Origin of the sequence: Chloracidobacterium sp., assembly GCA_016715795.1 — a bacterium.
Taxonomy (GTDB): domain Bacteria; phylum Acidobacteriota; class Blastocatellia; order Pyrinomonadales; family Pyrinomonadaceae; genus OLB17.
Window position 1 is genome coordinate 633605 of sequence record JADJXP010000001.1, and the last position, 57452, is coordinate 691056.

At 54.8% G+C, this 57452-nt stretch carries 58 protein-coding genes and 2 pseudogenes (2 of these 60 running past the window's edge); 34 read left to right on the forward strand and 26 right to left on the reverse strand.

Annotated elements, in window-relative coordinates; translation table 11 throughout:
* Together dnaN and dnaA are read right to left on the reverse strand one after the other, a co-directional pair.
* On the reverse strand, positions 1-753 hold the 5' portion of the coding sequence (gene dnaN / locus IPM59_02860; protein MBK9214528.1) for a DNA polymerase III subunit beta. The gene continues 441 nt to the left of window position 1, outside the view; the window shows 753 of its 1194 coding nt (coding positions 1-753); it begins with the start codon at positions 751-753; the stop codon falls past the left edge of the window.
* Positions 754-1164: 411 nt separating this feature from the next.
* The gene (gene dnaA / locus IPM59_02865) at positions 1165-2571 is read right to left on the reverse strand and encodes a chromosomal replication initiator protein DnaA (protein ID MBK9214529.1); all 1407 of its coding nucleotides are present in this window, start codon (positions 2569-2571) and stop codon (positions 1165-1167) included.
* Between the two features lie 417 nt (positions 2572-2988).
* Here dnaA and IPM59_02870 point away from each other — a divergent pair, with 417 nt between their 5' ends.
* Complete coding sequence (locus tag IPM59_02870; protein MBK9214530.1) at positions 2989-3435, forward strand: nuclease A inhibitor family protein; 447 nt, start codon at positions 2989-2991, stop codon at positions 3433-3435.
* A gap of 5 nt (positions 3436-3440) precedes the next feature.
* Here IPM59_02870 and IPM59_02875 read toward each other — a convergent pair whose 3' ends face one another.
* From IPM59_02875 to IPM59_02890, 4 genes are all read right to left on the reverse strand, one after another.
* Positions 3441-4142: a DUF2807 domain-containing protein gene (locus IPM59_02875; protein ID MBK9214531.1), complete on the reverse strand. Its 702-nt coding sequence runs from the start codon at positions 4140-4142 to the stop codon at positions 3441-3443.
* Positions 4143-4253: 111 nt separating this feature from the next.
* A complete protein-coding gene (locus tag IPM59_02880) occupies positions 4254-4502 on the reverse strand; it encodes a hypothetical protein (protein MBK9214532.1) in 249 nt (82 codons plus the stop codon).
* 172 nt (positions 4503-4674) lie between these two features.
* On the reverse strand, positions 4675-5289 hold the full coding sequence (locus IPM59_02885) for a nuclear transport factor 2 family protein (protein ID MBK9214533.1): 615 nt from the start codon (positions 5287-5289) through the stop codon (positions 4675-4677).
* Between the two features lie 8 nt (positions 5290-5297).
* Entirely contained in the window at positions 5298-5681 is a 384-nt protein-coding gene (locus IPM59_02890) for a hypothetical protein (protein MBK9214534.1), read from the reverse strand.
* Positions 5682-5780: 99 nt separating this feature from the next.
* Between IPM59_02890 and IPM59_02895 the strand changes: the two genes are divergently transcribed.
* The 4 genes and pseudogenes from IPM59_02895 (at position 5781) to IPM59_02910 (ending at position 7587) form a co-directional block, all read left to right on the forward strand.
* Complete coding sequence (locus tag IPM59_02895; GenBank protein ID MBK9214535.1) at positions 5781-6050, forward strand: hypothetical protein; 270 nt, start codon at positions 5781-5783, stop codon at positions 6048-6050.
* On the forward strand, positions 6047-6430 hold the full coding sequence (locus IPM59_02900) for a PIN domain-containing protein (GenBank protein MBK9214536.1): 384 nt from the start codon (positions 6047-6049) through the stop codon (positions 6428-6430). The genes IPM59_02895 and IPM59_02900 overlap by 4 nt, the downstream gene beginning before the upstream one ends.
* Positions 6430-7146, forward strand: a pseudogene (locus tag IPM59_02905) (phosphoribosylformylglycinamidine cyclo-ligase). Before IPM59_02900 ends, IPM59_02905 begins: the two are co-directional and overlap by 1 nt.
* A gap of 27 nt (positions 7147-7173) precedes the next feature.
* Positions 7174-7587 carry a hypothetical protein gene (locus IPM59_02910; protein ID MBK9214537.1) on the forward strand — a complete coding sequence of 138 codons (414 nt, stop codon included), beginning with the start codon at positions 7174-7176 and terminating at the stop codon, positions 7585-7587.
* A 17-nt stretch (positions 7588-7604) separates the two neighbouring features.
* Here the strand turns inward: IPM59_02910 and IPM59_02915 are convergent, their stop codons facing one another.
* Together IPM59_02915 and IPM59_02920 are read right to left on the reverse strand one after the other, a co-directional pair.
* A complete protein-coding gene (locus IPM59_02915) occupies positions 7605-7889 on the reverse strand; it encodes a Txe/YoeB family addiction module toxin (protein MBK9214538.1) in 285 nt (94 codons plus the stop codon).
* Complete coding sequence (locus IPM59_02920) at positions 7825-8157, reverse strand: type II toxin-antitoxin system Phd/YefM family antitoxin (GenBank protein MBK9214539.1); 333 nt, start codon at positions 8155-8157, stop codon at positions 7825-7827. The genes IPM59_02915 and IPM59_02920 overlap by 65 nt, the downstream gene beginning before the upstream one ends.
* 53 nt (positions 8158-8210) lie before the next feature.
* Here IPM59_02920 and IPM59_02925 point away from each other — a divergent pair, with 53 nt between their 5' ends.
* On the forward strand, positions 8211-8378 hold the full coding sequence (locus IPM59_02925; protein ID MBK9214540.1) for a hypothetical protein: 168 nt from the start codon (positions 8211-8213) through the stop codon (positions 8376-8378).
* Between the two features lie 8 nt (positions 8379-8386).
* On the opposite strand, the gene IPM59_02930 is transcribed toward IPM59_02925, so the two are convergent.
* Positions 8387-8983 (reverse strand): hypothetical protein, encoded by a 597-nt coding sequence (locus tag IPM59_02930; GenBank protein MBK9214541.1) that lies wholly within the window; start codon positions 8981-8983, stop codon positions 8387-8389.
* A gap of 54 nt (positions 8984-9037) precedes the next feature.
* Between IPM59_02930 and IPM59_02935 the strand changes: the two genes are divergently transcribed.
* Positions 9038-9628 (forward strand): phosphoribosylglycinamide formyltransferase, encoded by a 591-nt coding sequence (locus IPM59_02935; protein ID MBK9214542.1) that lies wholly within the window; start codon positions 9038-9040, stop codon positions 9626-9628.
* Positions 9629-9763: 135 nt separating this feature from the next.
* Here the strand turns inward: IPM59_02935 and IPM59_02940 are convergent, their stop codons facing one another.
* Positions 9764-10183 carry a hypothetical protein gene (locus IPM59_02940; GenBank protein MBK9214543.1) on the reverse strand — a complete coding sequence of 140 codons (420 nt, stop codon included), beginning with the start codon at positions 10181-10183 and terminating at the stop codon, positions 9764-9766.
* A gap of 446 nt (positions 10184-10629) precedes the next feature.
* Between IPM59_02940 and rpmH the strand changes: the two genes are divergently transcribed.
* The 13 genes from rpmH (at position 10630) to IPM59_03005 (ending at position 25396) form a co-directional block, all read left to right on the forward strand.
* Positions 10630-10776 carry a 50S ribosomal protein L34 gene (gene rpmH, locus IPM59_02945; protein ID MBK9214544.1) on the forward strand — a complete coding sequence of 49 codons (147 nt, stop codon included), beginning with the start codon at positions 10630-10632 and terminating at the stop codon, positions 10774-10776.
* A gap of 419 nt (positions 10777-11195) precedes the next feature.
* The gene (gene yidD, locus IPM59_02950; GenBank protein MBK9214545.1) at positions 11196-11405 is read left to right on the forward strand and encodes a membrane protein insertion efficiency factor YidD; all 210 of its coding nucleotides are present in this window, start codon (positions 11196-11198) and stop codon (positions 11403-11405) included.
* Positions 11405-13330 (forward strand): membrane protein insertase YidC, encoded by a 1926-nt coding sequence (yidC, locus tag IPM59_02955; protein ID MBK9214546.1) that lies wholly within the window; start codon positions 11405-11407, stop codon positions 13328-13330. Before yidD ends, yidC begins: the two co-directional genes overlap by 1 nt.
* Complete coding sequence (locus IPM59_02960) at positions 13327-13776, forward strand: hypothetical protein (protein ID MBK9214547.1); 450 nt, start codon at positions 13327-13329, stop codon at positions 13774-13776. Before yidC ends, IPM59_02960 begins: the two co-directional genes overlap by 4 nt.
* 86 nt (positions 13777-13862) lie before the next feature.
* Positions 13863-15233 (forward strand): tRNA uridine-5-carboxymethylaminomethyl(34) synthesis GTPase MnmE, encoded by a 1371-nt coding sequence (mnmE, locus tag IPM59_02965; protein MBK9214548.1) that lies wholly within the window; start codon positions 13863-13865, stop codon positions 15231-15233.
* 87 nt (positions 15234-15320) lie between these two features.
* Complete coding sequence (locus IPM59_02970; protein MBK9214549.1) at positions 15321-17474, forward strand: CocE/NonD family hydrolase; 2154 nt, start codon at positions 15321-15323, stop codon at positions 17472-17474.
* 24 nt (positions 17475-17498) lie between these two features.
* Entirely contained in the window at positions 17499-19382 is a 1884-nt protein-coding gene (gene mnmG, locus IPM59_02975; GenBank protein ID MBK9214550.1) for a tRNA uridine-5-carboxymethylaminomethyl(34) synthesis enzyme MnmG, read from the forward strand.
* A gap of 131 nt (positions 19383-19513) precedes the next feature.
* Positions 19514-20275 (forward strand): ParA family protein, encoded by a 762-nt coding sequence (locus IPM59_02980; protein ID MBK9214551.1) that lies wholly within the window; start codon positions 19514-19516, stop codon positions 20273-20275.
* The gene (locus IPM59_02985; protein MBK9214552.1) at positions 20268-21140 is read left to right on the forward strand and encodes a ParB/RepB/Spo0J family partition protein; all 873 of its coding nucleotides are present in this window, start codon (positions 20268-20270) and stop codon (positions 21138-21140) included. Before IPM59_02980 ends, IPM59_02985 begins: the two co-directional genes overlap by 8 nt.
* A 13-nt stretch (positions 21141-21153) precedes the next feature.
* Positions 21154-22173 (forward strand): selenide, water dikinase SelD, encoded by a 1020-nt coding sequence (gene selD, locus IPM59_02990; GenBank protein MBK9214553.1) that lies wholly within the window; start codon positions 21154-21156, stop codon positions 22171-22173.
* Complete coding sequence (gene tatB / locus IPM59_02995) at positions 22173-22574, forward strand: twin-arginine translocase subunit TatB (GenBank protein ID MBK9214554.1); 402 nt, start codon at positions 22173-22175, stop codon at positions 22572-22574. The genes selD and tatB overlap by 1 nt, the downstream gene beginning before the upstream one ends.
* A 3-nt stretch (positions 22575-22577) precedes the next feature.
* Positions 22578-23633: a twin-arginine translocase subunit TatC gene (tatC, locus tag IPM59_03000; GenBank protein ID MBK9214555.1), complete on the forward strand. Its 1056-nt coding sequence runs from the start codon at positions 22578-22580 to the stop codon at positions 23631-23633.
* Between the two features lie 173 nt (positions 23634-23806).
* Positions 23807-25396, forward strand: coding sequence for a GWxTD domain-containing protein (locus IPM59_03005; protein ID MBK9214556.1), 1590 nt, complete (start codon positions 23807-23809; stop codon positions 25394-25396).
* Positions 25397-25449: 53 nt separating this feature from the next.
* Here the strand turns inward: IPM59_03005 and IPM59_03010 are convergent, their stop codons facing one another.
* Positions 25450-26391 carry a hypothetical protein gene (locus IPM59_03010; protein MBK9214557.1) on the reverse strand — a complete coding sequence of 314 codons (942 nt, stop codon included), beginning with the start codon at positions 26389-26391 and terminating at the stop codon, positions 25450-25452.
* A gap of 95 nt (positions 26392-26486) precedes the next feature.
* On the opposite strand from IPM59_03010, the gene speD reads away from it, so the two are divergent.
* The 7 genes from speD (at position 26487) to IPM59_03045 (ending at position 33559) form a co-directional block, all read left to right on the forward strand.
* Complete coding sequence (speD, locus tag IPM59_03015; protein MBK9214558.1) at positions 26487-26873, forward strand: adenosylmethionine decarboxylase; 387 nt, start codon at positions 26487-26489, stop codon at positions 26871-26873.
* Positions 26870-28810 (forward strand): DUF4178 domain-containing protein, encoded by a 1941-nt coding sequence (locus IPM59_03020; protein ID MBK9214559.1) that lies wholly within the window; start codon positions 26870-26872, stop codon positions 28808-28810. The genes speD and IPM59_03020 overlap by 4 nt, the downstream gene beginning before the upstream one ends.
* Positions 28811-28816: 6 nt before the next feature.
* Positions 28817-28966: a hypothetical protein gene (locus tag IPM59_03025; protein ID MBK9214560.1), complete on the forward strand. Its 150-nt coding sequence runs from the start codon at positions 28817-28819 to the stop codon at positions 28964-28966.
* 47 nt (positions 28967-29013) lie between these two features.
* Positions 29014-29229, forward strand: a complete 216-nt coding sequence (locus IPM59_03030) for a DUF350 domain-containing protein (GenBank protein MBK9214561.1) — start codon at positions 29014-29016, stop codon at positions 29227-29229.
* A gap of 79 nt (positions 29230-29308) precedes the next feature.
* Positions 29309-30835, forward strand: coding sequence for a polyamine aminopropyltransferase (locus IPM59_03035; GenBank protein ID MBK9214562.1), 1527 nt, complete (start codon positions 29309-29311; stop codon positions 30833-30835).
* Positions 30832-32430, forward strand: a complete 1599-nt coding sequence (locus tag IPM59_03040; protein MBK9214563.1) for an FAD-dependent oxidoreductase — start codon at positions 30832-30834, stop codon at positions 32428-32430. Before IPM59_03035 ends, IPM59_03040 begins: the two co-directional genes overlap by 4 nt.
* Before the next feature lie 58 nt (positions 32431-32488).
* Positions 32489-33559 carry a hypothetical protein gene (locus tag IPM59_03045; GenBank protein ID MBK9214564.1) on the forward strand — a complete coding sequence of 357 codons (1071 nt, stop codon included), beginning with the start codon at positions 32489-32491 and terminating at the stop codon, positions 33557-33559.
* Between the two features lie 85 nt (positions 33560-33644).
* Here IPM59_03045 and IPM59_03050 read toward each other — a convergent pair whose 3' ends face one another.
* Together IPM59_03050 and IPM59_03055 are read right to left on the reverse strand one after the other, a co-directional pair.
* Complete coding sequence (locus IPM59_03050) at positions 33645-34655, reverse strand: PDZ domain-containing protein (GenBank protein MBK9214565.1); 1011 nt, start codon at positions 34653-34655, stop codon at positions 33645-33647.
* Positions 34656-34776: 121 nt separating this feature from the next.
* A pseudogene (locus tag IPM59_03055) lies at positions 34777-35978 on the reverse strand (aminotransferase class I/II-fold pyridoxal phosphate-dependent enzyme).
* Between the two features lie 162 nt (positions 35979-36140).
* On the opposite strand from IPM59_03055, the gene IPM59_03060 reads away from it, so the two are divergent.
* Positions 36141-37136: an SLBB domain-containing protein gene (locus IPM59_03060; GenBank protein ID MBK9214566.1), complete on the forward strand. Its 996-nt coding sequence runs from the start codon at positions 36141-36143 to the stop codon at positions 37134-37136.
* 6 nt (positions 37137-37142) lie between these two features.
* On the opposite strand, the gene IPM59_03065 is transcribed toward IPM59_03060, so the two are convergent.
* From IPM59_03065 to IPM59_03080, 4 genes are all read right to left on the reverse strand, one after another.
* The gene (locus tag IPM59_03065) at positions 37143-38990 is read right to left on the reverse strand and encodes a long-chain fatty acid--CoA ligase (GenBank protein ID MBK9214567.1); all 1848 of its coding nucleotides are present in this window, start codon (positions 38988-38990) and stop codon (positions 37143-37145) included.
* The gene (locus tag IPM59_03070; protein MBK9214568.1) at positions 38987-39607 is read right to left on the reverse strand and encodes a TetR/AcrR family transcriptional regulator; all 621 of its coding nucleotides are present in this window, start codon (positions 39605-39607) and stop codon (positions 38987-38989) included. The genes IPM59_03065 and IPM59_03070 overlap by 4 nt, the downstream gene beginning before the upstream one ends.
* 71 nt (positions 39608-39678) lie before the next feature.
* Positions 39679-41331: a M1 family metallopeptidase gene (locus IPM59_03075; protein MBK9214569.1), complete on the reverse strand. Its 1653-nt coding sequence runs from the start codon at positions 41329-41331 to the stop codon at positions 39679-39681.
* A gap of 191 nt (positions 41332-41522) precedes the next feature.
* Entirely contained in the window at positions 41523-43187 is a 1665-nt protein-coding gene (locus tag IPM59_03080; GenBank protein MBK9214570.1) for a M1 family metallopeptidase, read from the reverse strand.
* A gap of 63 nt (positions 43188-43250) precedes the next feature.
* On the opposite strand from IPM59_03080, the gene IPM59_03085 reads away from it, so the two are divergent.
* Entirely contained in the window at positions 43251-43910 is a 660-nt protein-coding gene (locus tag IPM59_03085; GenBank protein ID MBK9214571.1) for a peptidylprolyl isomerase, read from the forward strand.
* Here IPM59_03085 and IPM59_03090 read toward each other — a convergent pair.
* The 5 genes from IPM59_03090 to IPM59_03110 form a co-directional block, all read right to left on the reverse strand.
* Entirely contained in the window at positions 43897-44283 is a 387-nt protein-coding gene (locus IPM59_03090) for a VOC family protein (protein MBK9214572.1), read from the reverse strand. The two genes, IPM59_03085 and IPM59_03090, sit on opposite strands and share 14 nt — an antisense overlap.
* Before the next feature lies 1 nt (position 44284).
* Positions 44285-44599 carry a tetratricopeptide repeat protein gene (locus IPM59_03095; GenBank protein MBK9214573.1) on the reverse strand — a complete coding sequence of 105 codons (315 nt, stop codon included), beginning with the start codon at positions 44597-44599 and terminating at the stop codon, positions 44285-44287.
* A 39-nt stretch (positions 44600-44638) separates the two neighbouring features.
* The gene (locus IPM59_03100; protein ID MBK9214574.1) at positions 44639-45667 is read right to left on the reverse strand and encodes a radical SAM protein; all 1029 of its coding nucleotides are present in this window, start codon (positions 45665-45667) and stop codon (positions 44639-44641) included.
* Positions 45668-45785: 118 nt separating this feature from the next.
* Complete coding sequence (locus IPM59_03105) at positions 45786-46310, reverse strand: GNAT family N-acetyltransferase (protein ID MBK9214575.1); 525 nt, start codon at positions 46308-46310, stop codon at positions 45786-45788.
* On the reverse strand, positions 46310-47488 hold the full coding sequence (locus IPM59_03110) for an acyl-CoA dehydrogenase (GenBank protein MBK9214576.1): 1179 nt from the start codon (positions 47486-47488) through the stop codon (positions 46310-46312). Before IPM59_03110 ends, IPM59_03105 begins: the two co-directional genes overlap by 1 nt.
* Before the next feature lie 78 nt (positions 47489-47566).
* Between IPM59_03110 and IPM59_03115 the strand changes: the two genes are divergently transcribed.
* A complete protein-coding gene (locus IPM59_03115) occupies positions 47567-48616 on the forward strand; it encodes a flippase-like domain-containing protein (GenBank protein ID MBK9214577.1) in 1050 nt (349 codons plus the stop codon).
* Here IPM59_03115 and IPM59_03120 read toward each other — a convergent pair.
* Positions 48613-50403 (reverse strand): SLC13 family permease, encoded by a 1791-nt coding sequence (locus tag IPM59_03120; GenBank protein ID MBK9214578.1) that lies wholly within the window; start codon positions 50401-50403, stop codon positions 48613-48615. The genes IPM59_03115 and IPM59_03120 overlap by 4 nt on opposite strands.
* A gap of 285 nt (positions 50404-50688) precedes the next feature.
* Between IPM59_03120 and IPM59_03125 the strand changes: the two genes are divergently transcribed.
* Both IPM59_03125 and IPM59_03130 read left to right on the forward strand, forming a co-directional pair.
* Positions 50689-52239 (forward strand): serine hydrolase, encoded by a 1551-nt coding sequence (locus tag IPM59_03125; protein MBK9214579.1) that lies wholly within the window; start codon positions 50689-50691, stop codon positions 52237-52239.
* 70 nt (positions 52240-52309) lie between these two features.
* Entirely contained in the window at positions 52310-52510 is a 201-nt protein-coding gene (locus tag IPM59_03130; GenBank protein ID MBK9214580.1) for a hypothetical protein, read from the forward strand.
* A 63-nt stretch (positions 52511-52573) separates the two neighbouring features.
* Here IPM59_03130 and IPM59_03135 read toward each other — a convergent pair whose 3' ends face one another.
* The 3 genes from IPM59_03135 to truB are packed head-to-tail and all read right to left on the reverse strand — an operon-like array spanning position 52574 to position 55188.
* On the reverse strand, positions 52574-53323 hold the full coding sequence (locus IPM59_03135; protein ID MBK9214581.1) for an aminotransferase class IV: 750 nt from the start codon (positions 53321-53323) through the stop codon (positions 52574-52576).
* Positions 53310-54278: an alpha/beta hydrolase gene (locus tag IPM59_03140; GenBank protein MBK9214582.1), complete on the reverse strand. Its 969-nt coding sequence runs from the start codon at positions 54276-54278 to the stop codon at positions 53310-53312. The genes IPM59_03135 and IPM59_03140 overlap by 14 nt, the downstream gene beginning before the upstream one ends.
* 10 nt (positions 54279-54288) lie before the next feature.
* Positions 54289-55188: a tRNA pseudouridine(55) synthase TruB gene (truB, locus tag IPM59_03145; GenBank protein ID MBK9214583.1), complete on the reverse strand. Its 900-nt coding sequence runs from the start codon at positions 55186-55188 to the stop codon at positions 54289-54291.
* Between the two features lie 36 nt (positions 55189-55224).
* Between truB and IPM59_03150 the strand changes: the two genes are divergently transcribed.
* Both IPM59_03150 and IPM59_03155 read left to right on the forward strand, forming a co-directional pair.
* The gene (locus IPM59_03150; protein ID MBK9214584.1) at positions 55225-55785 is read left to right on the forward strand and encodes a RecX family transcriptional regulator; all 561 of its coding nucleotides are present in this window, start codon (positions 55225-55227) and stop codon (positions 55783-55785) included.
* A 383-nt stretch (positions 55786-56168) separates the two neighbouring features.
* Positions 56169-57452, forward strand: the 5' portion of a protein-coding gene (locus IPM59_03155) for a dehydrogenase E1 component subunit alpha/beta (GenBank protein ID MBK9214585.1). 855 nt of this gene lie beyond the right edge of the window; the window shows 1284 of its 2139 coding nt (coding positions 1-1284); its start codon is at positions 56169-56171; its stop codon lies beyond the right edge, outside the window.

Below are 57452 nucleotides of genomic sequence, written 5' to 3' on the forward strand. Positions count from 1 at the left end.
ATCATTGTCCTTCGGCATCACCATCTCATAATTCGGAAAGCTGCCAGTCAATTTCCGCGTTATCAGCAGGCGTCCCTCCGTCTCGAAAAAGATATGATTCGGATCCTCGCCAAAGGACACCTCGCCATCATGCCTGGCGAGTTTCACAAGCTCGACAAGGGCCTTTTTGGGGATTAGTGTCTCGATAACGCTCTCTTTGTCGTCGATCTCGCACGAGACGTATGCCAAACGATGGCCGTCCGTGGTAACCATCTTCGCGATTCCCTCGCCGATCATGAACTTCGCACCAGACAATGTGAACCGCGATTGCTCGGTCGTTATAGCGAAGGACGTGTTGCGAACAAAATACGCAAAAGTCGCCGACGGCAACTTCATTGGCGTACTCTTGGATAGCGGCAATTCGGGAAACTGGTCCTTGGCGACGCCGGCCAGCCGATAGTCTGCCCGTCCGCATTTCATACCGACCCATTCGTTGTCCTCCTTCTTAAAGTGAACATCGCCGGGATCGAGGGCCCTTACGATGTCAAAGAGCTTGCGAGCCTGCACACATATCGCACCCGGCGTTATGATCTCGGCCTCGGCATCACAGCGCATCGTGCAATCGAGGTCGGTTCCGATGATACGGATCTCGCCCTCGCCCAAAGATTCGATGAGAATATTGGACAATACGGGGATCGTCGTCTTGCGCTCAACCACGCCTTGAATAAATCCCAATTCCTGTCTGAGGACATCTTGCTTGATCTTGAATTCCATTTCTTTTCTGCTCCTTAGTCGTAGAGACTATTGTTTCCTACTTAAAACCGATTTCCTATTAATATACAATCATTGCCGTCTTAAACCTATTGAAAGAAAAGAAAATCAGAAGTAAGAAAATAGTTCTATTAGACGCCTGTGAAAATGTTGAAAACTGCCGTAAGTTATTGTTTTGCTTGGATTTTTCCGCCCACATATTACTGTGGAAAACTTGTGGAAAACTTCAGCTCAAACTCGCCGGGTCTCAATACGTCACTTTTCCACTGACATTCACAGGCTGTTCATGCCAATACCGGTGGAAAAGTGGAAAAACGCCCTTCAAACATCCAAAAATAAAGCACTTAGCGGCAATTGCAATAAACCATTCTTGTGGAAAAGCCGATTCATATAATTCCGTTAAAAGGATTTTAATTAATTGCAAATATTATCGATAAGCTCTTCCACCTGCCTGTGGAAATTTCCGTTCTCTCGCATCATCGAATCTATCTTGTCCACCGAATGCATTACGGTAGTATGATGCTTGCCGCCAAGTTCTCGCCCGATCTCGGGAAAGCTGTGCCGAGTCAGACGTTTAGAAATATACATAGCAACCTGCCGCGGCAGAGCGATGGCCCGAGAGTTGTTCTTTGATCTCAATTGATCGATCGAAAGGTCAAAGGCCGAAGCGACAGATCTCGCTATGATCTCGATCGTCAATCCGGCGGGCCGCTCGGCGTCGAGAATGTTCTTCATTGCTTCCTTGGCAAGTTGCTTTGAGATCGGAACGCCCTTCATAGACGAGATAGCCACGAGCCTGACAAGCGAACCTTCGAGTTCACGAACGTTGCTTCTGACCTTTCCTGCGATATAGATAGCGATCTCATCATCGAGATGGATGCCGTCCAGGTCCGCTTTCCGTTTAAGGATCGCTACCTTGGTCTCAAGGTCAGGCGGTTCCAGATCGGCGATGAGGCCCCACTCGAAGCGCGAATGCAGCCTTTCCTCGATCGTCGGGATGTCGCGCGGCGGACAATCGCTTGTCACGATGATCTGTTTTTGGCTGTTGTAGAGTGCGTTGAACGTATGAAAAAACTCTTCCTGCGTACGTTCCTTGCCGGCAAGGAACTGGACATCGTCCATTAAAAGCACGTCGATCGAGCGGTACTTATCTCGAAAACCCGGCGTCTTATTGAATCGGATCGCATTGATCAGTTCATTCATGAACCGCTCAGACGTAATATAGGCGACGCGCATGTGAGGGCTCCGGGCCTTGATCGCGTGCCCGATGGCGTGCATCAAGTGCGTCTTGCCAAGTCCGACGCCGCCGTACATGAACAGCGGGTTATACGTCGCTCCGGGCGTCTCGGCCGTAGCCTTGGCGGCAGCGTGGGCAAACTGGTTGCACGATCCGACGACGAACTTCTCAAATGTATATTTCGGATTCAGGCCCTCTTCCATCGGCTCAATGTCGATGAAGTTGGCGGCAGTTGCGGGGCGCACAGAGGCAGAACCATTCTTAGGCGAAAAGAACATTTCTACGGTCACGTCCTCAAACTCAGGCAGCGGGAGACTTTCAGTCTCTACTTGCCACTCGATGGTGTGGTCGGTATATCCGAGGTCGGCGAGCGTTGTTTCGATCAGATGCGAGTAATACCGGCAGACCCAGTCTTTGGTGACCTCGCCTGCGGCTAGTTGCACGGTCCTTTTCTCGGTGTCGAGCCCACCAAACCTGATCGGCCCGAACCATGTCCTGAAAACCTCGCTGTTCAGTTGTCCTTCGATGACGCCGAGGGCCTCATTCCAGACGGTCGCTTCTTGTGCAGTTGCCTTAGCTTGCAAAGATTGAAAACGGGACTAAAGCGCGGTGTTGCTTAATGCAATGTCTGACCGCGGCCCCCTCCTTGATTCCTTTGATCGTAGTCATGCGGCAGAAGCAAAAGTCGTTTAGATGCAAACGATTTCCGGAAGGAAAGCCGGGCCGTCCCGGAGAGTTATCCACAGTCTTTTGCACAGCCGGTTCCCAGAATTGTATAAAACCTAAAGCAGTGCTTTAAGCTGTTTACCATCAACAAGTTACAACAATCCAATTCCTGGAAACGGCTAACAGACTAGCACGAAAAACCACCTCGCGCAAAGCGAAATCCACAGCTTTTTTTCGACGCGTTAAACGCGAATTTAACTTCCTTTTTGTCAACAATTCGCCCCAATTTTTGAATGTGTTAGAGTAAGAAAATCGCCGATCATGTGACCAAAAAAGTGTCAAAAATCGAAAAAAAATTCTCGAAAAAGAGCAGGAAAACAAGTGTCGGGACGGATGAGTTTCAGCGTCGGCTAGCCACGGCTTGTGACGGCTTGATCTACGTTAGCGAAACCGACGCCGCGGTTCAACCGGTGGTCGCTTCGAAGCCCGGTGACGATCTACAGGCGGTGGCTAAGGCTGATGCAGAAATGTCGCCCGATGCCAAACCCGAACAGATCTCGCTTGATCGGTTCTTCGAGCGGCTTGTCCGGATAGAGGATTGGTTTGGCAGACGTGAGATCGCTAGGGCGGAAAGGTTCAAGAGCCTTGCGGAACTTCTCGACAGCGAACTTAGTGATCTTCGCGCATATCGCGTCGGTGAGGTAAACGTCAGATACTACGTCGTGGGACGCGACGCCGCCGGGCGGCTGGTGGGGATAAAGACAGCCGCCGTTGAAACGTGAGGCCGCTATCTTTGCGAAATGCTGCTTGCCCCTGATCGTTTTGTCACAAGGCTTGACGGTGTGCCCGAGTACGTGATCTTGCTTGCTCCCGATATATCCGTGCGGAGTTCGCCTGTCACACTCACATCCACGTGACTGGCACCGCTGGCTTCTATCTCCGCATTAGCCGCTAGAAGTTCTTGGGCATCGATCTGTGTCGCACCACTGACATCCGTCGTCAACTTGGCCGTCTCACCCGCGAGGCGTACTTTCGAGGCTCCGCTCGAATCAACTGAAATACGCTCATTCTGCAACCCAATGACGCTTACCTTAGCGGCGCCCGAAGCGTCCAACGAGTCGATATCAGGAGCCGAGATCCGGATGCGCATAGGATTCTCGCTAGACAGCTTGCGTTCTGTCGATATGGTGAGGATACCGTTGCGGACCTTGGTTGTTATCAATGGCAGCAAATTGTCGTCGGCTTCGATCTCGACACTGTAATCCCTTTGAGCTGTGATCTCGACCTGAAAGACGCCGCCGACATCAACGCCGTGAAAGCCTGAGATCTCGCGGGTCTCTGAAGCAATGCGTCCTGAACCTTGTTCGGCGCCGACTTTGAGCGGAAAGTTGAGAAAGCTGCCGCCGATGCGCCCGAACGAGGATGAATTTGCAGCAATGAGCCCGCCGATTAGAGCGAACAGGAAAACCAAGAAGCCGAACTTTTTCATAAACATCTCCGAGAAGCTGTAGCTAATATTGGCAAACGAAGCCGCGAAAGAAAAAGTTCAGAAAAAGGCGGGCGCGCCGCCGCCCGCCTCATGATCAGAAAGAGCGGAGCACTACTTCGCCTTTGGCGTCTCGGCGGGCTTTACGTCCTTATTGACGTTAGACCCGACATCTTTCTTGACCTCAGGCGTCGCACCGGCCTTGGGCGAGCCGGTGGGCGATACGGCCGGGCTCGGGCTCGCAACAACGACAGGCGTCGGGCTGGCCGGCGGCTTCGGCGGTTCAGGTTTTGGCTGTTCGCACGCAGCCGATACGGCCGTGGCGATCGCCAGCATGGTTGTAAGAACTATTGATCTTCTCATTGTTTTTCTCCTATTTGAGATAAGGTTCGGACCCAAAGCCGTCCGTTGGCAGACATCAGCAGCCGGACTAACGAGGAACGTCTTTCCGCAAAGGTGCGCTTAAGGCATTTGCCATTCATCGTCAACACTGCGCCGAGATGAACGCACGGGCCGCGAAAACTTGCAGAGAATTTTAGTTACAGTATTTGTGGTCTACGTAAACCTTTGAGCCACTGGCGCTAATGTAGTAACAGCCGCCGCGCGGGCCTTTCTGATAGACGCGCGTGCCCGCGGTTGTTGGCGAACTCGGTTTTGAGGATAAGATCGGTTTTGTCTCGGCGAGAGTCGCGGACTTGGGCTCCGGTATCACTGTTGATTGCCATGCGACGGCCTGCCATTTGCCGTTGCGTTTTACGAATGTGCCTGTGTTCAGATTATTGCCGACCGTCTTTGTGCCGTCAGCCTTGGTCGTATTGATAACGAGGCGAAACGCGACGATCGCAGCATTGCCGTACTGCTGGATCTTGATATCTTCCGCTGTGTAAACGGTGACAGGATCGTCGACTTTCGGAGCGGGTGCCGACCGAACGCCCTTCATCAACTCTTCTTTGTTGATACGCACACCGGCCGAGCGTGTGTAGATCAGGTCGTCGGCCCAGAAGCGGTCGTGGACCGCCGCGTCGTTCTTGCCGGCACCGGCCAGAAAGTCGTTGAGCATCTGGGTTAGCTCCACCGCATCGGGAGCGGTTTGTCCACGAAAGCACACGGCGGCCGACAGTATGAAAAGTAACAACGCGATCTTTCTCATAATACCTCTCAATAGACCTGAAAGCCTTTTGACCGCAGGCAAAACTCAGCGAATTCCGCCAGCCATTCATGCGTGACGCTGTAATTCTTCCACTGCTCGTCGCTGTCGCGGTGAAGCGTCATGTCGTCCGGAGCGTCGGTGACGGTAAGGTCGGCGAACATACGTTTGCCAGGGCCGACTTTGGGCAAGACCTCATCCCTGATACGCGAGCCGATCTCGTGTGCATGGCCGATGTCAACTTTTACGCCGGTAGCGTTGTAGCTCATCTGCCGGATGTGGCCTTCGTCGACGATGTCGAGTTCACGGATGATCTCGACCGCGGCCGTCCAGTTCCAGACATTTGCGTTGAACTCAAATCCCTCGCTGCCCTGATCGATAAGTGTGAAGCTCATACCGAGATGCTAAACGGCATTCAGAGTTAGGTCAATTATATTGCGCCAGTCGAACGAAAGACATCGACAAAACGTATTACACCATATAGCATGTATTACATGAGATTTCCGACAACGATCACCAGTAAGGGGACGATAACGATCGCGGCACCGATCCGGAAAGCTCTCGGGCTAAAACCGGGGCAGAGGATCAATCTAGAACTTGATCAGACAACCAATCGCGTTTCTTTTGAAACCGGTAAGACCCTTGAACAGTTGGAGAAGATACGCGACGAGATATTGAGCAAGTACCCGAACAGGCCTAAAGGGCTAAGTCTGGAAGCGATGCGGAAGCGGGCCGTGAAAGCCTGGCTGGATGGAGAGGCATGAATAGCCTCGATACAAGCGTGGTTCTGCGCTTTTTGCTGAACGACGTGCCGGTCCAGACAGCCAAAGCCAGAGTTTTGCTTTCAAAGCCGAAGACATACGTAACAGATGCGGTGGTGTCAGAAGCGGCTTTCGTTCTTGAGAGAGGAATGGGTTTCGAGCGTTCACACACGGCGATTCTGCTCAGGACGCTGATCGCAGTTCCGGGGCTGAACTATAATGAGTATCTATTGCCTGAGGTAATAGAGCTATTCGAGGGCCATCGAAAGCTCTCCTTTATTGATTGTTACGCTGCGGTAGAGGCAAGGCTATCCGGAGCAAGTTTGTACACCTTCGATAGAAAGCTGCTTCATCAGGGCGGCCAGCACGTTGTGATGCCGTAATGGAAATGCAATCGATCTCATACGCCGACGCCGGCGTCTCTATCGACAACGCCAATCGAGCCGTCGCGAGGATACGCGAATTCGCGCGATCGACGTTCAATGAACGCACACTGACCGAGATCGGCAGCTTTGGCGGCATGTTCGCGGGGGCGTTTCCCGACATGGCGGAGCCGATACTGGTCGCCTCAGCCGACGGCGTCGGCACGAAACTCAAGCTCGCCTTTGAGACCGGAATTCACAACACGGTCGGCGCGGATCTAGTCAATCACTGCGTCAACGACATTCTGGTCCAAGGTGCGCGGCCGCTATTTTTTCTGGATTATTTTGCGACGGGAAAACTGGAACCCGATGTGACTGTTTCTGTTGTCGAAGGCATGGCGAGGGCTTGCCGCGAAAACAGCTGTGTCCTGCTCGGCGGTGAAACCGCCGAAATGCCGGATTTTTATCCGCCCGGCGAATACGATCTCGCGGGCTTTATCGTCGGCGTCGTCGATAAGGCAAAGGTCATCGACGGCAAGAGCATTGTTCCGGGCGACGTCGTCCTCGGCCTGCCATCGACCGGCCTGCAGACGAACGGCTACTCCTTGGCGCGAAAACTCTTTTTCGAGGTCGGCGGCTACAAGGTCGATGACTTTGTCGAAGAACTCGGCACCACCGTCGGCGAAGCTCTACTAGCAACCCATTCATCGTTCTTGCCGCAGATCGGGCCGCTGCTGGAAGGGAGCGCGGACACTCCTGCCCGCATGAGCGTCGCTTCGACGCGAACAAGCGCGGATGGCCCTGAGGGCTCGATAGGCGCGGACGATGTCGCCGGAAGAACCGGCGATGCGGACAAGAGTGTCCGCACTCCGCTGATCAAAGGCCTCGCCCACATCACCGGCGGCGGCTTCCTCGAAAACATCCCACGCATTCTGCCCGACGGCGTCTCAGTCGAAATAAACCGCGGCTCCTGGCCCGAACCGCCCATCTTCGGCCTGATGCAGCGTCTCGGCAATGTCGATGATCAAGAGATGTTCCGGACGTTCAACATGGGCATTGGAATGGTCATCGTTTGCGATGAAGCTAATAGGAGCGTTATTGCGGATCGGTTCAATGATTGTTACGAAATCGGACGAATCATTCCAGGTACAGTAGACGTGCAGATTTCTCGTTCCTAAACGAATCGCGATGGTGATTAATAATGATACCGGGCCTGAAGAAACTCGATCCGGTCGTCATGCACTTTATAGACGACTCGATGCTCTTTATTGAGACGACGAGACCAGGCACCCGCAGCTTTGTGTTTCAGAGGCTCAGGTTTACCTACACCCGTAAAGGGTTCTCGCACCGTCGCCTCGATGAGGTCTAGGAGTTTGAGCAGCAACTTTCGGTCATTCTCGGCCCAATAACGCAAGTCATCGAGAAATGCGTCGGCTAGCACGACCTTTCGACTTGGCCTTTTGGGTTGGTTCTTCTGCACCGAATTCCTTCCTCAATTCGTCGACGGTCATTACCATGCCCCCACCAGACTCAACCTGGCTGAGAGCGCCCATCAATCTTTCGGCATTCTTTGGTGACCGAAACAAATATTCTGTTTCCATCATGCTCGCAAGCTCATCAGCGTCGATCAAAGCTACAGCCGAGCGGCCGCGACGCCTGATCACGACCACCTCGCAATCGTCCGTGACTTGATCCATCAATGATGCTAGATTTGCCCGTGCTTCGCTGTAGCTAACTTCCAATGACATAACCCCTCCGTGAGTTGTACAATATTATTGTACGTAGAATTGCCGTCGTGTCAATGAAAATAGGAATCCTGATCTCAGGTCGTGGTTCGAACATGGTCGCCATTATCGATGCTGTGAAAAGCGGCGAGATACCTGCGTCTGAGGTTGCGGTTGTGATCAGCGATAAGGCAGAAGCGGCAGGTTTGGCGAAGGCCCGTGAGCGCCGCGGCCAGAGAGCGTGAAACGACTGTTATTTACGTCCAGTATCGGAGTTTCCTTTCAGGTGTATACCGACCTCGCCTTTCACTGTGAGTATTGAATAGGTCACCAAACAATGCATTTCATCATTACCGTTCCCGGCCCGCTCGATGTAGCAATCATACTGAAATCGTACGGCCGGCGAGGCCGTCCCGGTCTTAACATCCCCGCTGATACCCTTTTGAAAATACATGTGGAGGCCTTTTGCATCACCATCGGCCTTTCCGGTTAGTTTCATTGTGCCGAGATCAAGGCTCGCGGTTCGCCCCGAACCCGCATCCTCACCGAGTGTTATGGTCGTCGGAAACTCTTTGTGAAGCGTGCGGCTGATCGATTCCATAAATTTCTCTGGCATCTCGTCAATGTTGATATTCTCGAAGCTTTTGAAGGTAGTACCACCCGTCCAGGTGCCGGCAATTGAGATCTCACGCTGATCCGGTGTCGGTCTTGGTGTGGTGATATCAATGTTGAATGCCTCTTTGACGCGGTTGGCCTCGATACGGTCCTCCCGTGCCCGCTGACAACCGATCACAAGAAGAGCAAATAAGCCGAACACAACGATAATATTAACCTGGTTTTGTTTATACATATGATCCTCCTTAAGTCCATAATACTCATACGGTCCACTCGAAGAACGTGACCGATGGCACAGTCGATGAAACTGGGAATTCTGATCTCAGGCCGCGGGTCGAATATGGTGGCGTTGACCGATGCGGTCCACTCGGGCGAGATACCTGCGTCTGAGGTTGCGGTTGTGATCAGCGATAAGGCAGAAGCGGCAGGTTTGGCGAAGGCCCGTGAGCGTGGCGTCGAGACCGTTGTTATTGAAAGAAAAGGCTACAGCCGTGAGGAGCACGACGCCGATATCGTTGACGAGCTAAAGAAACGCAATGTCGAGTTGGTCTGCCTTGCGGGCTACATGCGGCTGCTGTCTCCGTCATTTGTCCGCTCTTTCCCGAACCGCATCATCAACATCCACCCAAGCCTGCTGCCCGCATACCCCGGCCTCGACGTCCACGAACGCGTCCTCGCCGCCGGTGAAAAAACCTCAGGCTGCACCGTCCACTACGTCAACGAACACCTCGACGCCGGCCCCGTCATCCTCCAACGCGAAGTCCCGGTCCTCGATGGCGACACGCCCGAGACCCTCGCGGCGAGAATTCTCGAACAGGAACACCACCTCTATGTCGACGCGGTCAAGCAATTAACCACGGAACGCAACGTAGGTAGATAGGATCTTATCAATTGCCTCCAGCTTTAGCTGGAGGACGTCGGGCTAGAAGTTGCCGGCTTTAGCCCAATATTTGGCTAAAGCCGGAAGTTGTGTGAAACAAACCCTCCACCTGAAGGTGGAGGCAATTGATAAACGCTAGGAATCGGTATGTTCGTTTCTTCGCGTCGGATGATTCAGCGCACGGTTGGATATTTTGGCGGTTCGGAGGTTGAGGAGCAGGAGGCCGTCGGTGTCGATCTCGGCGTCTGGGAACTCGAGGGTTTGGTCGATGACGAGCGAGCATTCCTTTATCAGGCGATAGGCCGAGACCTTGCGGCCGCCGTGGCGGCCGGACTTTATCAGCGGATACGCGTGACGCTGGCCTAGGGCGGTCGGTTTGAGCCCGATAGTGTTGTTCGCGCTGTCGTAGAAGAGCATAAACGCCGCCGGGGCACCGAGCAGGTCATGGGTAGAGCGGCTCAGCACGATCGTTCCCTTGCTGTTCATCGTAATGTAGATCCCCGCCCACTGCGGCCGCTTTTCGTCGCGTGGTATTTGTTTCCAGTCTCTTCGCATCAGGGTGTTCGTCAATGGTATTGTATCATAGAACACGCCGCGTTGCATAGGCGGCAACTGATTAAAAAAAACCCGGATGATGAGACCTGTCATGCTCATCATGATGGAATGCTGTTCAAGATGTGATGAGCAGCGTCAAAAAAAGGCAGGGGACGCAAAAACTGTCGATACAGATCGATATTCTGTCGATACAACGTGCCAAAATGAGCACAAATTGCGTTACAGAGGCCGAGAAAAGGGGCCCGGATCGCAGCATACAAATGCCAGCAGCGTCTCAATTTGTGCATTCGTGGCTATCTGCGCGTTCAAAAGAAATTGCCACGAATGCACGAATAAACCTAAACCAAGACACTACCCAAATCGCCATTTTGCTTTGACAACAACGAACTTGCGCGCGTAAACTCAAAGTTTTCACTCATCGGGTGAATACTTGATGGAGAGCGATTATGCCGAAGAGAACGTTTCAACCAAACAACCGCCGCCGCGCAAAAAAGCACGGCTTCAGGGCGAGGATGGCGACCAAGAACGGCCGGGCCGTGTTGGCGCGCCGGAGAGCGAAGGGGCGCAAGCGATTGACAGTCGAGCACTATTAGGGCTTGACCTGCCGAAAGAGGCTCGGCTTCTGAAAAGGGCCGAGTTTCTTCGCGTTTACGAACAAGGAAAGCGCATCGAAGGCCGTTTTATGACGGTCTTTGTTTTGCCGTCAAGACACGTTCGCCACCGCGTCGGCGTGACCGCGACAAAAAAAGCGATCGGCAAATCGCACGACCGCAATCGATGCAAACGGCTCCTTAGAGAGAGCTTCAGATTGAGCCGTGCAGAACTGGAGTGTGTGGTTCACCGTTATGATTGGGTGCTAAACGCGCGGCGAAGCCTGCTGAAGACAAAGCTCGATAAGCCGCTGGCAGAGTTCAAAGGGATCGTTATGAAGATGGCCACAGAGAACATCGAGCCCTCGGAGAAATAGCGATTTCTTCCCAGTGTCCTCTGTGATCTCTGAGGCAAATGTCCGATGAAGTTTTTGGTTCTTGATCTATTAGGTGTGTATAAAACGGTCGTTTCGCCGTTCCTGCCGCCTGCGTGCCGGTTTGAGCCGACATGTTCGGAATACACGCGGCAGGCGATCGAGAAATACGGTGCGATAACTGGAATTTGGATGGGCCTTAAGCGGCTGCTCCGCTGCCAGCCGTTATGCGAGGGCGGACACGATCCGGTCAATTGATGGAAAATAACAGTAATCCTGGAAATCAATCTCGTTTCCTGATCGCCGCCGTCCTGTCGATGGTGATACTCTTCGGCTGGTCGTACTTCTTTGCGCCGAAAACACCGCCCGCAAACTCAAATTCGAATACCACGGCAAACAACGCTGCGAACAGCAATTCGGCGCCGGCACCTGCGGCTCAGCCGACGACCGCACCCCAACCCGAGAGCGCCGGCGTGACGCCAGACACGATCCCAAACCGGACGATCACGATCAAATCGCCGCTTTATGAGGTCACGCTCGACTCAAAAGGCGCGGTTGCAACGAGCTGGATCATCCTCAAGAACAAGTCGTCAAAAGGCGAGTATCCGGTCTATGCGGACGGCTCGAACTCAACGAACAAGAAGCCGCTCCAATTGATCTCGCAAAAGGCACTCGAGCAGAGTCCGAGAGAGGTCCCATTTCGGCTCGTAACAACGGATACGAATCTGACCGCGTCCGCAAACGAACGAAATTACCAGATCTCGGTCGCTGAGCCGGTCGTTACGTTGAGCAGCGGCGAAGAACGAACGGTCGAGTTTTCGCTCGTCGGCGACAACGGCATTGAGATCAAAAAATCCTTCGTATTCCGAGCGGATAGCTACGTCGCCGACCTGGCGATAACCGCAAAACAGAACGGACAGCCGATACCCGAAACGAAGCTTGCGATCGGAGCGAGCATCGGCGATCACGCGATCAATTACCACACGTTCTATCACACAGAATCGGAGGCGGTCGCTGCGGTAAACGGCGATATTTCGCGGCACTGGGGCAATTATTCATTCACCTATGACGCCACCGGAAAGGCGAGCCTGAGCGACAAAGGGCCCGTCGATTGGGTCGGTATGGGCGATGCGTATTTTGCGATGGCCGCGGTACCGGCCACGCCGGTGCAGGGTGCCGATTATCGTGCGTCAAAATATGACGTCAATATCGAGCCTGTTTATCACAGCATTTTTAGCTGGATCACGCGCAGCCCGACGACGACCGAAACGCGACATCTTGTTACGGCATTTATGCCGATTGCGGGCGATGGCTCTGTTACAAAGGTCTTTACGGGGCCAAAGGACTACTTTCTCCTGTCAGAGCTTGGCGACACTATCAAGCCCGCGGACGGACGCACCGTTTCGGTCGTTAACCTGATCAACTTCAGCAATTATTGGTGGCTGCGTTGGCTCACCAAGCCCCTGTCGATACCGATCCTCTACGCGCTTCACTACTTTAATGTCGTAACCCATAGCTATGGTCTGGCGATCATCGTCTTTACGTTCTTCTTCTATATGCTGCTGTTCCCATTGAGGTGGAAGCAGTCAAAATCCTTCAAAAAGGCATCGTCTAACGCGCCGAAGATGAAGGAGATACAGGACAAGATCAAGGACCTGCAAAAGAAGGGCGTGCCAAACGATGATGCCCGCATGCGAGCGCTCCAGATGGAGCAGCTCAAAATGACCAAGGACGCGCTGCCTATCGGCGGCTGTCTGCCGATGCTGCTGCAGTTTCCGCTGCTGATCGCGTTCTACACGGCTATCACGATCGCGCTCGATGCACGCCAGGCTACGTTCCTATGGCTGCCTGACCTGTCGGCGGCAGACCCGTGGCATATTCTTGAGTTTGGCTTTGCCATCTCGATGATCCTGGCGATGAAATTTACCCCGACGGCCGCCGCGGTCACGCCGGAGCAGCAGATGCAGCAAAAGATGATGACCTGGCTTATGCCGGCGATGATGTTGTGGGTGATGTGGACGGCGCCGTCGGGCCTTTTGCTATACTGGTTCTTCGGCAATATCGTGAGTTTTGGCCAGCAGATGGTAATTAACCGTCTCAACAAGCCTGCTACCGCGCCGGGGACAGAGATCGTTGATAGCGTGCCGGCGAACGCTAAACGCATCAAAGCAAAGAAGAAATGAACGAGAATTGCGAAAAGGCGAGAGAGTTTCTTGACGGGCTCGTGACGGATCTCGGATTTGACCTCTCAGTGACCGTCGACTGGACAGATGAGGGCTGCCTGCTCAACTTGAGCGGCGGCGACGCGCATTTCGCCCTTGTCGAGAATGGAGAAATGTTGGATGCCTTCGAGGTGATCTTGTTTCAGGTCTATGGCCGCGAACTTGATCGTGAGCATCGTTTCATTGTCGATGCCGAGGGCTTCAGGCAGACGCGCAAAGCTGAACTGCATGCAATGGCTCGCTTTGCTGCAGATCAGGTCCGCAAGAGCGGACGTCCGTTCACGTTTGGCGTTCTTAATTCCACCGAACGCCGGATCATACATCTAACGCTTCAGAAAGAGGACGACCTGTTGACCGAATCAGTCGGTGACGGCCGCGAGCGGCGCCTGCAGGTTCGTCTGCAATAAGACTTAGCCACAGAAGACACAGATTACTATGAGATATTCTTCTAATGTCTCTGTGCTCTCTGTGTGCTCTGTGGCTAAATAGGCTTATGGCGGATACGATAGTCGCACTCGCAACGCCCACCGGCCGCAGCGGCATCGGCGTCATTCGCTTGAGTGGCGATGACGCGTTGAGAATCGTGCGTCGGTTGGTGGCGGATGAGGAATTCTCGCCGCATCCTCGACAAGCACATTTGCGACGGATCTGCGATCCGGTAACGGGCGAGACGATCGATGATGCGGTCGTTACGTGGTTCAAGGCGCCAAATTCGTTTACCGGCCAAGATGTGGTCGAAATAAGCTGTCACGGCTCGCCGGTTGTCCTGCGTCAAGTGATCGACTTCTGCTTGGTCGAGGACGCTCGGTTGGCGGGCCCCGGCGAATTTAGCTTGCGTGCTCTGGCAAACGGCAGGATGGACCTCGCCGAGGCCGAGGCGATCCGTGACCTCATTGATGCACAGACCACGGCGGCGGCCCGGCAGGCCGTCAGGCAGATGCAGGGCGAGATGTCGGCGACTCTCCAGCCGGTCAAGGACGATCTGCTCGATGTCATCGTTGTGCTGGAGTCGGCACTTGAGTTTGTCGAGGACGATCTGCCTGATGTTCAGAATGAACGCCTGCGGGAGCGTCTGCGTTCAATTGCAGACTCGGTAGAGAGGCTTGTCGACACCTACAAGGCCGGACACCTCATCCGCGACGGCCTCCGCGTAGCCATCGTTGGGCGGCCCAATGTGGGTAAGTCAAGCCTTTTCAATGCTTTACTAGGTTCGGACCGTGCGATCGTCACCGAAATCGCCGGAACTACGCGGGACCAGCTTCACGAGCGTCTGGTCATTGATAACATTCCGGTTTCTCTCATCGACACCGCCGGCCTGCGCGAGACTTCTGATATAGTCGAGAGCATTGGCGTGGAACGGGCCAAGGCTGTCATGGCCGATGCCGATATAGTCGTAGTCATGGTCGATGCCAGTGAGTCGCTGATCGCAGAGGACCGCAACATAATAGAATCTGTCAAAGATATCGAGCACCTGATCGCTTTGAACAAGATCGACAAAACCGACGCCGAAACCGTGGTTCGCCGGAAATCTGAAATTTCAGATTTGAGATCTGAAATTGTTTCTTTATCTGCAAAAACGGGTGAAGGCGTCGATCAACTTAAGAACGCTATTCTCCAACCATTTCAAACCTCGGATGTTCAGGCTGGGGGTTTCCTCATCACCGATGCCCGGCACCACGATCTTCTGCAGCGGGCAAGATCAGAGATCGAGGCTTCTATCCAACAGCTTGACGCCAAGCTGAGCGAGGAGATCGTCCTTATCGGTCTTCACAATGCCCTCAGATATCTTGGCGAGATCACCGGCGAAACCACGACTGAGGATATGCTAAGTCGCATATTCTCAACGTTTTGCATTGGAAAATAGATGGCTCCGTGCGCGAAACATTCCGCGTGTATCATCCGTATCCGATGTGTCCTAATATCCCTAAGCCGTTCTAGGAGGCTTGCTGTAATGCGATCAATATTGACCCAAACGGGCATCACACTGTTTCTTTTTTGCACGTCAGCGGCCGTAAACGTCGTCGGTCAACCACCTGCAACGATACAGACCGCGATCAAGATCGACTCTGCCGCCTTCGATCGGTTCGTCGGCCAGTACGAAGACGCTATTAACCTGGGCGGCCTTGTCTTTTCGTTCTTTAGGGAGGGCGATAAGTTCTTTCTGCGCGTGACCAACCAGGAAAAGGTCGAGATAGTTCCTGCCGCCGCGAACAGGTTCTTCAGCATCTCACCAAGTGTGCCGCAGGCTGAAGCAGAGTTTGTTCTGGATCCGCAAGGTCGCGCGACCGGCATGATCTGGCGACAGGGCGGCCAGACATTCAACACGAGCAAGACGGCTGACACTCCGCAGCGCGACACACGAGTGGCCTATACGCGGACCGAGGCAATGATCCCGATGCGTGATGGTGTCAAGTTGTTCACGATCATCATGACGCCGGAGACGCAACCCGAAGCTTATCCCATCATGCTGGTGCGGACGCCATACGGTGTTGCGGGTTGGAATTCGGCGCGTGTCAACGGCGCCGAGGCAGAGCTGGTGAAGGACGGCTATATCTTTGTTTATCAGGATATCCGCGGACGCGAGGACAGCGAAGGCGTTTTTGAGATGCTGCGTCCGCCGCGCAACAAGCGCGATCCGAAGTCTATCGACGAGAGCACTGACACATACGACACTATCGAATGGCTGCTCAAGAATGTTCCCAAGAACAACGGACGCGTCGGTATCAAAGGTGTCAGTTATCCCGGCTGGCTTGCCGCGGTAGCGCTCATCGATCCGCATCCGGCCCTGAAGGCGTCATCACCACAGGCTCCGGTCACCGACCTGTGGATGGGTGACGACTTTATGCACCACGGTGCATTCAGGCAAACGTACGCGCATGAATGGGCCGTGCCGCTCGAGAGCGCAAAAAAGGGCGGCGATGTCGAATTTGACGATCCGGACATGTATAAGTGGTATCTGCCGCTCGGCAAGATGCAGACGATCGCCCCGAGTCTTGCGAAGAAGTCGCATTCATGGAAGGCCTTTCTTGAGCACCCGACGTGGGACAGCTATTGGCAGGCCCGAGCCACCAACCTCTATCTCAAGGATACCAGTGTACCAACGCTGATCGTCGGCGGTTGGTGGGACCAGGAAGATATGTACGGTCCGCTCGCAATGTATAGATCGCTCGAGAAGACCGATCATGACGATCAGGTCTTCCTCGTGATGGGCCCGTGGAACCACGGCGGATGGGGCGGACGCGGACGTCGGCTCGGCTCCATCGATTTTGGCGCGGACACGGGACGATATTATCGGGGAGAGATACAAGCTCCATTTTTTGCTAAGTTGTTGAAAAATAAAGGCAACTTCACCCCGTCGGAGGCGACCGTCTTTCAGTCGGGATCGAATAGATGGATGACGTACGATGTATGGGCGCCAAAGGAGTTGGAGAAACGCTCGCTCTATCTGCAGGCTAATGGAAAACTGACATTTGATAGGCCCACGGAACGTGAGGATGCCTTTGACTCATATGTTTCAGACCCGAAGAACCCTGTTCCGTATCGAAAGACGCCTATCCTCAAGACCTACACACAAGGTTCGACCTGGAGTTCATGGCTTGTCGATGACCAGCGTCATGCTGCCGAACGTGCGGACGTTCTCGAATGGCAGACAGACCCACTACAGTCTGATGTGACGATCACTGGCGATGTCACGGCGAGCCTTTTCGCTTCAACCTCGGGAACTGATAGCGACTGGGTCGTAAAGCTAATCGACGTTTATCCTGCGGATGCTCAGCCATCTAATATGGCAGGTTATCAACTGATGGTGTCGGAAGAGATCTTTCGCGGGCGATATCGGAAAGGTTTTGAAAAGGCCCACGCGGTCGAAGCGAACAATCCGCTGGAATATACTATCGATCTTCGCGGCCAGAATTATTCATTCAAGGTCGGGCACCGCATAATGGTGCAGGTTCAGAGCTCATGGTTCCCTCTCTACGACCGCAACCCGCAGACCTTTGTGCCGAACATCTTCAAGGCGCAGGCCGCCGACTTTAGGCCGGCAACACAACGGATCTATCGGACAGCCAGGCATCCTTCACATATTACGGTTTCCGTAGCGAGATAGAGATGGTATGCTTTCAAATTCGCAATGTTCGACGAAAGCTTTGATGTAATAGTGATCGGTGCGGGCCACGCTGGGTGCGAGGCGGCCTCGGCGTCTGCGCGTCTCGGGGCTGAGACCGCGCTTGTCACTATCAATCTGGACCTTATCGGGCAGATGTCGTGCAATCCTGCGGTCGGCGGTATCGCAAAAGGCCACGTCGTTCGAGAGATCGACGCGCTCGGCGGTATCATGGGCCGCGTGATCGATCGGACGGGGATCCAGTTTCGACTCCTTAATCGCTCCCGCGGCCCGGCCGTCCAATCACCGCGTGCCCAAGCGGACCGCAGCCTGTATCGAACAGAGATGCGGCGTGTCCTTGAAGCGACGCCGAACCTGCACCTTCGCCAAGGCACTGTCACTGACCTAAGTGTTGTAAACAATAGGGTTATAGGTGTGGAAATGCAGGATTCACGTCGTTTGGGTGCAAAGGCCGTCGTCGTTGCGACGGGCACTTTCCTCAATGGCACCATCCATACAGGGCGAAGGACATATTCGGCAGGCCGTGCCGGTGAACCGGCATCGATCGAGCTTGCAGAGGGCCTCAAGCGGCTCGGATTCCCAGTTGGCCGCCTGAAAACGGGCACGCCGCCCCGACTCGACGGCCGAACGATCGATTGGGACGCGTTCGAACCTCAGGCACCCGACGAAAAGCCCGTTACTTTCTCATTTGCGACCGAGCATGTCGAACAGCCGCAACTCAATTGCTTTATAGGCTATACGCACGATCGGCTCCATCGATCGATCAGGGACAATCTACACCAGTCGCCCTTGTACTCCGGCCAGATCAAGGGAATCGGGCCGCGGTATTGCCCGTCGATCGAAGACAAGGTCGTTAAGTTTGCCGAGAAGGACCGTCATCAACTGTTCCTGGAGCCAGAGGGCCACAATACAGATGAGGTGTATCTTAACGGATTTTCGACCTCGCTTCCCGCCGATCTTCAGGTTGAACTTCTGCATATGATCGACGGTTTTGAGGCCGTAAAGGTGATCCGCCCCGGCTATGCGATCGAGTACGACTTTGTGGATCCACGAGAACTCAGTCCGACGATGGCTTCGACACGAATGGACGGCCTCTTTCTCGCGGGTCAGATCAATGGGACCACGGGATATGAAGAAGCGGCCTGCCAGGGGCTACTCGCCGGAATTAACGCCGCGATGTCGGTTTCGGGCCGCGAACCGGTTACCATGCGACGCGATGAAGCCTATATCGGTGTGCTGGCCGATGACCTGATCCGACACGGCGTAGATGAACCATATCGCCTGTTCACCTCACGGGCCGAAGCTCGCCTAACGCTGCGGCACGATAACGCGGACCAGCGCCTTTCACCCAAGGGTCGTGAGATCGGGCTTGTCGATAATGACGATTGGGAACGCTTTAACCAAAAGCGCGATCGTATCGCTCGCCTTCGAAACACGCTTGACAACACGCGATTCAAGCGATCATCACCGCAGTATCAGGCGATATCTGAGGCACTTGGAACCGATCTCGGAGATTCGATAACCTTGTCTCAACTCGCGATGCGACAAGGCTCAACAGCGGGCCTCGTCCATCGGATGCTTCCGGATGAGATACGCGATGAGGTTCGTTCGAGCGATTTGGAAACAGCCCTGGCCGACTCGCTCTACAGTGGCTATATCGAGAAGCAGCGCCAGGCGACCGAACGCGTGAATCATCACGACGCCCTGCGCGTGCCTGAAAACTTCGAGTTCCAGACCATAAATGGCCTCTCGAATGAAATGATCGAGCGGCTGGAACGCGCCAGGCCTCAGAACTTTGCCCAAGTCCGCAATATTAATGGGCTGACTCCAGCCGCGCTGTCTACCGTTCTTGTTCACCTGACCGCCCGATCCACCACGGTCGCAAACTGAAACGAAGCTATATCAAAATTGTGGCACGTGCCACAATTTTCAATAAGTGGGGCCGAAATTGTGGCACGTGCCACAATTCTCGATTGGCGCGATCCTGTTTTGCTATGGTAACTTAGGTAAACGCTACCTAAATGGCAAAAGTAATTGCGATCGCGAACCAGAAAGGAGGTGTCGGGAAAACTACGACGGCAGTAAATCTGGCGGCAGCACTCGCGTCGTCTGGTAAGAAGGTCCTGTTGGTCGACGCTGATCCGCAGTCGAACGCGACATCGGGTGCGGGTATTGAGAAAAGTTCGAGCCGTAAGAGCCTCTACGATTCTCTAATTCTTGGCGAGAACGTCCGCGACATCGTTATCCCGACCGGATTTGCGACGCTGTGGGTGTTGCCATCCGACAAGAATCTTGCCGGCGCCGAAGTCGAACTGGTCGGGATCGAAGGCCGGAATCACGTCCTCAAGAAACTGATCGATGATGTTCGCGACTATTTTCACTATGTGATAATCGACTGCCCGCCGTCACTCGGGCTGCTGACGATCAACGGACTGACGGCGGCAGATTCACTCTTAGTTCCGATACAATGCGAATACTATGCGCTGGAGGGAGTTACCGAGCTTTTTGACACGCTTGCGCGGTTGCGTCGAGAACTGAATCCGGAGTTGACGATCGAGGGACTCCTTCTGACGATGTATGACGACAGGACAAACCTGTCGGCAGCGGTTGCAAAGGATCTGCGGGATTTTTATGGGTCGCAGGTACTCAAGACTGTGATACCGCGAAATGTTCGCCTAGCCGAGGCCCCTAGCTTTGGCCAGCCTATCCTCCAGTACGATCCTCGGTCGCGCGGCGCCGAGAGCTATATGCAGCTTGCAAAGGAGATATTGAATAATGGCTAGACAAGCTTTAGGGCGCGGCCTGAGCGCTTTGATCAGTGAGGACCAACCTCAAACTGCTGTCGATCCTCCAAGAGGCTCTTCTGAGATCGACATCGACCTGATCGAACCAAATCCGCAGCAACCCAGAAAACGATTCAGCGAAGAGGAACTCGAAGGGCTCCAACAATCGATCATTGCGAACGGTATCATTCAACCGATTGTCGTTCGTCGGTTCGGAGGGCGTTATCAGATCGTGGCGGGCGAACGTCGATGGCGGGCCTCTCAGCGTGCCGGTTTACGGCGAATACCGGCAACGGTGAAAGAGATTTCTGATGAAAAGCTGCTTGAAATGGCCCTCGTCGAGAACATCCAGCGCCAAGAGTTGAATCCGATCGAAGAAGCCAATGCCTACCGCCAACTACTTGATAACATTGGGCTTACGCAGGAGCTCCTTGCCGAACGGGTAGGCAAGCCACGTTCTGTCATTGCAACCTTTGTGCGATTACTGAGACTGCCCGGCGAGGTACAGGCGGCGATTGCCGAAGGTGGTCTGTCGGCGGGGCATGGGAGGGCCCTGCTCCTGCTGGATGACGAGGTCATGCAGCGAGATATCGCTAAGGTTGCTATCGAGCTCGGGCTCACGGTGCGTGAGATCGAAAAAGCCGTAAAGAGAGCTCGTTCGGGGAAACAACAGGCCGTGGCGGCTGCCTCAGCGGGCGCCGACACGGACGCAAACGTTAAGGCCGCCGAGACAAAGCTGATGCGAGCCCTAAATACCGGTGTGAAGATCCGTCCGGGAAAGAAGGGCCTTGGCGGGAAGATCGAGATAGAATACTACAGCACCGATGACCTGGATCGAATATATCAGGTAATTATAAGTAAATAAAGGAGATAGCGGGATGCAGAAGCGCCTGACGGAAATGGTCAGCTGTGCGGGTTGAGTGGCGAAACTCGCACCGAGCGACCTTGCTCAAGTTTTGAGCAAGCTTCCGACACAATCCAGCAAGAACGTGATCGTTGGCTTTGATACGTCTGACGATGCAGGTGTTTTTCGCCTTTCGGACGACACGGCACTGGTCCAGACCGTAGATTTTTTTACACCTGTTGCCGACGATCCGTATATTTACGGACAGGTTGCTGCGGTCAATTCGCTGAATGATGTTTACGCCATGGGCGGCAGGCCGCTTTCGGCGCTGTCGATCGTCTGCTATCCGCAGAGAGGTGATTGGGACGTGCTTGGTGATATCTTGCGGGGTGGACAGGAAGCAATGAATGCCGAAGGAGTAGTTGTGATCGGCGGGCATTCAGTAGACGATCAGGAGATGAAATTCGGTTATGCAGTTACCGGCGTAGTGCATCCTGACCGCGTCATCTCGAACGCAGGATCCCAGTCGGGTGATATCCTTGTTCTGACCAAGCCCATTGGCACTGGTGCGATCAATACTGCGATCAAGCACGGTAAGGCAAGCCGCGATACGGAGGCTGCAGCCCTCAGGGCGATGACGACGTCGGCTGCGTCAGCTTCGCTCTCAATGCAGGAACACGGTGCCAATGCGTGTACTGACGTGACGGGCTTTGGGTTGCTGGGCCATGCATTCGAAATGGCAAAGGCCAGCGACATGACCCTGATAATTGACTCCCAGGCGGTCCCATTGCTGCCGGACGTACTTGAGCTAATTGCGGAAGGCATGCTGACGCGAGGTGACAAGAACAATCGGGCCTATGTGGGCTCGGCGGTTGACATCGACGCGAAGGTATCGTCGGTTCTCCAAAGCGCTCTCTTCGATCCTCAGACGGCAGGTGGACTGCTTATCAGCATGCCGGAGAAAGGAGTTCCCGGCCTGATCGGGGATGTTGAGGGAGCCGTGGTTATAGGTCGGGTTGAAAGCAAAGGTGCTCACCTGATAAAGGTCGAATAGTGCTTCTTTTTATCTTCGAATCGATAGGGACCTCTGAGCTGATACTTGTCGGCGTGATCGCGCTGATCTTCCTGGGCCCTCGCCGATTACCGGATATCGCGCGAAAGATAGGTAAGATCACGGCTGAGTTTCGCGGGACGGCGAACGAGTTCAAAGAGACCTGGCAGCGTGAGGTGGATTTTGAAGAAGAGGCGAAAGCATTTGATGTCGATGCTATAGAGACAGAGACCGTCGCTCGCGACGACCTGAAGAAGCTGAGGCTCGTCAAGAGTTCCGACGATGCTCCGGAGGTCAGAGAGGTCGATCCGACCGAATTTGAACATTTGCGCTCTGCGACGGACGCAGGAGCCGTGAACGAGCCGGTTAAGAGCGATGAGAACGACAAGGAAAACTGGCTGTAGGCGATGACGGAAGAACTTACAGAGCAAGGGCCGACCGGTCAGATGTCGTTTCTCGATCATCTCGACGAGTTACGACGACGGCTCGTAAACTCTGTAATCATTATAGTTATCGCATTCGCGGTGTGTTGGTTCCTGTCGGATCGCATATACAATTTCCTTAGCATACCGATCCGGAAAGCCCTCTCTGAGGCCGCAAGACGCGAACTTCCGGTCGAGGGCAAAACCGGTGGTGAAAGAATACTGGCGCTCGATGAACTTCGCGAAGGCGAGAGCGGTAGGTATGTTTTTGACTCTGCAACGAAGCTCGGTAGCGCGGTTATTTCGCCGGGGACATCGGTCCTTGCCGAGGTCGGTCGTGACGCCTCAGGCCGGTTGGGGCTGTTTACGTCGGAGGCATTGATAACGAATAGCGCCGTGGTCCCTAAGGGCGTGCGGCTCCCCGTACCGTTTGACGGCGTAGCCTTAAGTCAACCCAGCGCGGACGAGCGGATGATCGTTACGACCGCACAGGAACAGTTCACCATGTACGTCACGGTTTCGCTCTATTCGGGCATCGCCCTAGCCATTCCATTGCTGCTGTGGCAGATCTGGATGTTCATATCGCCAGCTCTCTACAAGCATGAAAGGGCGTATGTGACGCCGTTCATCGGCCTTTCGAGCATTTCGTTCGTTCTGGGAGCGGCCTTTGCGTATTACATACTATTTCCTCCTGCGGCCCGCTATTTGCTGAACCTCGGAGGCGGCGAATTCCAACTGCTACTCCGGGCCAGCGATTACCTCGATCTCATAACCGTCATCATGTTGGCGATGGGGCTCATCTTTCAGATGCCGGCGATCACGTATGTCCTGGCGCGAATCGGGATCATCTCTGCCGGAATGCTTGTTCGGAGCTGGAAGCTATCGCTTGTCATCATTCTGATAGTTGCCGCCGTCGTTTCTCCGACCGGTGACATTCCCAATATGCTTCTCTTTGCCACACCTATGATGGCGCTCTACATCGTCTCGATATTCATCGCATGGCTCTTCGGCAAGAAGCGCCAAATTGAGGCAGACGCATGACGAATGCAACCTCCCAACCTCATTCGCGCATCTTGAAAAGGTGCAGATAACTGTTTAGAATCCTTAGGTTACGGCGCTATGGCACATCGCATCTCGTGCGTACTATGTCGTTACTGGAGTTGAGACCAATGTTGGGAATTCGATCAGCAAGAATTATTTTTTTTTCATTCACTTTGTTTGTACTAGGCGCGCTCTGCTCGTTTGCCCAAAAGCCCGAAAGAACGCCCCCTGCCCAGGACCCGACCGACAAGCCCCGGACAGTCAGGCCCGAGTTGAAGGAAGCATATAAGAAATGGATCAGTAATGACGTTCTCTACATCATTACTGATGATGAGAAGAAAGCCTTTAAGGCTCTTGCGACCGATGAGGAGCGAGAGAACTTTATCGAACAGTTCTGGCGCCGACGCGATCCCAATCCTGATACCGAAGAGAATGAATACCGTGAACAGTACTACGAGCGAATTGCTTATGCCAATGAGCATTTCGCCTCGGGCATTCCCGGCTGGCGAACCGATCGCGGGCGTATATATATCGCATGGGGAAAACCGGATTCTGTGGAATCACATCCCTCGGGTGGCAGTTATGACCGGCCGTCCTATGAGGGTGGCGGGTCGACGACCACGTATCCGTTCGAGATCTGGTACTACCGCCATCTCGAGGGCATCGGGACGGGTCTCGAGATAGAGTTCGTTGATCCGACCGGAACGGGTGAATATCGGCTTGCCCGCAACGCCGATGAGAAGGATGCCTTGAGAATGGTTCCGGGTGCGGGGCTTACTACTCTCGAACAGTTAGGACTGGCCGATCAGGACGAACGCGCGACAGGTTTACGTCAAGGATCTACTTATCGACGGGAGCAGGACTCGCCTTTTCGCCGTCTGGAGATTCTCGTTGGGCTGCAGCGGCCCCCGGCAGTAAAGTTCAGCGATCTGCAGGGAATCGCTGGGGGCGACTCAGGCGTGCTTGATTCGAATCCGCTCAACTTTGATGTGCGTGTTGACTTTTTTCGCCAATCTGATGATCGCGTGATCACGACGTTTACTGTTCAGACAAATAACAAGGACCTCCAATTTCAACCTGTTGGAGGGCTCGAGCAGGCGACGATGAACATCTTTGGGCGAATAACTGCTGTCTCGGGCAAGCGCTCGGGTGTATTCGAAGACTCGGTATCCACCACAGCGACTACCGCAGAACTTGCCGAGGCGCGTGACCGCAAATCGATCTATCAGAAGGCGATCGCTCTGACGCCGGGGACGTACAAGGTTGATGTCGTGGTTCGCGACGTCGGCACGGGCAACAAGGGCCTAAAGAATCTCGGTTTTGTTGTTCCAAGATACGATGACAAGAAGCTATCGACTTCTTCGCTCGTGCTTGCGGCAAAGCTGCGCACTACAACCGAACGCGACATCGGACAGCAATTTGTCATCGGCAATTCGAAGGTCATTCCGAACTTGTCCGGCATCTTTCTGCAGAGCCAGGAGGTCGGCATTTACATGCAGGTCTATAATGCCGGCATCGACCAGACCACGCTCCGTCCGGCAGTAGATGTTGAATATATCCTGATACGAGATGGAAAAGAGGTCTACCGGCAGCCCGAAGACTGGTCGGGGCTGAGCGATTCCGGACAGCGGCTGACGCTGGCCAGGCTGTTGCCGACGACCGTGTTGCCGACCGGCGATTACGAGGTCAAGGTGCTGGTCAAGGACCGTGTCGGGGGCCAGGTGATCGAGAACAAAGGCAAGTTTTCCGTCGTGCCTCAGTAAATGAGATAAGCACGAAAATCTGTACTATGGGCGGCGTTTCCAGACGCCGCTTTCTATTTTAGCTTCTTGACCTCGATGATCGGAGAATTCTTGCTTTCGCTCGTCGCATACAGGGCCGTGCCGTCAACGCCGTAACAGATCGCTTCGCCGGCTTCTCGCCGGCCAAGTTCGATCGGCTCAGGGGCCATTTTCCATATCTCATCGAATGAAGCGGAATTTGTGTCGAGCGTTAGTTCGTATGCCTGTCGATAATCGCATACGACGACGTGGTGGCCGTCCGGGGACATATCGCCACCTGTCAGGAAGCCGTTAGGGATCGACGGCACGCTAAGTTCCCCAATGAGTGCAGCTTTCTGAACCTCGCTTTCCGAGAATTCCGGCCTCAGCTTATAGACACCGGCCGGACCGCTCACCCGCTTTGTGACCACATAAACCTCGCCCGTCCTAGGTTGTACCATCAGGGTCTCGGCATCCTGATCGAAGTCGGGATAGACGAACCTGATCGTCTCCGTTCCGTTCGCGGTGATGGCGGTTCGCTTGGTCGGGCCAGGGCCCGCACGAGCCACTATCGGTTCCGGCAGCCGGTAAACAGCGTGTTCGCGGCGGCGAAGCTTATTGTCGCCAATCTCGCCGATATAGAGCCAGCATTTGCCCGCCTTGTCTTTGAAGGCTGCGATATCTTCCCAATCGATATTCCGCGCCTCCGCGACGCGCCACGTTCCAAGCAAGTTGCCCTTGGTGCTGACAGCGAATACGAAGGCGTCGTCGCCTGAATCATTATGTGTCCAAAGGACGTCGCTTTGACATCGAGACGCGGCTATTCCGCTGCTCTCCGTAATGTCGGACGATTTGATCGTCCCAATGACCTTCGGGGCGCCATATTTTTCACTCGGCCGACCATTCCCTGTTTCGGGGCCGAACGAAGCGCAGGCGTCCGACAGCACAGCCAATGAAGCGATGAAAATGACAAACACGAGGATTTTAGTTATAGTCATTTTCGACACTGAATTCTCACTGCATTATATCGCAGCCGATTCGCCGGTGAGGCCGAACCATAAAGGGCAGCTTATCGTAGTATCTTTGTTTCGCGATGATCGTAGGAACCGAATGGCTTATTGAGGCAACGGGCTGTGATGCCGGCCTATTGCGCGATGAGGCGGCGTTGCGGCGGATCATGGATCGCATCATTACCGAGCTTGGCCTTAGATCTATCGGTTCTGTTTGGCACAAGTTTGGCGGCCATGGCGGCGTTACAGGCCTTATCGCTCTGACGGAATCTCACCTGGCGTGTCACACATATCCTGAACACGGAACGGCAACGTTCAACTTGTACTGCTGCCGTACGCGACCCGAGTGGGATTGGCGGCAACACTTGGTGAAGGAGCTCTCGGCCACTAATGTCTCGATCACCAAGATCGAGCGAGGCGGATCGCAAGTTTCTAAACCTAGACATGAAACTGCCGGAGGCCGCGGATGAGCATTCTTCAGGCAAATTGCCCGACGTGCGCTGCTCCTATCGAGTTCAAGGCTGGCTCGACCATTGTTCTCGTCTGCCCTTACTGCCGTTCTGCTGTCGCCCGAACCGATCGAGGACTCGAAGACATAGGCAAGGTCGCCGAAATTGTCGATTCCGAATCACCTCTGAAGGTCGGCCTGAAAGGTGAATACAAAGGAACAAGATTTGAGTTGACCGGCAGAGCACAACTCAAGCATGAGTTGGGCGGCGTCTGGGACGAATGGTACGCGACATTCTCCAACGGCTGGGTCGGCTGGCTGGCTGAGGCACAAGGACGTTTCTATATGACGTTCTACCAGCCTTTGCCGGATGAAGCGTCATTGCCAACGTTTGCCGGCCTGCAGCTCGGCCAAACTGTTCCCGAGATACCGAATCCGACACCGCTGATGGTGCAGGAGAAGGGGCGCGCGACAACCGCTGCGGCAGACGGTGAGATACCCTACAAACTAACGCCGGGCGAACAGTTCGAATACGCCGATCTTGCCGGCAAGGACAATGCATTCGCGACAATTGATTACAGCATGTCGCCGCCGTGGGTGTTCGTCGGTGAGTTGGTAACGCTCGAGCAGATCGGCCTTGGAGATGCAAGGTCGGCAAAACGCGAACCAAAACGTGTGTCTGCGGCCGGCATGGGCTGTCCAAATTGCGGTGGCCCGCTCGAACTGATCGCTCCGGACAAGTCGGAACGCGTAACGTGTCCGAACTGCAGCTCGCTGCTCGACGTTAATCAGGGTAATCTCACATATCTTCACGCTCTCAATCCTCCGCCGAACGCCCCTGATTTTGTCGCGCCGATCGGAGCCGAAGGGACATTCCCCGGCGACGTGAAGTTCAAGATCATCGGAGCCGTGGTCCGCAGCGTGACGCTCGACGGCGTTCAGTATTTCTGGCACGAATACTTGCTGTATAACCCGATGATCGGCTTCCGCTGGCTCGTGCATTCAGACAACCATTGGAACTTTGTCGAGACCGTCAACGCCGCCGAGGTCACGCCGCCGGCGTCAGGCATAGGCAAAGGTGCGGTCGCGAATTACAACGGCCGAACGTTCAAGATCTTTCAGGATGCCACGGCAGTCGTTGAATACGTCAAGGGCGAGTTTTACTGGCGTGTCGAACAGGGAGAGACCGTCCGCGCCGTCGATTATATCGCTGCTCCACTCATGCTCTCACAGGAGATGTCGCAGAACGAGATCAATTGGTCTGTAGGGACCTACATGACCAATGACGAGATCGAAAAGGCATTTGGCATCTTGGGGTTACCAAAACCATGGAGCGTGGGGCCAAACCAGCCCTTCACGGGACGGTTCTACTATACGTGGGGAGCTCTGCCGCTGCTCCTGCTATTTGTCGTCGCTATCTTTATGATCCCGCTGACGGGCATATCGGCTACTATCCTCACTCAGGAGGTCGTGTTGCCGCCGATGGTCAATGCGACGACCGCGCAGGCACAGTTTAGCCAGCCGTTCGATCTTAAAGGTGGCCGCAACGTGAAGATAACGGCCTCGGCTCAGGTAGATAATTCCTGGGCTGATATCGACATCGACCTCGTCAACGACCAGAGTCAGGAGGTCGAGTCGGTAAATGTCCCAGTCGAATACTACAGCGGCACAGACAGCGACGGCTCTTGGACAGAAGGATCGAGATCGACCGATGCGACCATTTCGTCGCTGCCCGGTGGCAAGTATACGCTTCGTGTCGAGGGCACCTGGCAAAACTGGCAGGCCCAGATGCCCGTCAATGTCAAGGTCGAGCAGGGCGTCAACCGCGGCGTCAATTTTTGCTGCGCATTGTTCGTATTGGCGATCGTTCCGATCTTTGGGCTTATACGTAAGATATCGTTCGAGTCCGGACGTTGGAAGGACAGCATGTTCGGTTCGTCGGGCTCGGACAGCGAGTAGGAAGCTATGCTCAAGAAATTATATTTGGTATTCGGCGGCGGCGTTTTGCTCTTGTATGCGTCGGCCGCGTGGTTCGGGTGGGAGCTTGCAAATTCAGGCAGTAAATCGCGGCTCGGCACGCCATTCTTTTATTCTGGATTTCGTGGAGGAAAATGATGTTCAATCTTGCAGCCTTTGTCTCGTTCCTCGGCCTCATTGTTAAAATGGAGGAACTCTGGCCCGTTCTTGCGACGACGATCATCTTTGTCGCTATCGGCCTGATCGTTTTTGCGGTCGCGTTCTTTATTGTCGTGATCGTTGCCCCTTTCTCGGTCAAGAAAGAGATCGAAGAGGACCAGAACTCGGCGCTTGCGATCATTATCGGCGCACTGATCATCGGTATCGCTATGATCGTCTCAGCCGCCATCCAGGGTAACTAGGATTCAGGCAGGATGGGCAGGATAAGCAGGATAATTGCTTTTTCATCCTGTCCACCCTGTGCCTCCTGTTTGAATCCAGATGAAACGGACTCCGCTACTCTTTCTCAACGTCATAATCATCGCCACCTGTGGCCTGATATATGAGTTGCTGGCCGCTACTGTTTCGTCCTACGTACTAGGCGATTCTGTAACACAATTCTCACTTATCATCGGCGTTTATCTATTTGCGATGGGCGTCGGATCGTATCTGTCGCGCTTCATCGACAGGAACGTGGCTGAGAAGTTTGTTGATATCGAGCTTGCCGTTGCTATTGTGGGCGGCGCATCGGCACCGCTGCTATTCCTAACCTTTGCCTACGTGACCTATTTCGGGATCATCCTTTACACGATGGTCTTCATCATCGGCGTGCTCGTTGGTTTGGAGATACCGCTGCTGATGCGGCTACTTAAGGACCAACTGGACTTTAAGGAACTTGTATCGCGGGTTCTCGCCCTGGATTATGTCGGCGCGCTGGTCGCGTCGCTGCTGTTCCCGATCTTCCTTGTCCCTCGGCTGGGTTTAAACCGGACGTCTCTCTTCTTTGGCATGCTCAATGCCGGCGTCGGCCTGTGGGCGACGTGGCTGCTCGAACCGCTGATCGCACATCGAAAATTGACCATCCTCCGTGTCAAGGGCTTTGTGGTCATCGTCGTTCTGGCTATCGGCCTGATCAAAGCTGACCGGCTGACGAGCCTCGCCGAGGACGGCCTGTTCGTTGACAACATCGTTTACGCCAAGAGCTCACCATACCAGCGCATCGTTGTTACGCGGGGAAAGACAGGCTATTCGCTATTTCTCAACGGCAATCTGCAGTTCAACTCATTCGATGAATATCGTTATCACGAAGCTCTCGTCCATCCGGCTTTCGCGGCTTTCAAGGGCGATGCCCGGCGGATCCTCGTTCTGGGCGGCGGCGACGGCCTCGCCGTCCGAGAAATTTTGAAATACCGCTCGGTCGAGTTTGTTCAACTCGTCGATCTCGATCCCGAGATGACCCGCGTCGCTGACTCGGTCGCGGCACTCGGCGAACTGAACAAAAACTCGCTCCACGATCCACGCGTTAACGTTACAAATGCCGATGCATTCGTATGGCTCGACGGCGTGCCAACCGACCCATTTGATATTGTCATCATCGACTTTCCCGATCCAAACAACTTTGCCCTCGGCAAGCTATACACAACGCGCTTTTACAAAATGCTAAAGGCCAAGGTCCGGCCTGATTCGGCCGTCGTAGTTCAAACGACGTCACCGTTGATTGCTCGCAACTCGTTCTGGTGCGTGATGAAGACGCTCGAGGCCGCCGGATATGCAGTCAAACCATATCAGACGACCGTGCCGAGCTTCGGCATCTGGGGCTTTGCATTGGCGAAGCTGCAGCCCTTCGATCGACCTCAAATCCCGCGAACCGATGTCGAATTGCGTTTCCTCAACGCCGAGACTTTCGCATCGCTTTTCGAGTTTCCAGCCGATACATCCAAACCTGCAGACGAGATCGAGATCAACCGTCTGGATAATCAGGCGTTAGTCCGTTACTACGAGACCGAATGGCGGCGGTTCGAGCAATGAACCTGTCGCGAAGAGAACTTCTGACCACATTCCTCGGCGCACCGTTTGCTTTTGCGGCGTGCGGGACACCGCAGCGCACGTTCCCTGACGGCGAGATAGTCGGGCAGTCGGCAGATCTTGGCCATATCTTGAGAAACTCAACAAATTACGAGGTTCCGTCCGACAACTGGGAAACAAGAAAGGTCGTTATCGTTGGCGGCGGCATTGCGGGGCTGTCGGCTGCCTGGAGGTTGAAGCAGGAGAACCTGCACGACTTTGTTCTGCTCGAGCTCGAGAAAGAGGCCGGCGGCACGTCGTCGAGCGGTAAAGGAGAACCGGTCGGTTATCCGTGGGCGGCGCACTATCTGCCGGTCCCGTTTGAGGAGAATACCGAGTTGATATCGCTGCTCGATGAGATGTCGCTGGTCGAGGGGCGAGCTGACGACGGCCGCGTGGTCGTAAAGGAACAATACCTCTGCCGCGAGCCTGAGGAGCGTATCTTCTACAAAGGTCGATGGTACGACGGGCTGTATCTGCACGTTGGTGAGAACGGCGAAGATAAGCGGCAGTTCGCAGAGTTTCAACGGCAAATCGATCATTGGGTTAACTGGCGCGATGGAAAGGGCCGCCGGGCGTTTGTGGTGCCGTCGGCGAGATGTTCTAACGATGCCGAGGTAACGGCGCTTGATAAGATCTCATTCGCGGACTGGTTGCGGCAGCATGGGCTGAATTCGGAGCGGTTGTTGTGGTATTGCGATTACGCTTGCCGCGACGATTACGGATTGAAGCCGGAGCAGACATCGGCGTGGGCCGGCTTGTTCTACTTCTGTTCACGTGTCAGAAAAGGCGGTGACGAATCGCAGCCGTTCATCACTTTTCCCGAGGGCAACGGGCGTTTTGTGGCGCATTTTGTCGATAAGGCCAGCGAACACATTCGCCGCTCGATGATGGCGGTGTCGATCGTGCAGACGGACAAAGGTGTCGATGTCATTTGCCTGAATGACGGATCGTTGCGGGGCATTCATTGTGAAAAGGCCATCTTTGCATCGCCGGTCTTTACTGCACCGTATTTGATCCGCGGCTTTCGTGACGGTCCGCCGTTCGCCGCCGAAGAGTTCCAGCACAACGCATGGTTTGTCGCGAATCTCTTTCTAAAGGACAGGCCCAAACAGCGGTTTGCAAAGGATTTTCCGCTCGCATGGGACAACGTCATTTACGAGAGCCCGTCTCTCGGCTACGTCAACGCGACACATCAAAAGGGCATAGACTACGGCCCGACGGTGCTCACCTATTACTATCCGCTGTGCCACGAACCGAATGGCCGCACGACGCTTTTCAATTACGACTGGCGGCAGCTTGCAGATGTTTGCCTCACCGACCTCGCCCGTGCGCATCCCGATATTTACGACCTGACGACCCGCATTGACATAATGCGCTGGGGCCACGCGATGGTCTCGCCCCGGCCAAACTTCATCTGGAGCGGCATCCGCGAACGTGCCGTCAAACCATTCCGCAACATCCACTTCGCCCACACCGACCTCAGCGGCATCGCATTGTTCGAGGAGGCGTTCTATCATGGATTACGTGCGGCTGATGAGGTGCTGACAAAGATCTGAACAGGATAGACAGGATGAACAAGATAAGAGAGAATCCCGTTTGTCCTGTGCATCCTATTTGAACAACCGCGGAGTGGACGCCTCACTTTCAAAACCAAACTACTGGCTGTTCTCGCAACGGATCGATCTCACGGTCTTTCTCGGCAGTGCCGTCGTGTCTCTGGTGCTGCTCGCGATCGGCGCGCAGGCGGGGCTGCTCGTTGGGGATGCGCCTGAGTGGACTTGGGTGACGGCGGTTTTGATGATCGACGTCGCACACGTTTGGTCAACGAGCTTTCGGGTGTATTTTGATACGGATGAATTCAAACGCAGGTTTTGGTTGTATGTGCTGGTGCCGCTCGCGGGTTATGCGGTCGGCGTGGCGTTATTCAGCGAGGGCGACCTCGTTTTCTGGCGGGCGTTGGCGATCCTCGCCGTATTTCACTTCGTTCGGCAGCAATATGGCTGGGTAAATCTTTATCGCCGGCGGCTCGGCGAAACGTCGCTGCTGACTTGGTGGATCGATGCGACGACGGTGTATCTGGCGAGCGTTTATCCGCTGGCGTTCTGGATGACGAGCGTGCCGAGGAATTTTGAATGGTTCGTGCAGAATGATTTCGTCCTGCTGCCTTCGATCGTCGAGACTATTCTGTTCCCGATCTACGTCGCGGCCCTCGCGGCGTATGCGATCAAATCCGTGTATCTCTACTTTGCCGTGGGCTTCCTCAACATCGGCAAGGACATCGTCGTCGCGACGACCGCCGTGTGCTGGTACGTCGGCATCGTGGCGTTCAACTCGGACTACGCATTCACCGTCACGAACGTCATCATCCACGGCGTGCCGTATTTTGCATTGATCTATATGTACGCCAAATTCCGCCGCGAGACGTCGGGCGGTGTGTATCGTGCGTTCTCGTCAAACTGGATCGTCTTTCTCGCCAGCCTGTGGGCGTTGGCCTATGTCGAAGAACTCTTCTGGCACCGGGGTGTCTGGCACGAGCGGCAGTGGCTGTTTGGCGGCGACTGGGAATGGACGCGGACCGTAAAGATGTTCGTCGTCCCGCTGCTCGCCGTCCCGCAGCTAACGCATTACGTCCTCGACGGCTTTATCTGGCGACGCGGGAGTCATCCTGAGTTTCGGTTGTTCTAGAAAGAACTAACCACCGATGGACACAGATAAACACAGATAAAGGTCACCCCCTATCCGTGTCCATCTGTATATATCTGTGGTCAATTCAAATCACCCGGCCAAAGCCAAGAAGTGATATCGGTGCTGTCGGAGCACGCGGAGCGGCCATTGGGATCGACGGCAGGGCCGGCATCATACCGTTCTCTTCATCATTGCGGAAAAAGAATCCGGCGTCTTTTGACTTCTCAGGAGTAACACTGATCGTCTGTCGGCGGCCGTCCCGAACAACCGTTACCTGAACGTCGCCGTCCTTTTTCTCGTTGATGCCGCGGATCAGATCAAGTTCACTCTTGACGGCATTGCCGTCCAAATCGACGATGATGTCGCCCGCCTTGAGCCCCGCCTTTGCTGCCGGCGAACCATCTCGCACACTGTTGATCATGACGCCATCATCTACCTTGAAGTGCTCGGCAAGCTGTTTGGTCAATGGCGTGATGCCGATGCCGATCATGCGTCCTTCACCTGCCCGCCACACATAGGCTTTGCCTTCGCCGCCCGGCACGCCGAAAACCTGCGGCCCGTCCTTTGGCAGGTTCTTGAGCTTTTCCTCGAGGCCTTTCAACTCAGGCATCTCGATCTTTCCTTTCCATTCAGGTATTGAAAAGGAGAAATTGCCGTCACCAAACTTTGGTGTCGGCCGTTTGCCGATCGTCGCGGTTATCTGCTGTTCACGTCCACCGCGAAGCACCGTGATGGCCGCTTGATGGTCAGGAGCGATCTCTGAAACGAGCCGGGTCAGCTTGCGTGTGCTAGTCACCTCGTCGCCGTTAACGCTAACGATCACATCATTAGCAAGAATGCCGGCCGCGGCGGCAGGCGAGCCTTCCATCACCTTTTCGACGCCGACACCGCGGACGGCGGAGAGGCCGAATTTAGTGAAATTGTCCTTGTTTACTTCCTCGGTCTGGACGCCGAGATAGCCGCCGTTGCCGTCAAGTGTGAATGCGAATGTTCGCTCGATCCGCTCAGCATCCTTCTTTTTCTCAGGAGTCTGCCCTATTGCGAGAATGAACGACGACATGACGATCACGCCGAAAGCAAGTATCTGTTTAAACATAAAACCTCCGTAGCTAAAAGATATTTGTTGCACTTGCGAGCCGCCGGGTTTCCCGTTGCCGCGCATTTGACCATGCCATAAAGACACCGCCGATGGCCCGAATATGACAAAGATACGTCGTTTAGAGATGAGAGAGTTTCTGCAGCCGCTCGGCTACGGCCTCGAGCGTTTCGTCCTTCTTGCAGAAACAGAACCTGACCTGCTTTGCGAACCCATTTTCGGATCATGGTAGAACGAAGAGCCCGGCACTACGGCCACGCCGATCTCGCGGATGAGGTGCTTTGTGAATTCAACATCGTCTGCGAAACCAAACGCCGAGATGTCGGCCATCACATAGTAAGCTCCGTCGGGATAATCACATTTAAAGCCGGCTTTTTGCAGTTCGGGCACAATAAAATCGCGTTTTCGCTGATACTCCGTCTGCAACTCGCAGTAATAGCTCGTCGGAAGGCCGAGGGCGTACGCACCTGCGTGCTGTAGGCAGTTTGCCGCACCGACGGTGAGAAAATCGTGAACTTTGCGTATTGCGCCGGTAATATCGGGCGGCGCGATGCAGTATCCGACACGCCAGCCGGTTACGGAGTAGGTCTTGGACATCGAATTGACGATCACAGTCCGCTCGCGCATCCCGTCAATATTGGCCATCGTGATGTGCCGGATATCAGCCCCTTCGCGGGGGTAAAGAATGTGCTCGTAGATCTCGTCCGTGAAGCAGATAGCGTCGAATTCCTTGCAAAGCTCGGCGATAAACTCCAATTCATCCTGCGAAAGAACTTTTCCGGTCGGATTGTTCGGATTGCAGATGATAATCGCCTTGGTTCGTTCGTTAAACGCCTCTCGGAGTTCCCCGCGATCAAACTGCCAGTCGCCGTTCGCGAACCTCAAGGGCACATGCCGTGGTCTTGCGTCGGACAGTATTGCATCGGGGGCGTAGTTTTCGTAGAAAGGCTCAAATACCACCACCTCTTCGCCCGGATCGACCGTCGCCATCATGCCGGCGATCATTCCCTCGGTCGAGCCGCAGGTGACCGTGATCTCGGCCTCGGGATCGATATCGAGGCCGAGAAACCATTTAGTCTTGGCCGCGACCGCATCGCGAAACTCTTTGACGCCCCACGTGATGGCGTATTGATTATGGTCATTCGCAATGGCCTCCATCGCCTTGCGTTTTATGTCTTCGGGCGCGGCAAAATCCGGAAAGCCCTGGCCCAGATTGACGGCGCCGTATCTAACAGCCTCGCGGGTCATCTCGCGGATGACCGACTCGGTAAAGCTGGCGGCCTTGCGTGATATACGATTTCTGGCAATTCTCTGTCCGTTCATAAATTCTCTGAATCATCGATGTTATCACGCGTGGCGTGAATGTTGCCGGAAAACGGAAGGTTACAACGCTGCATCAAAGCCGCGTGGTTCTGAAAACTGCTTGTAGCGCCGCATAGTGGTGCGATAAACTGCTACGTTACGGCTTAGGCAGAGAGGTTTTTGATGAAGGCTCGTATTTTTCTTGTTGGTTTTCTAACGGCTGCGCTGTGCGCGATCTCATTTGGGCAGGACCTCCCGCTGAACGGAACGACGCCAAAGGGTTACCTGATCGGGCCCGGCGATGAAGTGACGGGCAAGGTGCTCGGTGAGAAGGATTTTGATTTCGTCGCGACTGTCGATGAGGACGGCCGTATCGAGGTGCCGTTCTTTGACAAGCCGGTGGTTGCGAAATGCCGCACCGAACGCGAACTTCGCGTTGAGGTCGAAGAGCTGTTATCGAAGTACTTGCGCAGCCCGCAATTGAGCTTTCGTGTCACACAGCGGAAAAGCCGTCCGCCGGCAGTGGTCTATGGCGAGGTCAATGTCCCCGGCCAGGTCGAGATGATGCGGCGGGCTCGCCTCGTCGAACTGCTTGCCTTCTCAGGCGGCCTAAAGGAAGAGGCCGGCGGCGTGGTCCAGGTCTTCAGGACGCAGCCTCCCCTTTGCTCCGATGCAGATGATCCAAGTAACTGGAGAACCGAGGGCACGGAACAGACGGATGTTCCATCAAAGATGTTCAATCTGGCAAGCGTTAAGGCCGGAAAGGATGAGGCAAATCCGATAATCTATCCCGGCGACGTGATCTACGTCCACAAGGCCCCGCCGGTCTATATTACGGGCGAGGTAATGGCTCCGCAGGGTATCTACCTGAAGGACACCGGCCTTACGCTGACCGAGGCCATCGCGAAAGTGAGCGGCGTTCGCCGTGAAGCTAAGACCAAGGACATCAAGATCTACCGACTCAAGGCAGGTTCGACCGAGCGAGATCTGATCACGGCGAACTATGACCTGATAAAAAAGGGCGAGCAAAAGGACATACCTCTCCAGCCCTACGATATCGTCGAGGTCGATCGCGCTCGCGACAGCATCGCGATGTCGATATTGAAGATCGCAATTGGAGCCGGACGTGCAGGAGTAAATGCGGTCGCAACCGGCAGCGGTTACAGGGTGCTCTATTAAGGCCTGTCAATCAATGTAGAGGCGATCGATCACATCGGCGTATCGCTCGTCCACTACGCGGCGTTTGATCTTGAGCGTCGGAGTCAATTCTCCACCTTCGACTGTCAACTCACTCTCAAGCAGGGCGAAGCGCTTTACCTTCTCAAACTGTCCGAGGTTCGGGGTCATCGCATCGATCTGGCGGCTGAATAGGTCAAGTATTCTCGGATTGCTGCACATCTCGGCGTGCGACATTTCGCCAAGTTCCTTGTGCCGGATGTAGGAGTCGAGCATCTCAAAATTCGGCACTATCAATGCCGCCGGGAATTTCCGTTCATTTCCGACCAACACGGCCTGACTAACGAACCGGGACGCGCGGAGCATCTGTTCGATATGGGCGGGAGCAATGTATTTGCCGCCCGAGGTCTTGAATAGTTCCTTTTTGCGATCCGTGATAATCAGAAAGCCGTCCTCGTCGATACGGCCGATATCGCCGGTTCGAAACCAGCCATCTTCCGTAAACGCCTCTCGCGTTGCCGTGTCCTTCTTGTAATAGCCCAGCATAACACCCGGCCCCTTGACCTCGATCTCACCATCTGCAGCAATGCGGACCTCGACGTTGCGTATGGGCCGCCCTACCGTGCCGACACGTATCGCCGATGGATTGTTCGACGAGATAACGGGCGATGTCTCGGTCAGGCCATACCCCTGCATTATCTGGATCCCGGCACCCGTAAAAATGAGAAATATCTCATCCGACAAGGCTGCCCCGCCGGTAATGCAAAATCGCAGGCGTCCACCAAAAAAATCGCGCAGCTTCGAATAGACCAGCTTGTCCGCAACGCCGTGCTTGGCGGCCAGCGCGATCGGGATCGCCTGTCCCGCGTTCTCGAGCGCTGCGTACTCCTTGGCGATAGCGATGGCCCAGTCAAAGATCATCTCATTGACACGTCCTGCCTGCAGGGCTTTGAGACGGGCCCGTTCAAAGACCTTCTCAAAGATGCGAGGCACACCGATAAAGATCGTCGGTCTGATCTCCTTCAGGTTGTCGGGCACTTTGTCGATCGATTCGGCAAAGTACACGCTCATGCCGTAACGGATATAGACATACATTCCCGTCCGCTCAAAGACATGCGATAGCGGCAGCACCGACAGCGAGATGTCGTGACCCGAGAATGAGTATTTCTCGCTTGCGTCGATAGCGTTCGAGATCAGGTTGGCGTGCGTCAGCATAACGCCTTTTGGCTCGCCTGTGGTTCCACTGGTATAGATGAGCGTTGCTATATCGTCTGGTTCGACCGCAGCGCGGAGTTCCTCGGCAAGCTCGGTCTGCTCGGTCCCGAGCCGGTCACCCATCCGTTCGAGATTGTCGAGGGAGAGAAACCTCTTGTCGTCCGGAACCGGGCCGCGGAAGATAACAAAGCGATCGATCGATGAACATGAGCCTACCGCGACGCGGACACGTTCATACATCTCAGTGTCTTCGAGAAATAAGACCTTTGCTTCCGAATCATCGATGATGTATCGGATGGAGTCGGGCGACAGCGTTGTGTATATCGGGACATCGACGATACCTGCGAACTGGCAGCCGGCATCTGTCAGGGTCCACTCAGGGCAGTTCGCTGCGAGTATTGCGGCTCGGTCACCCCTTCGCAGGCCCAGCTCATACAAGCCGAGGCCGATATTCGTCGATCGGCGAACGATATCGCGCGATGAGATCGGTCGCCACTCGCCATCACACTTTGAATTCAGAGCGTCTGCGAGGTCAAATTCTGCCGCAGCACGGATGAACAACTCAGGCAGCGTCCTCACTTCGGCAGAAAGATCGGCTGCGCGACGAAGGGCAGCGGTTTCCATTGTCTCTGCCTCTGTCATTTCGTCCGCATTCCTTCGAACAGTACCTTGATGACCTCACCCGCCATCGGCATGAGTGGATAGTGTTTCTCTGACAACACCCAATTGGTCACCATTTCGTCGATCGCACCGTAAAAGATCTTGGCCGCTACGATCGGCTTGACATCCGACCGAAACATACCCTTTTTCTGCCCATCAGCGATCGTGCTGCGGATGATATCGAGATATTCACGAAAGCCGGCCGCTGAGAATTCCTGCATGAATTTGGTCGAGCCGCGCAGCTCGACCTGAAATACGACCGCCAGATCGCGGTCGGCACCGAGGCGTTCGAGGTGTAACTTGGCTATCCTCGCGAGCTTTTCTTCCGCTCCGGCCAGCCCGTCTATCTCGGCCCTGCCTTCGGTGATAAACTCGGCCATCGCACGGTCAAAGATCGAATGCAGGATATCGTCCTTGCCCTTGAAATAGAGATAGACAGTGCCGTCTGCGACGCCTGCCTCCCTTGCGATGTCCGAGACCTTTGAATTGAAATAGCCCTTTCGGGCAAAGACGTGGATCGCTGCGCGTAGGATCGCCTCGCGCTTATCACTCACGACCTGCCGTCCGGCGACACCGTGTTTTGGGGCAGTTTTCTGCATATGAATGAATGCTCATTCATTATGACACTGCACTGCAAGAGAATCAATTTGTGTTATGTTGAGCTTCCGGCCTACTGTGCCCTAAGCACCCATCCATTTGGATCGATGGCTGGCGTGGCCCCAGAGAATGCCACGCTGCCGCGGCCATTCGGCATCTCAACCCGCTGCGGCTTACCGTTGATCACAACATCGATCGGCATCGGGAAGGGCAGATCACCGGGTGTTTCCCATCGCAGTTCGAGCCTGCCAGCCTTTGAGTCGGAAACCAGTTTTGGCAGCTTCGGTTGGCGGAGGTAAAGCTCAAAGAACCAGTCGAGTTCGCACGCGCATTCAGCCTCGGCGATCGTTAGGAAATCATCGGTGTTGACGAGCCGCTCCTGTCGTCCGTCAGTATATGTCTCCATCACCTTGCTCGGATAGGCCATATGCCTCAGGGCCTTGAAGAACGCTTTGTCGCCGATCAGGTACCTGAGCGTATGGAGGATATACGCGCCCTTACCGTAGATGTCGCCATCGGATTTCGTGTAGTCCGGCTCGGCCATATAAACCTGATACGCGATCTTCGCTTCGCGAGGAGCAATGGGCTGCTTGTTGCGGAATCTGGTCGCGGTCGCTGCGATCTTCTTCATATAGGCATCTTTGCCGTGCAGATATTCCTGATAGAGCGCGTCCATATAGGATTGAAAACCTTCATGGATCCAGAAATCACGCCAATCGCTCGCCGTTACGAGATTCGCCCAATATTCGTGGCCAAATTCGTGCAGAAGAAGAAAATCCGTTCCGTCCTTGTCGTATTTGAAGTGGTTGCCGTAGGCGATATTCGTCGAATGCTCCATCCCGAGATGCGGCGTCTCGGAGATGCCGACCTTCTGCGAGCGGAAAGGATACGGCCCGAGATAATGCTCGTAATATTTGAGATATTTCTTCTGCTCGGCTATGAGGCCAGCGGCCTTGTCGGCGTCCTCAGGCAGAACGTAAAAGAAGATCGGCATCACCACGCCGGAGATCGATCGATAAGAATCTTTGACGACCTTGTATGGCGCCGCGTTAAAGACGATCGAGTAATTCGCGATCGGATTCGTCATACGCCAGTTGTATGTCGAGGTGTGGTCGCGATTCTTCTTGATATTGACAAGTTTTCCCGGAGCCGTCGCATAGAGCGGATCGGGCACGGTGATGTGCATCGAGACGGTCGCCGGTTTGTCCGATGGATGATCCTTGCAAGGGAAGAGCAGATCGGCACCGTCATTCTGCAACGCAACGGAGATCCAGTCGGCGCCGTCTTTCGTCTTTTCCCACATAAATCCGCCGACCCATGGCGGACGCGGTGCGACACGCGGCGTCCCCGAATAGACGATCTTCGTCTTTATCGTCTCGCCGTCCTGCTTTGAATACGGGAAGTAGATCCAAATTTGGCCGTCCTTGCGAATATATCGCAGCGCCTTGCCGTTCTCGGTAACTGATTCGACATTGTATGGCGTGTCGAGATCGAGCACGATCACGTTCGAAGGGATGACGGCCTTTGCGGTCATCACGGTCGTTCCCGTTATCGACTTCGTTGCGGGATCGGCCTTGAGCGAGATGTCATAATCCTGAACGTCAAAGACCGCCTGCTCGAACATCAACGGCCCGCCGGTCTTGGTCGGCTTTGCTCCAAGCTCACGCTGCCCAAATGATGAAACCGCAAACAACGCGATCGCTGCAAACGCATAAAGTGCCTTCATAACACCGAAACTCCTTGAATTGTCGAATTGAAACTTTCTCTTAGCATACGCCAAAGTCGCCAGAAAGGTTTAGTCCGCAAGATCGATCTCGATCGCCTTTTCGCGTTCGCCCGTGCGGACGTATGCACCGGAGAGGGTGCCGGCCGGATGTCAACGCAAATGAACACTTGCGACCGCTCGTGTTTCCGCCTTTAGTGCTGAGCTTTTAGCACCCAGCCGTCCGGATCGACCTTCGGGGGCGCTCCGGAATACGTGACCGAGCCTTTGCCGCCGGGCATCTCGACGCGTTGCGTTTTGCCGTTGAGGAGTACGTCGATCGGCATCGGGAACGGCATATTGTTCGGTGTATCCCAAGAGAGCAGCATCTTACAGTCCCTCACACAGTCGGCCGGGATTGCGGTGACGAGTTTAGGCAGGTTTGGCTGACGTAGATACACCTCGAAGAGCCAGTCGAGCTTCATACCCGAATCTTTCTCGGCGGTGGTCAGAAAATCGTCGGTTGTAACGAGGCGTACCTGGCGCCCGTCGGTGTAAGATTCGTGAGCTTTGTCAGGGTAAGCCATATGGCGAAGGGCGTTGAAAAACGCCTTGTCGCCGATCAGATAACGCAGTGTATGCAGGAAGTATGCTCCCTTGCCGGCGATGTCGAAGTCAAGGCTTGTGTAATCAGGTTCGGCCATATAGACTTGGTAAGCGATCTTCGGTTCGCGTGGAGCAACGGGCCGTTTATTGCGAAATCTGCTCGCGGCTATTCGTTTCATATACGCATCTTTCCCGTGCAGGTATTCCTGATAAAGAGCGTCCATATAGGATTGAAAACCCTCATGGATCCAGAAATCACGCCAGTCGCTCGCCGTGACGAGGTTCGCCCAATATTCGTGGCCGAATTCGTGCAGCAAGAGGAAATCCGTGCCATCCGCATCGTATTTGAAATGGTTGCCGTAGGCGATATTCGTCGAATGCTCCATCCCTAGATGCGGCGTCTCGGAGATGCCGACCTTCTGCGAGCGGAAAGGATACGGCCCCAAATAGTGCTCATAATATTTGAGATATTTCTTCTGCTCGGCTATGAGGCCAGCGGCCTTGTCGGCGTCCTCCGGCAGAACGTAGAAGAAGATCGGTATTACCGTACCGTCGATCGAACGATACGAATCCTTGACGACCTTGTACGGTGCGGCATTGAAGACGACCGAGTAGTTCGAGATCGGGTTCGTCATTCGCCAGTTGTATGTCGAGGTGTGGTCGCGATTCTTCTTGATATTGACAAGTTTTCCCGGAGCCGTCGCATAGAGCGGATCGGGCACGGTGATGCGCATCGAGACGGTCGCCGGTTTGTCCGACGGATGATCTTTGCAAGGGAAGAGAAGGTCCGCACCGTCACCCTGCAAGGCGATGGAGATCCAATCTGCGCCTGACGGGGTCTTCGTCCAAATAAACCCTCCGATCCACGGTGGATTCGGAGCGACACGCGGGGTCCCCGAATAGGAGATGGAAGTCTTGATCGTATCGCCGACCTGCTTGGTCATCGGAAACCATATCCATACCTTGCCGCCTTTACGCTCATACCTCAGGTCCTTCACACCGTCGGTCAATTTACTGATCGCATACGGTGTATCGAGGTCGAGCACTATGACATTCGTCGGGATGACCGTCCTCGCCGTCATTACGGTCGTGCCGGAGACCAACTTGGTCCTCGGATCAGCGCTGACTGAGATTTCGTAGTTCTGTACATCGAATGCCGCCTGCTCAAACATCAGCGGCCCTCCGGTCTCTGTTGGCCTGACTCCGTGCTCACGCTGCCCAAAGGCCTGCATGGCGAGGAGAAGGATAACTGCTAATGCGATCGAACGTTTCATTGCTACTGCTCCCGTACCGAGTCGTTTATACTGAATCTCTTGAACATACACGAAACCCGCAGAATGTTAAAGACGGCTGTGTTGTTGTCCGCCGTGGCCGCGTCCTCGGCGATGATCACGATGGCCCAGGCGCCGACACCCGGTGTTAAGAAGGTCAATGACCGGCCGCCTGATAAAACCACCACTACCATCGAGCCCTATGACAGGGCAGACGTGAGATCAATGGCCGGGAAATGCGTGACATTCGACACGGAATCCGGAATGATCGAGATAGAACTCTATCCCGAGCATGCACTCGAATCGGTCAGAAACTTTCTAAATCTTACGGCATTGGGGTTGTTCGACACGACCACATTCAGCAGGGTCGTGCCGGGCTTTGTGATCCAGGGGGGCAATGTCTGGACCAGAGCAGGCGCCGTGACCCACACCGTCGGGATGCGTGCGCGACGCACAGTACCTGACGAGCCGAACCGCATTCTTCACGAACGCGGCGTTGTGTCAATGGCCCGCGGCGACGAGGCGAATACAGCAACGACCAATTTCTTCATCCTCGTTGATAAGGCGTCCTATCTGGACGGCAAATTCGCCGCCTTTGGCCGTGTGATCAAAGGCATGGACATTGTCGATACGATAAACAAAGCTCCGGTCACCGGCGAGAAGCCTGACAAACCTGTCCGGATCCTAAAAGCGACAGTGGCCGAATGCAGCACTAAAGCTCCTTAGCGAAAGCGAGGACATGGCCGTCAGGGTCTAGGCTGTATGCCGCCTCATGGCCCCAGTCGCGTGCTGACGGCGAGCTAAGCTCAACGGCTCCGGCCTTTATGGCCCGCTGGTGATAAGCGGCAGCATCATCGACGACCAAGTAGACCTCAGCCCTCGGTGTCGCGCGAGCGGCATCGAACCTCTCCGTCTCGATCCCCAATAGCCGCGTCGCCCCGGCCTCGGGCATCAAACCCAGGACCGCTCCTTCGCCGAGATCGAATTCCGTCATGCCGGGCACGTTCAGGATAGGTTCGAACGCAAGTGCGGCAGTGTAGAACCGAGTGCTCTGCTGCTGGTCGCGGACATACAAAATGATATGACGTTTACGGATCATCTCAGTCGGCGAGGTCCGTCTCGAGCGTCATGCGGTATTCATTTGCCATCGACGGATGGCCGTGGGCCAATGAAACATCGATCCCCTTTCGATACGTCTCGATCGCCTTGTCGCGCTCGCCGCTCTGTAAATAGGCGTTGGCCAAAACACCGTAAGCGTTTCCCTCGTCTTCTGCGTTTGCGAGATATCGCTCAAGCAGGTCGATCACCTTATGGTGCTCGCCCGATTTCTCGTACTCTTTTGCGAGCCCGAACATCACCATCGTGTTCGACGCATCGTCAGCGAGCATCTGCTCGAAAACGGCAATTCTTTCCATAGTTAGATTCTGGACGCAATCAGGCCGTAACGCAACGGATCAAAAGAGCCTTTGCTGGACAAACTCGATAGATTCGTCGGATCCGGGCAACGGTGCATTTTTTGTCGCATTGTCGCGGACATTGAATCCAAGACGGCTGGCGTGAAAATCGAATAGTCTCTTTGTAACTTCCCACTGCTCGGTCCGGCCTGTGGAGCGTTCCTTATATGAACGGTGCCGCAGGCTGCCGCCGCGTTCTCGCTTCATCGTATTAACGATCTTCGCGACGCGGGTCGCGGGCAGTCGCTCGTTCATCTTTTGAACAAAATACTCCTCGATCGAATCGGTGTCGATATGCAGCATCGACATAAATGCACGCGTTGCACCCGATTCTCTTGCCGTTTCGAGCAGGTCCGGAATGTCGGGCTCATTGTATCCAGGAATAACCGGAGCAACGCCGACGCCGGTCGTTATGCCCTCGTCTGACAGCATTTTCATCGCCCGAAACCGTGCCTCCGGCACAGGCGTATAAGGCTCGAAGGGATTCGACTTCTCTTTGGTCAAAAACGGCAGCGAAAAGAATACGGTGACCTCTAGTCTTTTCAGGATTTCGATATCGCGGGTGACGAGCGGCGATTTCGTTATTACGCCGACGGGAACGCGAAAATCGGCACAGACATTCAGACACTGTCGTGTGAGTTCATAGCTCGCTTCAAGCGGCAGGTATGGATCCGTAGCGAACGAGAAATCGAGATGCGGCATCCGGTCGCGGCATTTCTTTAACTCTTCTCGCAAAAGCTGTGGCGCATTGAGTTTGACGACGATCTTTGTCTCAAAATCGGTTCCTGCGCCATAGCCGAGATACTCATGATATTGCCGTGCAAAACAATATGTGCAGCCGTGGACGCAGCCGCGATAGCAATTCACGGTGTAACGCCAGCCGCCTTCCCAATCGGACGCAAAAGCCTTAGTGATGACCTTCTTTGTTGCGGTTTCCTCAAAAACCTCCAACTTTGTCGGCGGCGGCTCGCCGACGTACTCGGCAGAGTACTTGTTGTATGGGTTGGGAGGGTTCTTGACGACTCGCACAGATGCAACGTTACTGCATTTATAAGGAGTAAGCAAGTCTGCCACAGAGATCACAGAGGCCTCGGAGAAAAGGAAATTCTTGTCTCCGTATTCTCTGTGTTCTCTGTGTCCTCTGTGGCTATAAGTTCTTCTGCATCAGGAGATCGGTTTGAGGGTCGGTGCCGAGTTGGAAGGTGTGTTTGCCGACGATGGTGAAGCCGTTCTTTTCGTAGAATCGCTGCGCACGCGGGTTGTATTCCCAAACACCGAGCCACATTACGTCTCGGCCTTCTTCAACAGCGCGTTCAAAGCATGCATCCATTAAATTCTGCCCGACGCCTTTGCCGATATATTCCTGGTGCGAATAGAGGCGATTCAACTCGACCGGACGCGTCGCGGTAATTCCGGGCTCTATGGCGTCGATGATGATCTTGGCGTAGCCGGCCGGTTTGCTCTCGACTTCGGCGATGAGAAAGATATTCCTCGGCTCGGCGAGTTCTGCCGTTATCTGCTCAAGGTTAAACGCCTGCCGCATATAGTGATCGAGATCGTCCGGTGCGTTCTTGGGATGATGAGCGAACGCATCCCAGAACGTCGTGTAGGCAAGATCGGTAAGGAGCTTAGCGTCCTCGACGGTGGCCTGGCGGATCGAGATCTCGGACATTACTTACCGGTGGTGATGAGTTTGGCGATCGTCTGAAGCTGCATGTTCGATGTGCCCTCGTAGATCGCTCCGATCTTGCTGTCTCGCCAGAATTTTTCTACAGGATAATCCTTGACGTAGCCGTAACCGCCGTATAGTTCGATGGCCTTGGATGCAACGGCCTCCGCACAGCGTGACGAATAAAGCTTTGCGATGGCTGCCTCCTTGAGGAATGACTTTCCGGAGTCCTTCAGACGTGCGGCGTTATAGACCAATAGCCGCGTGGCTTCGATCTCGACGGCCATTTCCGCGAGTTGGAACTGAACGGCCTGAAAGCTATTGAGCGCGGAGCCAAACTGTTCGCGTTCGGCAGTATATCCGAGAGCGGCCTCGTAGGCGCCCTGTGCGATGCCGAGCATTTGGGCGGCGATGCCGATACGGCCTTCGTTGAGAGTTTCGATCGAGACCTTGTAGCCCTTTCCGACCTCGCCAAGCACGTTTTCCGCCGGCACTTTACAGTTGTCCAGGATGAGCTCGGTCGTCGATGATGCACGAATGCCGAGTTTGTCCTCTTTTTTGCCGACTGAGAATCCGTCGAAGCCCTTTTCGACAATAAATGCCGTAATGCCCTTGTAGCCCGCGTCAGGATCGACCGTGGCGAAGACGAGGAATATCTCGGCTTCGTTACCATTCGTGATCCAGAGCTTTTGACCCGTCAATTCGTAGTGGTCGCCCTTATCGACCGCGCGAGTCTTGAGGGCGAAAGCATCCGAACCCGAGCCCGCTTCGCTCAGCGCGTATGCACCTACTCGGCCGGTCGCCATTTGGGTGAGGTATTTCTTCTTCTGATCGTCCTTTGCCCAGCGCATGAAAGCGTTTGTCACCAGCGTATTGTGCACATCGACAAACACCGAAACGCTTGCATCGACACGAGCAAGTTCCTCGATCGCAAGGATCGCGTTAAAGATCGTCGAGCCCGCACCGCCATATTCTTCCGGCGACTCGATAGCCATCAGGCCGAGTTCGAAGCACTGCTTGATCAGGTCGGCGTCCAGCTTTCCTGCGTGCTCCATTGCCTCGACCTTGGGCCGAACCTCACCCTCGGCAAATTCGCGCACCGACGCGCGAAACAATTCTTCTTCTTCCGACAAAACGGTCAGCCCTGCATTCAAGAGTGCGGACCCGGTTGCTGTGCTCATGTTATATCCCGTACGTTTTTGTTAATTAAGTTTCGATAAAATACCATTTTAGTCACGCGAGGCGGCAAAGGCAATACATTGGACCCTGCAACCCGGCCCCCGACAATTCCCGAGTCAAAGTTTAACCGTATCACGCTGATCGCGGTGCTGATGACGCTTGGCGGCATCACCCTGTTTGGCTATTTCATCTACGCTGTCGGCTTTCGTGAGATCTGGAACGGCATCGTTCGGTTCGGATTTGCAGGCTTTGCCGTCATCCTAGCCCTGTATTTTGGGCGGGTATGTGTCAGGGCCTGCGCTTGGAAGCAGTCTGTCCACGAACCGTATGGTTTGCGGCTTCGCGATACGGTGCCGGCAGTCGTTATCGGCGAGGCCATGTCAAGCACGATACCGCTCGGAATCCTTATCAGCGGCACATCGAAGGCTGTCGCTGTCCGCAGGCGGATACCGCTCGTCGCCGGCCTCTCGTCGGTCGCGACCGAAAACCTCTTTTACAGTCTGATAACAGGCCTGTTTCTCATCAGCGGCGCCGTGCTTCTACTCGGTGTTCATGCCCTTGACGAGGGCGTGACATGGCTACTGGGTCTGCTCATTTCGGTACTTCTCATTCTGATCAGCTCGGGGATCGTCATGGTCGTTCGCCAATGGCATTTTGCTAGCTGGATCACGGGGTGGTTTTACTCCAAGGGTGTTCTGCGACGATGGCTCGAGGGCGGCCGGGCTGCGGTCCGACAGTTTGAGGACCTGATATATGGCTTTTTTCGGCGGCACCCACGGCGTTTCCTGTCAATCTGCATTTTTGAGGTCCTGTATCATGCCTTCGGTATCGCCGAGGTCTGGTTCATCCTCAGCCGGCTCAGTGAGACGTTTCCGTCGTTTACAACCGCCTATCTGCTCGAATCCGTAAGCCGACTGGTCACGATAATGTTCAAGCTGATCCCATTCCTCATCGGCGTTGACGAGGCCGGGGCAGAGTTCATTGCCGAGACCGTCTCGTTAGGTGCGGGAGTCGGCGTAACGCTCGCGATAATACGAAAAGGGCGGATACTCTTTTGGACATTGACCGGAGTTGCTCTGATCGTAAAACGTGGGATCTCGATATCCGAACTGCTACAAAGGCGTCGCTAGAGCGGCCAGAATACGGGCACGAGCGTGATAGACACGATGAACACAATGACGGTGAGGATCGCGCCGATCTTGACGAAGTCCATAAATCGGTAGCGGCCGGGCGTATACACAAGCACACAGGCCGGTTCGAGCGGTGTTATGAATGAGAACGACGCCGCGTAGGTAACACCGATGATAAACGTGCGCGGCTCCAGCCCCAATGCGAGAGCCGTCTTGATGGCGACCGGCAGCACGACCAGGGCTGCCGCCTGATTCGACATCGGCTGGGTTAGAGCGACCGTAAGCAGAAAGAAACCTGCAAGCACAGCGGTGCCGCCAAACTGACCGAAATAGACGTTGATCAGGCCGGCAAGATACCTGTCGGCCCCGGTCGATTCCATTGCTACGCCAAAGCTCATCATGCACGCGATCAGCACCAGCAGCCTCAGGTCGATAAGGTCATACATCTCAGCGTAGCGGACGGTTTTCGTCGCCAGCAGCAACATGACGCCGATCAGGACGCATACCGCCAGCGGGATGTCATAACCGGTCAGGGTGCCGGAGAGTGAGAGTGCGAGGAATACAAGAAAGGCACCAATTGCCGATCGACGCTTCTCTATCCTAAAGCTGCCCTCAGATACATCTTCGAGGAGGATGACCTCGTTCTCCGTAACGAGCGGTTCGATGCGGTCGCGGCGTCCCTGAACCAGGAGAACGTCGCCAAACCTCAGTTGGACCTCGCTCAACTTCTCGATAAATGTTGCGCCGTGGCGATTGATCGCCAGCACTGTCAGCCCATAGCTCTGTCTGAATCGTAATGTCTTGAGTGTGTGTCCCACCAAACGCGAATCGCGCATTATCATCAGCTCAAACAGCTCGACGTCCTTGCCCTCGAGCAGGACATCGGCAAGCATAAAATCAGGCTTGATCTCGAGCCCGACCGCTTCTTTGATCCGCAAGATTTCGCTTACCTGTCCCTCGACTATCAGCGAGTCGCGACGTTGTATCCTCTCTGTCGGCTCCGGCGCTATGATCCTTTCGTTACCGCGGACGACACCAAGGACGTTAAGTTCCAGATCAGAGCTGAATTGAGCTTCATCGAGCGTCTTGCCGACCAGTTCTGACTCTGGCAGCACGAGCACCTCTGAGATGTATTCGCGAATGTTGTATTGTTCGGTGAGGGAATCACCGCCGCCGCGTATCGGGAGCATTCGACGCCCGATAAACAACATATACAGTAGCCCGAATGCGAACGTGATGATCCCGACCGGTGCCAATTCAAACATCGAAAATGGCTCTTGGCCGTATCGCTGAATAGCACCACTTACTGCTAGATTCGTCGAGGTCCCAATGAGCGTACAGCTTCCACCGAGGATCGCACCGAACGCCAGCGGCATCAGCAATTTTGACGCCGGGATCTTTGTCTTAGCGGCGAGGCCGATCACGACGGGCAGGAACATCGCGGTCGTGGTCGTGTTTTTAAGCACTGATGCCGACGCGGCGGCCATGATCATTATCAACGCTGTCAGAACGAACTCATTATCGCCCGCGATCCGGCTGATACGGCGGCCGATCAGGTCGACCAAGCCGGTCTTTATCAAACCACCGACAAGAATGAACAATCCGCCGATCGTGATGATGACATCATTCCCAAAGCCCGCGACCGCCTCCTGCACGGTCAAGACCCGTGTCAGGATCAGGGCGATCACGAGCAGAATGCCTATGACATCGACGGGCAGCTTCTCGGTCGCAAACAGGATGATCGCAACGAGAAGCAGCAGGAGAGTTACCGCAATATCGATTGACATTTGAGCCAAGGATAGCCGATATCAAATGATTTGAAAAGAAAACGAAACCCGCTGTCGGCCCTTTTTCGGCCTCTTGATTAATTGTCATTAATTACCTGTCGTGGTTTCCTTTCAAAAGTTAGTGTCACTCGTACGATGAAACAGTTATACTTGGAAGATATTGTTTCAATCTTAAGGTTTGTGTGAGAGTTTTCTAATAATACATATGAACCACCTCAATGTTGTGTGTCCATAGTCAGAACCGCCGCGTGAGCGGGCGGCCAATTTGGATCGACTTCTAATGACATGAAAAAGATCAACTCAATCATTCTTGTGCTCCTCGTTGCCGCGTTTGCCTCGGCGCAAACTCTGGACGACAAACTCAAGGAGATCGACGATTACGCCAATACCGTGATGGCCACCTGGAAAGGCCCGGGCATGGCGATCGCGATCGTAAAAGACGATAAAGTGGTCTCGGCCAAAGGCTACGGAGTTCTTAAGCTTGGCGAACCCGCCGCCGTTAACGCCGACTCGGTTTTTGCCATCGCGTCGAATTCAAAGGCATTTACGACCGCGAGCCTAGCGATCCTCGTCGATGAGAAAAAGCTCAACTGGGACGACAAGGTGTCAAAGTATCTGCCTGATTTCCAGATGTACGACCCGTGGGTGACGAACGAATTGACGATCCGAGATCTGGTGACGCACCGCGTCGGGCTGGATACATTCAGCGGCGATCTGTTGTGGTATGAAACGACGTATGCGCCCGACGAGATACTGCGACGGGTCAGGTATCTCAAGCCTGTATCGAGTTTTCGGACGCGTTTCGGGTATCAAAATTTGATGTTCATCGCTGCGGGCAAGGTCGTTGAGAAAGCATCGGGCCAATCATGGTGCAGCTTTGTCACCGAACGGATCCTGACGCCGCTCGGAATGGCGCGAACAAGGTGCAGTATAAACAACCTTCCCGACAACGCCGCGTGGCCGCACAACGAATCGGGCGGCACGCTGCGGGTGCTGCATCGCGGGAATGTTGACGGTTCGTACTCGGCGGCGGCGCTCAATTCGTCGGTCAACGACCTCTCAAAATGGGTCCGCACACAATTGGCCAAGGGCAAATTCGGTGACAAGCGGATCTTCAGTGAGCAGCAGTCGTGGGCGATGCACCAGCCATACCTTGCGCAGCAGGTGTCGATGGCGGCATCGCGAAACAATCCGACAACGCATTTCAGCGGTGTTGCTATGGGTTGGTTCGTCTCTGACTATCACGGCCGAAAGATCATCAATCACAGCGGCGGGCTTGACGGGATGTTGTCCTACACCGTCCTTATCCCCGAGGAGAATGCAGGGTTTGTCGTGCTGACGAACAATGAGTCGCCGTCATTCGCGATCATGATGAATAAGATCCGCGACGTTCTTGTAGACGCTCCTAAGCGCGACTACAATGCCGAGGCCGTGACGCGCGTCGCCAACAACAAAGCGGAGGACGCTGCCGATGCCAAAGCCGTCGATGACGCACGCGTCGCGGGCACTAAGCCGTCGCTTGCCCTGTCAAACTACGCCGGAACGTACGCCGACAAGCTATATGGCGACGTTGCGATAGCGGAAGAGAACGGTAAGCTGGTCATGCGATTCCTGCCGTCGCCGAATTTTGTCGCCGACCTTGAGCATTGGCATTACGACACGTTCCAGATCAAATGGCGTCCGTCGGTCGCCTACAATTTTCCACGAGGGTTTGTGACCTTCACGATCGACAAGAACGGCAAGACCGACCGATTAACTGTCGATCAGCCAAACAATGATTTTTGGTTCTATGAATTAGACCTGCGCCGCAAACCAGAGATGGCAAGCAGCCGATAGCTCGACAAAATAATGGCGATATGTAAAAATCCTCTTTCGATTTCGTAAATAGGAGAATGGGTTTAAGTTAATGTCAGAAGAAGCAGTTCAGCCGGCCGAAACGGCACCCGAAACGCCGGCCGCTACCGAAGAGGTACACTTTCAGGCCGTCGAGAAAGAAGGCGTAGTGACGGCCATCTGGGAAATGCAGGGCCTCAAACACCTGCGGACCATCGACCCGCGTTCGGCCGAGGGCAAACAGATCCTCGCGTTGTTTGAGACCGCAGGTTAGGAAGTTTGGCAACGAATTAACACGAATGGTCACGAATTCAGGTTCGTGGCTGTTCGTGTTTTCTTATTGCGGAGGCCACAGGCCGAGCAGCGTGTGGTTGCCTCCGCCGAGACGTCGGTCGTCGAACTCATCCACTCGCACGATGCCGAGGCCGGCGGATGTCAGGAATATCGCATCGGCACCATCCAATTCATCGATCTCAGCCTCAACCTCGTCACAGTCAATATTCTCAAGCACATATTCGCGCGTCGTCCCCGGCAAACATCCCGTTGACAACGCCGGTGTGTAAAGCCTGTCGCCCTTTAGCCAGTACACATTCGACATACAGCCGCCTGTGATATGCCCACGTTCGTTGACACGAATACCCTCGTGAAAACCGCGATCTTTAACCTCATTGATAGAGATGATGTTCTCAAGATAATTGCACGATTTCACTCCGACCAAAGGCGAACGGGAATTGACCGGATACGGCGAGACCGTCAACCGGAACCGTGACGGCGGTGGCCGCATCTGGCCCACTATGATGTGGATCCTTGTCGCATGGTCGGGATTGCTACCGGACCAGATATTGCTCGGCCGCTCGTCGCAGAAAGTTACGCGGGCGCGGCCCTCACAGAGGCCGGAGGTTTGGACTGCTTCGGCAATAGCTGTTTTCGTCGAGATCTTCGAATACGGCGAAAGGTCAAGATCGATCGTCTTGGCGTTATTGATCAATCGCCGCCAGTGCTTTTCCCATAACTGCAGTTCGTGGTTCTGAACGGCGACTGTTGTGAATACACCAGTCCCGTAGAGTGAAGCACTAGACTGTTCCATGCCCCTCGCTGCCACAAAACTGCGTGACTATCGTTGCAAACGAATTGCTGCACTCCTCCTGCGGCACGTGCCCGCAATCTCTTAGGACAATGAGGCGAGAATCGGGCACGGCATCACGGAGTTTGTAGCCGTCCCTGATCGGGATGACGGTGTCATCTTCGCCCCAGATTATGAGAGTTGGTTGAGTGATGAGGTGGGCGTCGCGTTCGATGCGGTTTGCGGACCAGTTGCGTGACGTGGCCAGCAGGCTATGGTGGCCGTCGGCGCCTAGCAGCGGGCGGCGAACGCCTTCGATACGTTCGTCGGTGATCAGGTGATGGTTCGCCTTTGCGAGCGTGCCGTGCATGCGGTGACGCAGGAAGAACCGCGAGTCTGAAACAAAAGGCGTCATGATCTCGCCGATACCGGGAAGCGCTCCCAACCGCAGCACCGGATGCGATTTGAGATCGTCATTGATCACCGCATCGACGAGAACGAGTTTTTCGACACGTTCGGGATAATCGAGAGCAATTGTCGCCGCGACGGCTCCGCCATATGAACTTCCAACGATCGTCGCCTGCCCGATACCGAGCCGCTCCAGAAACCGCGTGACGATTCTGGCCTGAGACTCGATGGAATATTCAAATCCACGCGGCTTTTCGGAATAACCAAACCCTACCAGATCGACCGCGATCACGCGAAATCCGGCGTCAGCAAGCATTGGCGCTACTGTTTTCCAAACGAACAGAGACGCAGTGTAGCCGTGGACCAGCACCATCGGCGGGGCCATCGGCCCGCCAAACTCCTGATAATGCAGCCGAATCCCGTCGACCGAAACAAATCTCGACCGGTCGGAATGCGGGACGAGGCCGATGACTTCGTCCCAGCGAACCGTCGCCGGACGCGTCAACATCTTGACGGCGACGGCCGCCGTGGCCGCTCCGCCAATGACCAGTGCCAAGTCTCGTTTCCTCATCGACGTAATTCTATACCAAAACAACCTTTGGCCGAATTGACGCTTCGGCCTCATCATAAAGGCCGACCGCGATCAACCTGCCTGCATCCGTCAGCATCCTTACGGCCTCACCGTCCGCAAACGTCATGTCTTCGATCCGCGTCGAAAGGCCGTTCAGTGTTCGCCTCGCCCTTTCTTTGCTCAGAGCGAAGCGCGCAAGGTGCGACACCGCCTCATCCATTGGCAGCAGTCTCGATCCTGGCTCGTCCATGCTTCCGAGTTCATCGAGCGTAACGCTCTGCGACAATTCAAACCGACCCGCACGCGTCCGTCTCAACTCGGCCAAATGCGCTCCGACACCGACGGCCCGGCCGATGTCCTTGGCCAGCGTTCGGATATACGTTCCCGCGGAGCAAACAACGCGGAATTTCAGATTTGAGATTTCAGATTTGAGATCCTCGCGAAGAGGTTCGACGATCTCAAGTTCAGATATCGTGACGCCTATCGACTTTCGTTCAATCGTCTCGCCCTTTCGAGCGTACTCGTAGAGCTTTCTCCCATCGATCTTTTTCGCCGAGTACATCGGCGGCACCTGCATGATCTCGCCCTTGAAGTGCGGCAGAGCGGATTCAATGTCCTCGGTCGAAACCGATCTGGAATCTGAAATTTGAGATTTGAAATTGCCCGTCGTATCGCCCGTATCAGTTTCACCTCCAAACCGCATGGTAGCCAGATATTCCTTCTCGTCCTTGTCCAAAAACTGCGCGAGCCGCGTCGCCTTGCCAACGAGCACGACCATCACGCCAGTCGCAAATGGGTCGAGCGTGCCGGTGTGGCCAACGCGCCGCGTACCGAGAATACGACGAACTTTTGACACGACGTCGTGCGACGTGATCCCCGGCGGTTTGTCGATGACCAGAATGCCGTCCACCGGCTAATTTTAGAATGCGTTGGTTAATAATGCACAATGAAGAGCGTGTCGTGGCGAAAACGGACCCGAACGCTTGATGACGCCGACCGCGTTGTGAACGACCGTGAACGCTCACGTGAGCGGACGATGAACTGCGCCGTCAAACTGCTCGCTGCCAAACCGCGTTCGGTTGCGGAGCTTCGCGAACGTCTGCTCGAAAAGCTCTGGACGGATGCTGAGATCGTCGACGCCGTGATCGAAAAGCTCAAGGAATACAACTATCTCAACGATGAGCAGTTCGCCCGCGACGTGGCCGTTTCAAAGCTCCGCCAAAAACCACAAGGCCGCCGCCGGCTGCAAATGTCGATGTCTCAGAAAAAACTGGACAAAGAAACCATCGATGCCGCCATTGCCGAGGCATACGAGAAACTGCCCGAGGAACAATTGATCGACGCGGCGATCGAGAAACGGCTGAGGCTCAAGGGCAAACCGGCGACGCGGGACGAAATGAAGAAACTTCACGACCATTTGCTGCGGCAGGGCTTTTCCTACGACCTGATCCGCGACAGGGCGTCGCAACTGCTGCTTGCCGAGCGGGATCGCTCAGAAAATGCTTGACTTTTGGGTGAGTTGTGCTATACTTGCAACAGTTTACGGTCTTTGACAGCAGGTTTGGCCACACGTGTGGCATAAACCCCGTTTTTGCGCGAAATTCGCGGAACGCGGTCTGAAAACCTATATTAAACTTAATAGATGCAATATTTACAGCGTTCCGCCCTGGGGTGGAACACGAGCGGAACGCACCGGAACGTTCCGGTACACCGAGCAGGCAAACCCTGTTTGGGACAGTTGGGACACTGGGACATGTGCGACAAATGGGAAATGGGACAAGGGAAGGGCAAAAGTAAAAAGGTAAAAGGCGAAAATTGCCCGCAAATCGGGCATTTGCTATCTTAAATGATTGCGGAATTAGCGCTATTTACTTCAGTAAGAGTTACTAGATGACGACTGCGACCAAAAAGAACGGTAAGGCCTCGGCCGACAAATATCACGGCCTCGACGCCGATACGCTTGTAGGGCTTTACCGAACGATGTACCTGTCGCGCCGGATCGACGACAAGGAGATCCAGCTAAAGGGACAGAACAAGATATTCTTCCAGATCTCAGGTGCAGGGCACGAAGCGGCCCTCGTCGGTGCGGCCCTGGCGATGAAGCCGGCCTACGACTGGTTCTTTCCATACTATCGCGACCGAGCCTTGATGCTCGGCCTGGGCATGACGGCTCAGGAGATGCTTTATTCGGCGGTTGGAGCGGAAGCCGATCCTAATTCGCACGGCCGTCAGATGCCTTCGCACTGGGGGCATAAGGACTTGAACGTTCCCTCACAATCGTCATGCACGGGTTCGCAGGCATTGCACGCGGTCGGTGCAGCCGAGGCGTCGTATCGGGCGTCGCTTGTTAAGGAACTGCAGGACAAGATCACCGGTTTCAAGGGCGACGAGGTCGTCTATATGTCGGTCGGCGACGGTACCACAAGCGAGGGCGAGTGGTGGGAGGCTCTCAACACGGCGTGCAACCTCAAGCTGCCCGTCATCTTCTGCGTCGAGGATAATGGTTACGCGATCAGCGTACCGGTCGAGGTCGGAACGGCGGGCGGCGATATTTCAAAGCTGGTCGCGGGATTTCCAGACCTTTTCATCCAAAAGTGCGACGGCACCGATCCGCTTGAGTCGTATGCGACATTCAAGCGTGCGGTTGAATACTGCCGCGAGCGGAAAGGCCCGGCCTTTGTTCACGCAAAGGTAATTCGCCCGTATTCGCATTCCCTTTCAGACGACGAAAAGCTCTATCGCCCCGACGAGGAGCGAGACGCCGACGCTGCGATCGACCCGATCCGGACATATGCTGAGTTTTTGATCAACGAGGGAATCGCAACCGGCGATCAGCTTGAGGCATTAAGAAAAGAGGTTGACGACGAGGTAAACACGGCCGCCGATATCGCAGTCGAAACGCCGCAGCCCGAAGGGCCGACGGCATTGCGGAACGTTTTCTCGCCCGACGTCGATCCGACCGACCGACAACTATTTGACACAGAGGACGCTGCGGAACTCTCGGGCAATCCCGGCACGATGGTCGATCTGATCAACCGCTGCATGCATGAAGAGATGGAACGCGATGCCCGCATCGTCGTATTTGGCGAGGACGTGGCAGATTGCTCGCGCGAAGAATATCTCGACATCGTCAAGGGCAAAGGCGGCGTTTTTAAGGTCACAGCCAATCTGCAG

Coding starts and splice junctions, on each gene's coding strand:
- IPM59_02920 (MBK9214539.1), bottom strand. CDS start 8,157: ATGTCATTGGAAGTTAGCTACAGCGAAGCACGGGCAAATCTAGCATCA.
- IPM59_03030 (MBK9214561.1), top strand. CDS start 29,014: ATGGAGGAACTCTGGCCCGTTCTTGCGACGACGATCATCTTTGTCGCT.
- IPM59_03090 (MBK9214572.1), bottom strand. CDS start 44,283: ATGATCCGTAAACGTCATATCATTTTGTATGTCCGCGACCAGCAGCAG.
- IPM59_03095 (MBK9214573.1), bottom strand. CDS start 44,599: ATGGAAAGAATTGCCGTTTTCGAGCAGATGCTCGCTGACGATGCGTCG.
- IPM59_03105 (MBK9214575.1), bottom strand. CDS start 46,310: ATGTCCGAGATCTCGATCCGCCAGGCCACCGTCGAGGACGCTAAGCTC.
- IPM59_02935 (MBK9214542.1), top strand. CDS start 9,038: ATGGCACAGTCGATGAAACTGGGAATTCTGATCTCAGGCCGCGGGTCG.
- tatC (MBK9214555.1), top strand. CDS start 22,578: ATGACGGAAGAACTTACAGAGCAAGGGCCGACCGGTCAGATGTCGTTT.
- IPM59_02890 (MBK9214534.1), bottom strand. CDS start 5,681: ATGAGCTTCACACTTATCGATCAGGGCAGCGAGGGATTTGAGTTCAAC.
- rpmH (MBK9214544.1), top strand. CDS start 10,630: ATGCCGAAGAGAACGTTTCAACCAAACAACCGCCGCCGCGCAAAAAAG.
- mnmE (MBK9214548.1), top strand. CDS start 13,863: ATGGCGGATACGATAGTCGCACTCGCAACGCCCACCGGCCGCAGCGGC.
- IPM59_02940 (MBK9214543.1), bottom strand. CDS start 10,183: ATGCGAAGAGACTGGAAACAAATACCACGCGACGAAAAGCGGCCGCAG.
- IPM59_03080 (MBK9214570.1), bottom strand. CDS start 43,187: ATGAAACGTTCGATCGCATTAGCAGTTATCCTTCTCCTCGCCATGCAG.
- IPM59_03065 (MBK9214567.1), bottom strand. CDS start 38,990: ATGACAGAGGCAGAGACAATGGAAACCGCTGCCCTTCGTCGCGCAGCC.
- IPM59_03010 (MBK9214557.1), bottom strand. CDS start 26,391: ATGACTATAACTAAAATCCTCGTGTTTGTCATTTTCATCGCTTCATTG.
- IPM59_02970 (MBK9214549.1), top strand. CDS start 15,321: ATGCGATCAATATTGACCCAAACGGGCATCACACTGTTTCTTTTTTGC.
- IPM59_02925 (MBK9214540.1), top strand. CDS start 8,211: ATGAAAATAGGAATCCTGATCTCAGGTCGTGGTTCGAACATGGTCGCC.
- yidC (MBK9214546.1), top strand. CDS start 11,405: ATGGAAAATAACAGTAATCCTGGAAATCAATCTCGTTTCCTGATCGCC.
- IPM59_03040 (MBK9214563.1), top strand. CDS start 30,832: ATGAACCTGTCGCGAAGAGAACTTCTGACCACATTCCTCGGCGCACCG.
- IPM59_03075 (MBK9214569.1), bottom strand. CDS start 41,331: ATGAAGGCACTTTATGCGTTTGCAGCGATCGCGTTGTTTGCGGTTTCA.
- IPM59_03020 (MBK9214559.1), top strand. CDS start 26,870: ATGAGCATTCTTCAGGCAAATTGCCCGACGTGCGCTGCTCCTATCGAG.
- IPM59_02885 (MBK9214533.1), bottom strand. CDS start 5,289: ATGAGAAAGATCGCGTTGTTACTTTTCATACTGTCGGCCGCCGTGTGC.
- speD (MBK9214558.1), top strand. CDS start 26,487: ATGATCGTAGGAACCGAATGGCTTATTGAGGCAACGGGCTGTGATGCC.
- IPM59_02880 (MBK9214532.1), bottom strand. CDS start 4,502: ATGAGAAGATCAATAGTTCTTACAACCATGCTGGCGATCGCCACGGCC.
- IPM59_02930 (MBK9214541.1), bottom strand. CDS start 8,983: ATGTATAAACAAAACCAGGTTAATATTATCGTTGTGTTCGGCTTATTT.
- IPM59_02910 (MBK9214537.1), top strand. CDS start 7,174: ATGAGCGTCGCTTCGACGCGAACAAGCGCGGATGGCCCTGAGGGCTCG.
- IPM59_02960 (MBK9214547.1), top strand. CDS start 13,327: ATGAACGAGAATTGCGAAAAGGCGAGAGAGTTTCTTGACGGGCTCGTG.
- IPM59_03135 (MBK9214581.1), bottom strand. CDS start 53,323: ATGGAACAGTCTAGTGCTTCACTCTACGGGACTGGTGTATTCACAACA.
- IPM59_03035 (MBK9214562.1), top strand. CDS start 29,309: ATGAAACGGACTCCGCTACTCTTTCTCAACGTCATAATCATCGCCACC.
- IPM59_02900 (MBK9214536.1), top strand. CDS start 6,047: ATGAATAGCCTCGATACAAGCGTGGTTCTGCGCTTTTTGCTGAACGAC.
- IPM59_03060 (MBK9214566.1), top strand. CDS start 36,141: ATGAAGGCTCGTATTTTTCTTGTTGGTTTTCTAACGGCTGCGCTGTGC.
- IPM59_03110 (MBK9214576.1), bottom strand. CDS start 47,488: ATGAGCACAGCAACCGGGTCCGCACTCTTGAATGCAGGGCTGACCGTT.
- IPM59_03150 (MBK9214584.1), top strand. CDS start 55,225: ATGAAGAGCGTGTCGTGGCGAAAACGGACCCGAACGCTTGATGACGCC.
- IPM59_03120 (MBK9214578.1), bottom strand. CDS start 50,403: ATGTCAATCGATATTGCGGTAACTCTCCTGCTGCTTCTCGTTGCGATC.
- IPM59_02895 (MBK9214535.1), top strand. CDS start 5,781: ATGAGATTTCCGACAACGATCACCAGTAAGGGGACGATAACGATCGCG.
- IPM59_03140 (MBK9214582.1), bottom strand. CDS start 54,278: ATGAGGAAACGAGACTTGGCACTGGTCATTGGCGGAGCGGCCACGGCG.
- IPM59_03085 (MBK9214571.1), top strand. CDS start 43,251: ATGTTAAAGACGGCTGTGTTGTTGTCCGCCGTGGCCGCGTCCTCGGCG.
- mnmG (MBK9214550.1), top strand. CDS start 17,499: ATGTTCGACGAAAGCTTTGATGTAATAGTGATCGGTGCGGGCCACGCT.
- IPM59_02875 (MBK9214531.1), bottom strand. CDS start 4,142: ATGAAAAAGTTCGGCTTCTTGGTTTTCCTGTTCGCTCTAATCGGCGGG.
- IPM59_03070 (MBK9214568.1), bottom strand. CDS start 39,607: ATGCAGAAAACTGCCCCAAAACACGGTGTCGCCGGACGGCAGGTCGTG.
- IPM59_03130 (MBK9214580.1), top strand. CDS start 52,310: ATGTCAGAAGAAGCAGTTCAGCCGGCCGAAACGGCACCCGAAACGCCG.
- IPM59_02980 (MBK9214551.1), top strand. CDS start 19,514: ATGGCAAAAGTAATTGCGATCGCGAACCAGAAAGGAGGTGTCGGGAAA.
- IPM59_02985 (MBK9214552.1), top strand. CDS start 20,268: ATGGCTAGACAAGCTTTAGGGCGCGGCCTGAGCGCTTTGATCAGTGAG.
- IPM59_03025 (MBK9214560.1), top strand. CDS start 28,817: ATGCTCAAGAAATTATATTTGGTATTCGGCGGCGGCGTTTTGCTCTTG.
- yidD (MBK9214545.1), top strand. CDS start 11,196: ATGAAGTTTTTGGTTCTTGATCTATTAGGTGTGTATAAAACGGTCGTT.
- IPM59_03125 (MBK9214579.1), top strand. CDS start 50,689: ATGAAAAAGATCAACTCAATCATTCTTGTGCTCCTCGTTGCCGCGTTT.
- IPM59_03050 (MBK9214565.1), bottom strand. CDS start 34,655: ATGTTTAAACAGATACTTGCTTTCGGCGTGATCGTCATGTCGTCGTTC.